The 55,892-nt window shown below is 45.6% G+C and carries 52 protein-coding genes, 1 other RNA gene, 2 pseudogenes and 1 riboswitch; of the genes and pseudogenes, 12 read left to right on the plus strand and 43 right to left on the minus strand.

What is annotated here, in order from left to right; genetic code table 11:
* The first annotated feature begins 236 nt into the window (after window positions 1-236).
* The gene (locus tag ADA01nite_RS01870; protein WP_170230078.1) at window positions 237-689 is read left to right on the plus strand and encodes a PilZ domain-containing protein; all 453 of its coding nucleotides are present in this window, start codon (window positions 237-239) and stop codon (window positions 687-689) included.
* Window positions 690-730: 41 nt separating this feature from the next.
* Here ADA01nite_RS01870 and ADA01nite_RS01875 read toward each other — a convergent pair whose 3' ends face one another.
* Together ADA01nite_RS01875 and ADA01nite_RS01880 are read right to left on the minus strand one after the other, a co-directional pair.
* Window positions 731-2,170 carry an NAD-dependent malic enzyme gene (locus ADA01nite_RS01875; protein ID WP_146808204.1) on the minus strand — a complete coding sequence of 480 codons (1,440 nt, stop codon included), beginning with the start codon at window positions 2,168-2,170 and terminating at the stop codon, window positions 731-733.
* A gap of 171 nt (window positions 2,171-2,341) precedes the next feature.
* The gene (locus tag ADA01nite_RS01880; protein ID WP_146808205.1) at window positions 2,342-2,554 is read right to left on the minus strand and encodes a hypothetical protein; all 213 of its coding nucleotides are present in this window, start codon (window positions 2,552-2,554) and stop codon (window positions 2,342-2,344) included.
* Window positions 2,555-2,736: 182 nt separating this feature from the next.
* Between ADA01nite_RS01880 and dapD the strand changes: the two genes are divergently transcribed.
* Window positions 2,737-3,447: a 2,3,4,5-tetrahydropyridine-2,6-dicarboxylate N-acetyltransferase gene (dapD, locus tag ADA01nite_RS01885; protein WP_146808206.1), complete on the plus strand. Its 711-nt coding sequence runs from the start codon at window positions 2,737-2,739 to the stop codon at window positions 3,445-3,447.
* A gap of 86 nt (window positions 3,448-3,533) precedes the next feature.
* On the plus strand, window positions 3,534-4,664 hold the full coding sequence (locus ADA01nite_RS01890) for an N-acetyldiaminopimelate deacetylase (protein ID WP_146808207.1): 1,131 nt from the start codon (window positions 3,534-3,536) through the stop codon (window positions 4,662-4,664).
* A gap of 166 nt (window positions 4,665-4,830) precedes the next feature.
* Here the strand turns inward: ADA01nite_RS01890 and ADA01nite_RS01895 are convergent, their stop codons facing one another.
* Window positions 4,831-6,006 (minus strand): acyl-CoA dehydrogenase family protein, encoded by a 1,176-nt coding sequence (locus tag ADA01nite_RS01895; RefSeq protein WP_281285958.1) that lies wholly within the window; start codon window positions 6,004-6,006, stop codon window positions 4,831-4,833.
* Between the two features lie 281 nt (window positions 6,007-6,287).
* On the opposite strand from ADA01nite_RS01895, the gene ADA01nite_RS01900 reads away from it, so the two are divergent.
* On the plus strand, window positions 6,288-6,959 hold the full coding sequence (locus ADA01nite_RS01900; protein ID WP_146808208.1) for a response regulator transcription factor: 672 nt from the start codon (window positions 6,288-6,290) through the stop codon (window positions 6,957-6,959).
* Between the two features lies 1 nt (window position 6,960).
* A complete protein-coding gene (locus ADA01nite_RS01905; RefSeq protein ID WP_146808209.1) occupies window positions 6,961-8,274 on the plus strand; it encodes a sensor histidine kinase in 1,314 nt (437 codons plus the stop codon).
* On the opposite strand, the gene ADA01nite_RS01910 is transcribed toward ADA01nite_RS01905, so the two are convergent.
* From ADA01nite_RS01910 to ADA01nite_RS01920, 3 genes are read right to left on the minus strand one after another with little or no spacing between them, the layout of a single operon-like run.
* Window positions 8,222-8,773: a DUF8596 domain-containing protein gene (locus ADA01nite_RS01910; protein WP_146808210.1), complete on the minus strand. Its 552-nt coding sequence runs from the start codon at window positions 8,771-8,773 to the stop codon at window positions 8,222-8,224. The two genes, ADA01nite_RS01905 and ADA01nite_RS01910, sit on opposite strands and share 53 nt — an antisense overlap.
* Window positions 8,757-9,740 carry an FAD:protein FMN transferase gene (locus ADA01nite_RS01915; RefSeq protein ID WP_146808211.1) on the minus strand — a complete coding sequence of 328 codons (984 nt, stop codon included), beginning with the start codon at window positions 9,738-9,740 and terminating at the stop codon, window positions 8,757-8,759. The genes ADA01nite_RS01910 and ADA01nite_RS01915 overlap by 17 nt, the downstream gene beginning before the upstream one ends.
* Window positions 9,730-10,236, minus strand: a complete 507-nt coding sequence (locus ADA01nite_RS01920) for a hypothetical protein (RefSeq protein WP_146808212.1) — start codon at window positions 10,234-10,236, stop codon at window positions 9,730-9,732. The genes ADA01nite_RS01915 and ADA01nite_RS01920 overlap by 11 nt, the downstream gene beginning before the upstream one ends.
* 166 nt (window positions 10,237-10,402) lie before the next feature.
* On the opposite strand from ADA01nite_RS01920, the gene ADA01nite_RS01925 reads away from it, so the two are divergent.
* The 3 genes from ADA01nite_RS01925 to ADA01nite_RS01935 all read left to right on the plus strand — a co-directional run bounded on the left by ADA01nite_RS01925 (window position 10,403) and on the right by ADA01nite_RS01935 (window position 11,810).
* On the plus strand, window positions 10,403-11,050 hold the full coding sequence (locus ADA01nite_RS01925; RefSeq protein ID WP_146808213.1) for a nitroreductase family protein: 648 nt from the start codon (window positions 10,403-10,405) through the stop codon (window positions 11,048-11,050).
* Window positions 11,051-11,057: 7 nt separating this feature from the next.
* Window positions 11,058-11,324: a hypothetical protein gene (locus ADA01nite_RS01930; protein WP_146808214.1), complete on the plus strand. Its 267-nt coding sequence runs from the start codon at window positions 11,058-11,060 to the stop codon at window positions 11,322-11,324.
* Window positions 11,325-11,387: 63 nt separating this feature from the next.
* Window positions 11,388-11,810, plus strand: coding sequence for a thiol-disulfide oxidoreductase DCC family protein (locus tag ADA01nite_RS01935; RefSeq protein ID WP_146808215.1), 423 nt, complete (start codon window positions 11,388-11,390; stop codon window positions 11,808-11,810).
* 24 nt (window positions 11,811-11,834) lie between these two features.
* On the opposite strand, the gene ADA01nite_RS01940 is transcribed toward ADA01nite_RS01935, so the two are convergent.
* The 11 genes from ADA01nite_RS01940 to ADA01nite_RS01990 all read right to left on the minus strand — a co-directional run bounded on the left by ADA01nite_RS01940 (window position 11,835) and on the right by ADA01nite_RS01990 (window position 25,357).
* Window positions 11,835-13,655: an IucA/IucC family protein gene (locus ADA01nite_RS01940; RefSeq protein ID WP_146808216.1), complete on the minus strand. Its 1,821-nt coding sequence runs from the start codon at window positions 13,653-13,655 to the stop codon at window positions 11,835-11,837.
* 50 nt (window positions 13,656-13,705) lie between these two features.
* Window positions 13,706-14,911, minus strand: coding sequence for an MFS transporter (locus tag ADA01nite_RS01945; protein ID WP_146808217.1), 1,206 nt, complete (start codon window positions 14,909-14,911; stop codon window positions 13,706-13,708).
* Window positions 14,890-16,236, minus strand: coding sequence for a lysine N(6)-hydroxylase/L-ornithine N(5)-oxygenase family protein (locus tag ADA01nite_RS01950; protein ID WP_146808218.1), 1,347 nt, complete (start codon window positions 16,234-16,236; stop codon window positions 14,890-14,892). The genes ADA01nite_RS01945 and ADA01nite_RS01950 overlap by 22 nt, the downstream gene beginning before the upstream one ends.
* A complete protein-coding gene (locus ADA01nite_RS01955) occupies window positions 16,211-16,762 on the minus strand; it encodes a GNAT family N-acetyltransferase (RefSeq protein ID WP_146808249.1) in 552 nt (183 codons plus the stop codon). The genes ADA01nite_RS01950 and ADA01nite_RS01955 overlap by 26 nt, the downstream gene beginning before the upstream one ends.
* Window positions 16,763-16,787: 25 nt before the next feature.
* Window positions 16,788-18,596: an IucA/IucC family protein gene (locus ADA01nite_RS01960; RefSeq protein WP_146808219.1), complete on the minus strand. Its 1,809-nt coding sequence runs from the start codon at window positions 18,594-18,596 to the stop codon at window positions 16,788-16,790.
* A complete protein-coding gene (locus ADA01nite_RS01965; RefSeq protein WP_246147188.1) occupies window positions 18,593-20,131 on the minus strand; it encodes a pyridoxal phosphate-dependent decarboxylase family protein in 1,539 nt (512 codons plus the stop codon). The genes ADA01nite_RS01960 and ADA01nite_RS01965 overlap by 4 nt, the downstream gene beginning before the upstream one ends.
* A 7-nt stretch (window positions 20,132-20,138) precedes the next feature.
* Complete coding sequence (locus ADA01nite_RS01970; RefSeq protein WP_146808220.1) at window positions 20,139-21,491, minus strand: aspartate aminotransferase family protein; 1,353 nt, start codon at window positions 21,489-21,491, stop codon at window positions 20,139-20,141.
* Window positions 21,492-21,794: 303 nt separating this feature from the next.
* A complete protein-coding gene (locus ADA01nite_RS01975; RefSeq protein ID WP_170230079.1) occupies window positions 21,795-22,655 on the minus strand; it encodes a hemolysin family protein in 861 nt (286 codons plus the stop codon).
* Between the two features lie 132 nt (window positions 22,656-22,787).
* Window positions 22,788-23,228, minus strand: coding sequence for a hypothetical protein (locus tag ADA01nite_RS01980; protein ID WP_146808222.1), 441 nt, complete (start codon window positions 23,226-23,228; stop codon window positions 22,788-22,790).
* Between the two features lie 11 nt (window positions 23,229-23,239).
* Complete coding sequence (locus ADA01nite_RS01985) at window positions 23,240-24,406, minus strand: Alp7A family actin-like protein (protein WP_146808251.1); 1,167 nt, start codon at window positions 24,404-24,406, stop codon at window positions 23,240-23,242.
* A 378-nt stretch (window positions 24,407-24,784) separates the two neighbouring features.
* Entirely contained in the window at window positions 24,785-25,357 is a 573-nt protein-coding gene (locus tag ADA01nite_RS01990; RefSeq protein ID WP_146808223.1) for a thermonuclease family protein, read from the minus strand.
* 204 nt (window positions 25,358-25,561) lie between these two features.
* Here ADA01nite_RS01990 and ADA01nite_RS01995 point away from each other — a divergent pair, with 204 nt between their 5' ends.
* The gene (locus ADA01nite_RS01995; RefSeq protein WP_174760581.1) at window positions 25,562-26,827 is read left to right on the plus strand and encodes an MFS transporter; all 1,266 of its coding nucleotides are present in this window, start codon (window positions 25,562-25,564) and stop codon (window positions 26,825-26,827) included.
* Between the two features lie 107 nt (window positions 26,828-26,934).
* Here ADA01nite_RS01995 and ADA01nite_RS02000 read toward each other — a convergent pair whose 3' ends face one another.
* The gene (locus ADA01nite_RS02000) at window positions 26,935-28,242 is read right to left on the minus strand and encodes a hemolysin family protein (RefSeq protein ID WP_146808225.1); all 1,308 of its coding nucleotides are present in this window, start codon (window positions 28,240-28,242) and stop codon (window positions 26,935-26,937) included.
* A gap of 367 nt (window positions 28,243-28,609) precedes the next feature.
* Here ADA01nite_RS02000 and ADA01nite_RS02005 point away from each other — a divergent pair, with 367 nt between their 5' ends.
* A complete protein-coding gene (locus ADA01nite_RS02005) occupies window positions 28,610-29,497 on the plus strand; it encodes a YitT family protein (protein ID WP_170230081.1) in 888 nt (295 codons plus the stop codon).
* Between the two features lie 132 nt (window positions 29,498-29,629).
* On the opposite strand, the pseudogene ADA01nite_RS02010 reads toward ADA01nite_RS02005, so the two are convergent.
* The 17 genes and pseudogenes from ADA01nite_RS02010 to ADA01nite_RS02090 form a co-directional block, all read right to left on the minus strand.
* A pseudogene (locus tag ADA01nite_RS02010) lies at window positions 29,630-30,857 on the minus strand (cation:proton antiporter).
* 3 nt (window positions 30,858-30,860) lie between these two features.
* A complete protein-coding gene (locus ADA01nite_RS02015; protein WP_146808227.1) occupies window positions 30,861-31,364 on the minus strand; it encodes a cation:proton antiporter regulatory subunit in 504 nt (167 codons plus the stop codon).
* Between the two features lie 71 nt (window positions 31,365-31,435).
* The gene (locus ADA01nite_RS02020; protein ID WP_146808228.1) at window positions 31,436-31,621 is read right to left on the minus strand and encodes an AbrB/MazE/SpoVT family DNA-binding domain-containing protein; all 186 of its coding nucleotides are present in this window, start codon (window positions 31,619-31,621) and stop codon (window positions 31,436-31,438) included.
* Window positions 31,622-31,814: 193 nt separating this feature from the next.
* Window positions 31,815-32,768: a siderophore ABC transporter substrate-binding protein gene (locus ADA01nite_RS02025; protein ID WP_146808229.1), complete on the minus strand. Its 954-nt coding sequence runs from the start codon at window positions 32,766-32,768 to the stop codon at window positions 31,815-31,817.
* Between the two features lie 56 nt (window positions 32,769-32,824).
* Window positions 32,825-33,583 carry an iron ABC transporter ATP-binding protein gene (locus tag ADA01nite_RS02030; RefSeq protein WP_146808230.1) on the minus strand — a complete coding sequence of 253 codons (759 nt, stop codon included), beginning with the start codon at window positions 33,581-33,583 and terminating at the stop codon, window positions 32,825-32,827.
* A complete protein-coding gene (locus ADA01nite_RS02035) occupies window positions 33,577-34,527 on the minus strand; it encodes an iron chelate uptake ABC transporter family permease subunit (RefSeq protein ID WP_146808231.1) in 951 nt (316 codons plus the stop codon). The genes ADA01nite_RS02030 and ADA01nite_RS02035 overlap by 7 nt, the downstream gene beginning before the upstream one ends.
* Window positions 34,517-35,470, minus strand: coding sequence for an ABC transporter permease (locus ADA01nite_RS02040; protein ID WP_146808232.1), 954 nt, complete (start codon window positions 35,468-35,470; stop codon window positions 34,517-34,519). Before ADA01nite_RS02040 ends, ADA01nite_RS02035 begins: the two co-directional genes overlap by 11 nt.
* Window positions 35,471-35,825: 355 nt before the next feature.
* Complete coding sequence (locus ADA01nite_RS02045; RefSeq protein ID WP_146808233.1) at window positions 35,826-36,266, minus strand: MarR family winged helix-turn-helix transcriptional regulator; 441 nt, start codon at window positions 36,264-36,266, stop codon at window positions 35,826-35,828.
* 172 nt (window positions 36,267-36,438) lie between these two features.
* Window positions 36,439-37,323 carry a protease HtpX gene (htpX, locus tag ADA01nite_RS02050; protein ID WP_146808234.1) on the minus strand — a complete coding sequence of 295 codons (885 nt, stop codon included), beginning with the start codon at window positions 37,321-37,323 and terminating at the stop codon, window positions 36,439-36,441.
* Window positions 37,324-37,350: 27 nt separating this feature from the next.
* Window positions 37,351-38,187 carry an EcsC family protein gene (locus ADA01nite_RS02055; protein ID WP_170230082.1) on the minus strand — a complete coding sequence of 279 codons (837 nt, stop codon included), beginning with the start codon at window positions 38,185-38,187 and terminating at the stop codon, window positions 37,351-37,353.
* Between the two features lie 89 nt (window positions 38,188-38,276).
* Complete coding sequence (locus ADA01nite_RS02060; RefSeq protein ID WP_146808235.1) at window positions 38,277-39,242, minus strand: sporulation protein; 966 nt, start codon at window positions 39,240-39,242, stop codon at window positions 38,277-38,279.
* 37 nt (window positions 39,243-39,279) lie between these two features.
* On the minus strand, window positions 39,280-39,729 hold the full coding sequence (locus tag ADA01nite_RS22795) for a MerR family transcriptional regulator (protein WP_146808236.1): 450 nt from the start codon (window positions 39,727-39,729) through the stop codon (window positions 39,280-39,282).
* Window positions 39,730-39,906: 177 nt separating this feature from the next.
* A pseudogene (locus tag ADA01nite_RS02070) lies at window positions 39,907-40,095 on the minus strand (AI-2E family transporter); the annotation flags it as partial.
* 120 nt (window positions 40,096-40,215) lie between these two features.
* Window positions 40,216-41,247: a ribonucleotide-diphosphate reductase subunit beta gene (locus ADA01nite_RS02075; RefSeq protein ID WP_371863525.1), complete on the minus strand. Its 1,032-nt coding sequence runs from the start codon at window positions 41,245-41,247 to the stop codon at window positions 40,216-40,218.
* A 35-nt stretch (window positions 41,248-41,282) separates the two neighbouring features.
* Window positions 41,283-43,544, minus strand: coding sequence for a ribonucleoside-diphosphate reductase subunit alpha (locus ADA01nite_RS02080; protein ID WP_146808238.1), 2,262 nt, complete (start codon window positions 43,542-43,544; stop codon window positions 41,283-41,285).
* 335 nt (window positions 43,545-43,879) lie between these two features.
* Window positions 43,880-44,082, minus strand: a riboswitch (cobalamin riboswitch).
* 243 nt (window positions 44,083-44,325) lie between these two features.
* Window positions 44,326-45,702, minus strand: a complete 1,377-nt coding sequence (locus ADA01nite_RS02085) for a DJ-1/PfpI family protein (protein WP_146808239.1) — start codon at window positions 45,700-45,702, stop codon at window positions 44,326-44,328.
* Window positions 45,703-45,783: 81 nt separating this feature from the next.
* Window positions 45,784-46,116 (minus strand): hypothetical protein, encoded by a 333-nt coding sequence (locus tag ADA01nite_RS02090; protein WP_146808240.1) that lies wholly within the window; start codon window positions 46,114-46,116, stop codon window positions 45,784-45,786.
* A gap of 512 nt (window positions 46,117-46,628) precedes the next feature.
* Here ADA01nite_RS02090 and ADA01nite_RS02095 point away from each other — a divergent pair.
* Window positions 46,629-47,981, plus strand: a complete 1,353-nt coding sequence (locus ADA01nite_RS02095) for a B12-binding domain-containing radical SAM protein (protein WP_218029523.1) — start codon at window positions 46,629-46,631, stop codon at window positions 47,979-47,981.
* A gap of 3 nt (window positions 47,982-47,984) precedes the next feature.
* Complete coding sequence (locus ADA01nite_RS02100) at window positions 47,985-48,176, plus strand: hypothetical protein (protein WP_146808241.1); 192 nt, start codon at window positions 47,985-47,987, stop codon at window positions 48,174-48,176.
* A gap of 84 nt (window positions 48,177-48,260) precedes the next feature.
* On the opposite strand, the gene ssrA is transcribed toward ADA01nite_RS02100, so the two are convergent.
* From ssrA to ADA01nite_RS02140, 8 genes are all read right to left on the minus strand, one after another.
* Window positions 48,261-48,618: a transfer-messenger RNA gene (ssrA, locus tag ADA01nite_RS02105) on the minus strand.
* 123 nt (window positions 48,619-48,741) lie between these two features.
* The gene (gene smpB / locus ADA01nite_RS02110; RefSeq protein ID WP_146808242.1) at window positions 48,742-49,206 is read right to left on the minus strand and encodes an SsrA-binding protein SmpB; all 465 of its coding nucleotides are present in this window, start codon (window positions 49,204-49,206) and stop codon (window positions 48,742-48,744) included.
* A 325-nt stretch (window positions 49,207-49,531) separates the two neighbouring features.
* Window positions 49,532-50,752 (minus strand): NO-inducible flavohemoprotein, encoded by a 1,221-nt coding sequence (hmpA, locus tag ADA01nite_RS02115; RefSeq protein ID WP_146808243.1) that lies wholly within the window; start codon window positions 50,750-50,752, stop codon window positions 49,532-49,534.
* Window positions 50,753-51,195: 443 nt separating this feature from the next.
* Window positions 51,196-53,487, minus strand: coding sequence for a ribonuclease R (gene rnr, locus ADA01nite_RS02120; RefSeq protein WP_146808255.1), 2,292 nt, complete (start codon window positions 53,485-53,487; stop codon window positions 51,196-51,198).
* 68 nt (window positions 53,488-53,555) lie between these two features.
* A complete protein-coding gene (locus ADA01nite_RS02125) occupies window positions 53,556-54,308 on the minus strand; it encodes an alpha/beta hydrolase (protein WP_170230084.1) in 753 nt (250 codons plus the stop codon).
* On the minus strand, window positions 54,298-55,065 hold the full coding sequence (locus ADA01nite_RS02130; protein WP_146808245.1) for an alpha/beta hydrolase: 768 nt from the start codon (window positions 55,063-55,065) through the stop codon (window positions 54,298-54,300). The genes ADA01nite_RS02125 and ADA01nite_RS02130 overlap by 11 nt, the downstream gene beginning before the upstream one ends.
* Window positions 55,066-55,114: 49 nt before the next feature.
* Entirely contained in the window at window positions 55,115-55,348 is a 234-nt protein-coding gene (gene secG, locus ADA01nite_RS02135; RefSeq protein ID WP_146808246.1) for a preprotein translocase subunit SecG, read from the minus strand.
* A 58-nt stretch (window positions 55,349-55,406) separates the two neighbouring features.
* Window positions 55,407-55,892: Fur family transcriptional regulator (locus ADA01nite_RS02140; protein ID WP_218029524.1), on the minus strand; the 486-nt coding region annotated here is incomplete at its 5' end.

Consider the following 55,892-nt stretch of genomic DNA (forward strand, 5'->3'; position numbering starts at 1 on the left):
CCCTTCCCTTCATTTTCATGGCAGGACTTGTGGCCGTTCAGCCATGATAGCTTCGTTAACGGAAAGGGAGATTGTATTTTTTTATATTTTACATATAATAATAAATCTAAAGACCTATATGTCATGAGTTAAGTCATATAATTTTTCAGATAATACCGTTTAATCCGAAAAATATATATACTATTATTGGTCTAAAGACCTTTAGATCATAAAATAAATAAATCATGGTGATAATTGTGTATCATACGAACAGAAGAAAAGAAGAACGCCAATTTTTAGAGATTCCTCTCTGCTCTGAAGTAACGATTGGTTCAATTAATAAGCAAGAGATTTCATGCGGTGTAATGAAAATTTGTATTAAAGATGTCTCGATTCACGGCTTACGCTTTATCTCCTCCCTTCGCTTCCCTGTAAACTCGAATCTTCTGCTTAAGTTCCAAACCCGAATTATGGATATGCTTATCACGCTAACCGGACAGATTATATGGCGAAGCTCCTCCCCGTTCAAACCGAGCACTTATGAATACGGGGTGCAACTGCTTCACGACGATTTTACCCGTTCACTATTCACAAAGTTATTTAATGATATGAGCGTCTGGCTCAAAAAAGTTCCATTTGTTCCAGGGTGTCGCTTCTGCAACACAGAAAGCTGTCCACTTTATTCCGTCAACAAACAAAAAGCGCAATGAAAAGACGCTCCGTTTAAGGGAACGAAGCGTCTTTTCCAATACTATTCTACGGTTTCTTTCTTGCGCTTATCACGCGGTATTTTACGTGCAACACCGGTTTTAATCGCTGCATCCACGACAGCATCCCGCACATTCTTCACAACCTTGTCATTGAAGACGCTTGGAATGATATACTGCTCGTTCAACTCTTCCTCTGTGATAATAGAGGCGATGGCTTGCGCCGCCGCGACTTTCATCTCTTCATTGATATCTGTAGCCCGGCAATCAAACGCCCCGCGGAAAATGCCCGGGAAGCAAAGCACATTATTAATCTGGTTCGGATAATCAGAACGCCCGGTTGCAAGCACCCGCACAATGCCAGCCGCTTCTTCCGGATCGATTTCCGGCTGCGGATTAGCCATAGCGAATACAATCGGATCCTTTGCCATTGTTTGCACCATTTCTTTAGACAGGATGTTACCGCGCGATACGCCGATGAAGACATCAGCGCCCACCAGCGCATCCGCTAATTGTCCCTGCACATCGTCCGGATTCGTGATGTTCGAAATTTCTTCCCACACCGGATTCTCGTACGTAACGGAGCGGGACAGAATACCGTCGCGATCCACCCCGATGACCTGCTTGGCGCCTGCGCTCAACAGAATCTTTGTGCAGGCGACACCCGCCGCGCCCATGCCGGTCACAACAATCTTACAATCTTCAATCTTTTTGTCGACGATTTTTAACGCATTCAGCAAGCCGGACAGGATGACGACCGCTGTTCCGTGCTGATCATCATGGAATACCGGAATATCCAGACGTTCACGTAGCGCCTTCTCAATTTCAAAGCAGCGCGGTGCAGAAATATCCTCCAGGTTGATGCCGCCGAATGCCGGCGCCATGCGTACAATTGTTTCAATAATTTCATCTGTATCTTTCGTATCCAGACAAATCGGGAATCCGTCCACCTGCGCCAGTTGCTTAAACAGCATTGCTTTCCCTTCCATTACCGGCATTGCGGCATATGGCCCGACGTCACCAAGCCCTAACACCGCCGTTCCGTCGCTCACGATAGCGACTGTATTCCGTTTAATGGTAAGCTTGTACGCTTTATACGGATCCTGAGCAATCGCTTCGCATACGTTTGCCACGCCCGGCGTGTAAACACGGGATAAGTCCTCCCGGTTCTGAATTGGGCGCTTCGCCCGTACCTCGATTTTCCCGCCGATATGGCTCAAGAATGTCCGGTCCGATACTGTAATAATCTCCACACCCGGCAGTGCTTCAATGTTCTTAATGACTTCCTCGATTTGCGGTCTGCTTTTTGTGTTAATTGTATAGTCACGCACCGTAGCTTCATTTGACGACTGTACAACGTCCATCGCCACGATATCTCCGTTCGCTTTGCCAACTGCAGTCGCGATATCCACAAAATTTACTTTGCGCACATCCAATTGCAAGCGCAAAATAATACTGGTTCCTAATAATGTAAACGGCTTCATGTTCTCCTCCTTTTTCCAAAAACCCAAAAATACATGATCCATGATCATAGTAATACAACTGTTTATTTTAACTGTAACAGCAGGAAAAAGGAAAGTCCCTATAGCACTTTTGAAAATATTAGCATGGAAAAAATGTTATAAACACACAGCCAGGTTTTTATAATGCCTCTTTCACCTTATATCTCCATTATCATTAAGCGGATTCATGCCCGCTTCTTTAGCTTTATCGGTTAGAGAATGAAGGCTATCGACGATGGAGGTTAGACGAACAAGGTGCTGCTGTACCTGGCCGGGCGATTGCGCTGTCTCCTTCAAGCTTGTTGCACATTCCACCAGCTGATCCGCAAGCCGATGTGCCAATGTAATATCAAACTGTCGATCCATATTTTCACCTCACGATACGTTTCTTCTCTTTAGTATGGAAGAAAAATGCGAAAGCATACTCAAAGCGTTTTTGTCTTTACTCGTTTAACTTCATAAATCAAAATGGTATAATGGGATGCAATGAGACAAGCATACTCATTTAGTTTCCGTGTATAGATAGGCAGGAAAGGAGTTAAGGATTCATGAAAGAAATGAATGCACAACAAATTATCGAATTTATCCAAAAAAGTGAGAAGAAAACACCGGTTAAAGTACATATTAAAGGAGATATCGAAGGCATTGATTTTGGTGCCAATACAAAATCCTTTATTACTGGCAATGTAGGTGTTCTGTTTGGCGACTGGAAAGAAATCCAGCCGGTGCTTGAAGCCAACCAGGCGAAAATCGAAGACTATGTGGTGGAAAATGACCGCCGCAACTCTGCGATTCCGCTGCTCGACATGAAAAATATCCAGGCTCGCATCGAGCCGGGCGCCATCATTCGCGACCAGGTAGAGATCGGAAACAACGCGGTTATCATGATGGGCGCTATGATTAACATTGGGGCAGTTATCGGCGAAGGCACAATGATTGACATGAACGTTGTAGTAGGTGGCCGCGGTACCATCGGTAAGAACTGCCATATCGGCGCCGGTGCCGTTATCGCAGGCGTTATCGAACCGCCGTCTGCCAAGCCAGTTGTTATTGAAGACGACGTTGTGGTTGGTGCAAATGCGGTCATTCTCGAAGGTGTACGCGTAGGACAGGGCTCCGTCGTTGCCGCAGGTGCGGTCGTTATCGATGATGTACCGCCAAACAGCGTAGTGGCAGGTACACCGGCGCGCGTAATTAAAACGATCGACGAAAAAACAAAATCTAAGACGGAAATTAAACAGGAACTCCGTCAACTGTAATCGACGCGGAAAGCTGGCGCTCGGCCTGGACAAGCAAGGGCCGGACGCCGGTTTTTCTTTTTCATGAATGAAGAGGTGATACATTTATGGGCGTGGATGCACTGCCATTTATTAAAATTCGCCGGGAACTGCACAAGATTCCGGAACCGGGCTTTAAAGAGTTTAAAACACAGCGTTTCCTGCTGGATTATCTGAACGGTTTACCGCAGGAGCGGATGGAAATCAAGACGTGGCGTACCGGCATCCTGGTAAAAGTCAGGGGTTCCAACCCGAGCAAGCGCCTGGGCTACCGGGCTGATATGGACGGTCTGCCCATCACAGAAGAAACTTCCTGTGAATTCCGTTCCACTCACCCCGGGTTTATGCACGCCTGCGGCCATGATATGCACATGGCAATCGCGCTTGGCGTTCTGACACACTTTGTGGAAAACCAGGTCAAAGACGACTTGATTTTCATTTTCCAACCTGCGGAGGAAGGTCCGGGGGGCGCGCAGCCGATGCTTGCAAGCAAGGAGTTTCAGGATTTTCAGCCGGATGCGATATTCGCTCTGCACATCGCACCGGAGTATCCGGTGGGTACGGTTGCGCTCAAACCGGGAATTCTGTTCGCCAATACGTCGGAGCTATTTATTGACCTAAAGGGCAAAGGCGGACATGCCGCATTCCCGCATACCGCGAACGACATGGTTATCGCAGCGGCCCATCTGGCGACACAACTGCAAAGCATTGTCTCCCGCAACATCGATCCGCTTGATTCCGCCGTCGTTACCATCGGCAAAATCGAAGGCGGCACCAAACAGAATATTATCGCCGAGAAAGCGCGGTTAGAAGGCACCATCCGTACGCTTTCGATGGAATCAATGCAGAAGGTCAAGTCACGCATCGAAGCGCTGGTGCGCGGTACAGAAGCCGGATTCGAATGCAGTGCCGCCATCGACTATGGGGCTAATTACTGCCAGGTATACAACGATGAAACGCTGACCCGCGAGTTTATGGACTGGGTACAGGAGAGCGGCGTAGCCAACCTGATTGAGTGCAAAACAGCGATGACCGGTGAAGATTTTGGCTACTTTCTCGCAGAAATCCCGGGCTTCCTCTTCTGGCTCGGTGTCAATACGCCGTACGGGCTGCACCATGCGAGAATCGAACCGGATGAAGGCGCCATCGAGGTGGCCATCCGGGTGCTCACACAATATTTTACATTTAAGGCCTCCTAAAAAAGGCCGGTTGCGATTCACTCGCGCCGGCCTCTTTTCATATTTTCATTCTGCTTCAACCGGTGATTTATACTGATTTCGCATACAGAATTTCAGTATTTTTCCCGATGCGTTACGGGGGATTGCCTCCAAAATATACATCCGGAAATAACCATACCTTCCCTTCTTACATCCCCAAATTTTTGGCAATGATCACTTTCATAATCTCGTTTGTGCCCGCATAAATGGCGGCCACCGGAATGTCACGGTAGCGGCGGGCGATCGGGTATTCTTCCATATAACCATAGCCGCCATGCAATTGCATGCACTGGTTGGCAACACGCCGCGCCATCTCCGTCGTCCACCATTTGGCCATCGACACCTGGGTTACGACATCTTTACCCTGCATGTGGTTAACAATGAGATCGTCTACGAACGTGCGGCCCACCTCGATTTCCGTCGCCATCTCCGCAATCGTGAATTGGATGTGCTGAAGCTTCGATAGCGGTTTGCCGAACGCTTCCCGTTCTTTCACATACTGTAGCGTCATCCGAAGCATCTCTTCGGCGGCGGTTTGTGCGCAGATTGCGACCACAAGCCGCTCCTGCTGCAGCTTTTCCATCAGATAGATAAACCCTTTCCCCTCCTCACCAAGCAGGTTAGCTACAGGTACACGCGCATCTTCGAAAATCAGTTCCGCCGTGTCCTGGCTGTGCAGCCCCACTTTATCAAGCTTGCGTCCGCGTGAGAAGCCCGGGGTGTTCCGCTCGACCAAGAGCAGGCTTACCCCTTTGTGCGGCGGATTGGCTTTCGGATCAGTCTTGCATGCAACCAGAATCAAATCTGACTGGATGCCGTTCGTAATAAATGTTTTTTGGCCGTTCAAAATGTAGTAATCCCCGTCTCTAATCGCTGTGGTGCGAATGCCTGCCAGGTCTGAACCTGCACCAGGCTCCGTCATTGCAATCGCGGTAATCACGTCCCCGGCCACGCAAGGCGGCAGATATTTTGCTTTCTGCTCTTCCGTTCCGTAGGAGGCAATGTACGGTGTCACAATGTCATTGTGCAGGCCGATGCCCACCAGCCCGGAACCGATGCGTTCCAGCTCTTCATTGATAATGACAGAGAAGCCGAAATCGACGCCCAGGCCGCCGTATGCTTCATCTACCCACGGACACAAAAATCCGTTGTCGCCCATCTTCTTCCAGAACTCACGTGGAATGATTCGATCCTGTTCCCATTGGTCGAAATACGGAGCCGCTTCTTTCTCCAGAAACTTGCGGAGCGAATCCCGAAACATCAAGTGCTCCTCGGAAAAATATGCCCGCGCCGGATTGCGTGATGTCAGCGTAGTAGTTCCCACGAAATCTCCTCCCTCATTAACTTTTCGTTCGCTGCCCTGCCAGAAACGGTCGCACAGTTCGCGCTTCAGAATTTTTCAGCATGAGCAGCGCCATCCAATCGCTTTTCTGTACGTGGAGCCCGCATCCCGCTCTCCTTACAACTACTTCATGTTTTTGAAAATTCCTTCTTGTTTATTCAAAAATTTTCCATTCATCCTCCTGTTCCTTATTTTTTCATACAGTTTTCAGAGAAAATGTTTATAGTAAAGTTAAGGATACTGGCAAAAAGGGGGGCTATGCAATGCGCATCCTGCTTGCGGAAGATGATCGAAAATTAGGAAACTTAATTGCGCATATGCTGAAAAAAGAAAGATACGCTGTGGACTGGACAATGAATGGAATGGAGGCATACGAACGTTTGGGAGCGGAACTGTACGATTTGCTAATTTTAGATTGGATGATGCCCGGGAAAGACGGAATTTCTGTTTGCCGCGATCTACGACAGGAAGGCTATCAAGGAGCAATTTTGCTTCTGACCGCACGGGATTCAGTAGATGATCGGGTATGCGGGCTTGACGCGGGAGCAGACGATTATCTGGTGAAACCGTTCGATTTCGCTGAACTGTTCGCACGCATTCGCTCGCTGCTGCGCCGCAGGCAACTTCCGCTTGCGGAAGAAGTCATTCCTATTCGCGATCTACTGCTGAATTGCAATCAGAGAAGTGTACAGCGAAATGGAGAAGACATTCAGCTTACCCCGCGTGAATTCCAACTACTTGAACTACTTGCACGCAATCGCGGGCACATCGTGCCGCGCGATACCATCCTCGACCGTGTCTGGGGGTACGATGCGGAAGTAAGCAGCAACACGCTGGACGCTTTCGTGCGCCTGCTGCGCAAAAAGATTGATCGCCCCGGGGAAAGTACGCTAATTCGCAACGTACGTGGCATCGGCTATAAGCTAGAGGTGTAGTATGTTTAAAAAAACTCATACCCGCCTAACGATATTATTTACTGGCTTAATGGTACTGTTTCTATCAGCGTTTGCGGTGATTAGTTATTTCTCATTTTCATTCATTTTGTACCGCGACAGTAAATATCAGACGCTCGAGCTGGCCGAACAGGAAGCGCAGGAGCACAGGCACAGTTTTGAGCACGATTTTAAAAAGAAAGAGCACATCGATTACAATCCACAAGATTCTTCCTTTTATTATATTGTTCGCCGTGATGGACAAGTCATCGGTGGGGATGAGAGCTTTCCGACCCTTCGTGTCCCCATCATGGAACGTCTGGTCGACTGGCATCCAGGGCCGGATGAGGTTCGAATCGAAGAATTCAAGCTTGAAGGCGACAAGAAAATTTATATGGTTATCGCCGGACGTGCTGTCTACAAGAATGGAGACATTATAGGGGCTATCTATGCAGGCAAAGACATTACCCAGCAGCGGATGACACTTAACCGGCTCACCACCGTATTGGGCATTATAGCCGCCCTCTTTGCCATTGTCTCTTCCGCTCTGGGCTATTATATGGCGGGCCACGCTATGCGCCCGATTGCCCGCTCGTTTGCAAGACAGCGTGAGTTCGTAGCGGATGCATCCCATGAACTTCGCACTCCACTCAGCATTCTCCACTCCTCCCTTGAGGTGTTGGACAGCGAGGAAAGGGAGCACCTCTCTCCCTTCTCGCAGCAAATTATGGACGATATGAAGGACGAAGTGGCACGGATGCGCTCGCTAGCCGAAAATTTGCTGACGCTGGCGCGCGCGGACTCCGGTGCACTGGAAGTGACGAAGGAGACGTTTGATCTGTGTCCCATAGCGGAAAAGCTGGTCCGCTCGTTCCAACCGCTACTCTCCGAACGGGGGCAAACATTGGAACTCAATACGCCCGAAAAATTTGTGATGTATGCCGATAAGGAACGGATTACACAACTTCTCTGTATCCTATTGGACAATGCCAGGAAATACACCCCGCAAGGCGGACAAATCACCCTTCGTCTTTATGAAACCAGAAAAGGAAAAGAGCGCATGCTATGCATCGACGTACAGGATACGGGAATCGGGATTCCACCTGAAGAACAGACTCGCATTTTTGATCGATTCTACCGCGTAGATAAGGTTCGTTCGAGGGAGTTGGGAAGCACCGGTCTCGGACTTTCGATCGCCAGTTGGATTGTCCGTGTCCACCAGGGTGTTATCCGGGTACAAAGCGAGCCTGGAAACGGAAGCACATTTACCGTGCAATTCCCAGCAAAATACGCAGGGCAAGCAGGCAAGCGGTTATAGCGGCAGTTCCGCTATATACAATCTGCATCCACAAGGCGTTCGTATCTGTTCCCAATATGACGCCGTGAGTTAACGCCAGCGCATAGGCCAGAAACGCATCATAATGAATGAGACGCCATGCCCTTCTCCCGATTTTCTTCTGCAAATCGGAAGAGAGGATGAGTAAAAAGAATAAGTAAAAAGAAAGAATGCCTGCCGCTTCCTTTACACTTTCATGGTCAGAAAGGAACGGAACCGCGATCTCCCAGGCTGTATATGTGACGTAGTCGTCAAATAACAAAACACATCCGTGTAAAAGAGCAAACATAAGGCCAAACCAGCTTGCCGCATTATGAATCGCGGCAAGCGCGGGACGGAGAGGAAGCGGCAGGATACGCATACTTTGCAAAATGCCTGTCATAACGGCTGTAAAAAGCAGTCCATACGCCACCAGACCTGCTGCCCGTGTAAGATGCCAGACAGAAAGGATAGGGGCAAGGTATTCAAATACACTCGACATGCTGCTTCACCTCGTACGCAACACAATAGTTTTCTATATTTCGGTTTGCTTCTATGGAACCATCGTTCTTTACTAGCACATAGGCCGCCTCTGGCTTTCGCTGCCGCAACCAGGGAGGTCCTTGCTCCGTCCCTAAAATCAACAGGCATTTCGCATAGACTTCTGCTGCCGTCAAATCGGGAAGCAATACCGTCGCCTGCCAGATGTCAGAAGAAGCGGACTTCTGTGTCCGCGGATCTATAATATGGTGCGAAACACTTCCGTTCGACTGCCGCCAGCGCCGTTTCTCCCAACTGCTTGTAGCAATGCCTACAGTCCCGGCATGAAGCGTAAGGCGGGCTACCTCTCTTTTCTCGTCTCTCGGTTCTAGAATCTGAATCTGCCATGGAAGACCTGTCGCTTCGTCACTCCAGGCCACAATATCCCCTCCCGCGTTTAATAGCCCTTCCCTTCTCCCTTCCTTCTGCAACCAGTCCGCCATCTTCTGTACACTCCATCCTTTTGCGATGCCTCCAAGATCAATCCAGTTCCCTGCGTCAATCGTGATTGGTGTATAGGCCTTCCCATTTTTAAAACAATAAATCTGTTTGGGTTGAGCAGCCTGATTGGATCGATATAATAACGAGTTTTCGTTACCTGCCGGAAATTTATCACGCATACGTTCAAAACTTTCGGCATATCCCAATGAAGAAAGCTGCTTACCGAGATAGTGACAGAAGAGGCCATCCGTCTCCCGGTAATATACTTCCGCTTCCCGCATAAGATGATAGATAAGCGCAGAGACGATATGAAGCGGGGCATCTGATTGGTTGATGCGCGTGATTTCGCTGTTTGGAAGGAATCGACTCGCTTTTTGTTCCACATACGCCATCCAGGCCTCTACTTCCCGATGTGAAGCATTTGAAAGCCCCAGCGTGGAACACATCGTATTCATCGCCCGAAATGTATGCATATTCTTATGAGGCATGGGATTTCGCCGTCCTTATCTCGCTACCCGGTCCTGCCATGCTTCCCTTAGAGATCGATTTTACACCCACTCCCTGATAAATATGTGCCTGTTCTCTATCTCCGTGTTCAAGTTCCTTATGATGCTCCCATTCTTCATCATCACTATCATCTTTGTCATGGTCATGCTCTTCGTCGTAGCCTTCATCTTTTACAAATCGCTGATACTCTCTTTGTTCATTGCTTTTTCTCGCTTCATAGTCCTTCCATTCCATACGTATCTCATCCATAAGATTTTTTTCTGCATCCGCATCCATTTGTATAGCTTGCGATTGCTGTGCAGCAGACTTTGCCTGTTGTGTCCTCCCCTCCTGTTGTATAGGAGCAGCTAGTTCGGCAGGTACTCCCTGTGCCTCCTGCTTCCTTGCATCCGCTTCCTTCGTAACCTCGACCAATCCGACAAAAGCGGCCACACTCGACAAACCGACCGCCCATTTTACCCATGCTTGCTTTTTCATCTATTTTCCTCCCTAGTGCGGTAATTGCTTTTACTATATCCTCCATATCTGAAAATAGCATGAAAAAACACTCTTCTTTTCTTTCTTCATTTTAGTATCAGGTACTAACACTTTATGTTATAATGAATGCTGATTGACAGTATCCGTAAAGCAGGTGACATTGAACATGCAATATCATGATTTCAAAGACATCATCCTGAACCGGCGGAGCGTACGAAAGTTTATCGAACAGCCGGTTAGTATTGAAGACGTGAAAGAACTCATCGACTGCGCGCGCTATGCGCCCAGCGATACAAACTCGCAGACATGGGAATTCATCGCGATTTTGAATACAGAAAAGATTAAAGAAATCTCCGACATGACATGGGAAGAGCTGCACAAAATCGCCGATGAGGCAAAAAAACGCGGGCTTGAGAAGGAAGCCCGCCTGCTGGCGCGTTCCTTCGGTCCGTATGCGACCGCATTTACCGGTGCACCGGCGCTCATCGTCTGCCTGGCCACGCCGTATACGTCGAAGTTCCGCGAAAAAATCTTCGATCCGATTATGATCAGCGAGCCGTCGTTCTGGGACGAAGAAGGCATTAAAAGCAGTTGCCTCGCAATCCAGAATCTAATGCTGGCCGCCCATGCAAAGGGACTCGCGACATGCGCCATGACCGGACCGGTCCTGCTCGCTCAGCATCGGATGCGGGAATATCTGCAAATCCCGGCGGAAAAGCAAATCAACATGGTTATTGCGCTCGGCCATCCTGCCGAAGTACCGGCACGGCTGCCGCGCAAACCGGTGGAAGACATCCTGCAAATTATCGAATAGAGGGAAAATGAGAAAAACTCGCGGGCGTTGCCGCTCGTCCTTTTTCCTCAAAGAAGCCAAACAGCCGCTTTGTGTCGCTCCGCATCACACGCTCCACAAGGAAAAAGGAACGTTTGGCACACGCCTCGCGAGTTTTTCTCGCTTACGAATGGAGGGAAAGGCCTTTGCCTTTTTCCACATTGAAATCACCCTCTCATTCTCTTCTCTCTTTTCCTTCTTACCACAAAAAGACAGCCTCCCTTCCCTCCATTTTCATGACAAAGCTTGTGGCTAATCAGCCATGGTGGATTTTTTTAAAAAGAGGTAGTATTGAAAGTGGAGAAGGGAGGCTTTACCCATGCATAACTCCAGGCAAACCGATATTCAGCATACTATTCTTCTCTTTGACGGCGTCTGTAACCTGTGCAATCAGGCCGTCCTTTTCATTATTCCGCGGGACCCGAAAGAAACGATCCGTTTCGCTTCCCTGCAGTCGGATACAGGACAGCGTTTGCTGGGCCAGCACGGTCTTTCCGCAGACAGATTGGATACGATGGTACTGATCGACAGAGGAAAAGCGTACACAAAGTCGTCGGCAGCGCTTCGAATCGCGCGAAAACTTCATTGGCCATGGCCGCTTTTTTACCTGTTTATTCTTATTCCTCGGCCGCTCCGGGATACGGTATACGACTGGATCGCCAGCAACCGCTACCGCTGGTTCGGCAAGAAAGAGCAATGCATGCTGCCGACGCCTCAAACTCGCCGGCGATTTCTCGAATGATCCGCACCTATGCAATCGTTAACGTTATTGAGTGCTCGCCGTCTTTTCTTTTAAAAGAAAATATAGCGCATTTTTCACTTTGCCGAATTCGGAAGCGTGCGGGCGGTCATCGTCATCTTTGTATCCGTAATCGACCATACGATTGCGGTTCAGGCACAATTTCGTCAACTCGGGCTTAAACAGGTCAAACATTTCAAAACGCTCCTGCAGATGAGGGAACCGCTGCTGGTAAGCTTGAATCGCATCGACCAGTCGGCTCCAGAATGTCCGTTCTTCCAGCAAACCGTTGTTGACCAGAAGATTGGACAAGTACCTCAGGTGACAAATGAACAGGCCCGTAAAAATAAATTGCGTCAAACCTTCCGGCGGCTCGCTGCGCAGCACAGCCTTTAGCTCTTTCGTTAGCGCTTTAAGCTCAGGCAAAGGCTGGTCGCTGATGTTCACATCATCTACAAAATCTTTGATAGCCAGGCGATGCGGCATATAATCCTTCAAGACAAGAATTGTATTCTGCCCGTGCGGCGAGAATACGGTGCCGTATTGATATAAATAATGCAGCAACGGCGGCATTATTACCTGGAATAATCGCTTCGTCCACTCCTCCGCCGACAAGCCGGAACGTTCGATGAGACTTTGCACGAACGGTTTGCCGTTTTTGTCCGTGTGCAACAGCGCGGCAAGCGTAATCGGATGCTCACCGTCCTCCAGATACGTATAAATGCTCTCCCGCCAGATCGTCCCCAGCATCTCAAGGTATTGATACGGCGCATGCTCCAGGTTTTCGTAATAAATATGGCTGCAGTTGATGCTTGCAACCTCCCCCGGAAGAATGACCCGGCATTCCTCTTTTAAGAACGGATCGTTTTCTTGAATGCCTTTGATATATTCCGTAATCTTCGGCGCAATCAGTGTACGCTCAGTCGGTAATCCTCTATATACGAGCGTGTTGAGAATACTCATCGGAAGCTTTACATGATGCTTTGATTTATCCGTCGTGTTTACGAATGTCCGGATGGACTGCTGCGGAAGATACATATCCGGTCCATCTCCCAGGGGAACGATGTGACCTAAAGCTAAGTCTTCTGCATAGTTTTGAATAATGACGTTTTTCCACTGCCATTCGTGAATCGGCATGAAATAATAATCTTCACGCTTGTATCCTTTCTCCTGCATGACATTTTCAAATCGGGCCTTCGTACTTCCATCCAGCTCATGTTCCATCAACGCTTCGAAATTCAACCCTTCAACGGATTGGAATGTTGCCCGGTCTTTATGGACGGCAATCCAGGACAGCCGGATTTCCTTCTGATTTTCAGGGGCGAAGTTCAGGTAATCGTCGTAGCCGAATCCGATCCTCCCTTTATTGTATGTAATCCACGGATGGCCGGTCATCTCCCCCTCCAGGATGGCGTAGTCGACATCGACCAACTCATCGGATGTTCTGGACTCCTTGGACAGGATATGGGCATCAGCAAGCAGTGTATGGTTCAATTCCTTAATCAAATGCCCCGCCGTCTCCGGTGACATGCCTATCATCTTCTGAATGTCCAGCAGGAACTCAATCGCGCTCGCAGCCTCCTTCCACTCTCCGTCCGCAAAAACTTCAATCGAATCATGCTTCACGTCAAAACTATCAAATAAGCGTTCCGCCGCGGAAAAGCGATACTTTTTCTGTTCTGAAATCGACAGTTCGTATCGATCGATTTCGCCCTCCTGATCGATCATCTCTGGATGAAGCATGTCCTCGTACATATATTCCGAAAACATTTTTGCGAGAAGTTTTCGATTCACTTCTATCCATGTTCTCTCATCCAACACTTTTTCTACTTCATTGATAAATAGCATCGTTGCCCTCCTTCAATTTCTGTACCTTTATAAAATTCGCCGCCTTCCCTCTATTCCGCCGTTTTGGTTCCGTTCATTGCTTTGTTTCTATACGTTGCTGCACCAACAATGATAAGATGAAGCGCAAAAATGAAGGCGGCAGCGATAAACGGCGAAGCTAACGAATAATCCTCCACCAGCGCCAGAGCGCTTAAAGGCGCTAATAGCAGCCCGAGGTTTTGGAAAGACGATAGAATGCTGTAATGATAATGAGCATTTTGGCTCCGCTGAAACAAATAAATATCCAGGATTGCCTGGCAGATGGCCAGACAGAAGCCGAACAGACACCGGGAAAAAATAAGCCATCCGAGACCCGGGCTAATGCCCTGCACGATCAAACTGAGGAATAATAGCCAGCCCGATATCTTATAAAAAGACGGGAGTTTTTCCAGACTGCACCGCTTTATGACAGGGAGCGCCAGTACGGCCATTAGGCTCGGAATCAAGAATAAGATGCTGCTGCTGACGAAAGAAGTATGAAAGGTCCCCTCCGTAAAAATAGTGAAAAACGGGCGGATAACATTGACCGAAAAGTGCAGGGTGAAAATAAGCAGGGCCATTTTCACGAAAAACATTATGTTGACCTCATTCTTCTCTGTCCCCTGTACATCGTTTTCTTCCGATTTATCCACTACAGATTCAAACGTAGTTTTATTCCTAAAGCTTTTCTTGAAAACTATGAAGCAAACAATCCCTTGCAGCAGGTCTAGCAGAGCAATCCACCAGAAGATTTGTAAAGGGGCTGCAAGGTTGATGACCCAGCCGCTGGTTATCGTCGAGGCGATAATCGCTGACTGAAGTACCGCATGATACGTTCCCGTCACCTGTTTCTTTTCGCTTCCGGCTGCCTGAATCATAATCGTATACAGCAGCAAGTAGCTGCTTTTGAATATCAATAGCATAATAGAAAACACAAGGAATTGCTGTTCGTTTTCCGATATAGCCATTAAAGCGCATGAAATGGCGGTCCCTGCCTGTCCGGCAATCAACAGTCGCTTACTGTCTATTTTTTTTGAAAGAAAGCCCCAGACGGGGGAAGCGAGAACCACGGTTAATCGGCAGGCGAATATATACCACCCGGTAAAACCGTAATCCTCCACGCCAAACACTTTTTGAAAGAACTGCGGATAAAACGGAGACAGCAGAACTTCCGTATAGACAAACAGGAACACGCAGGTGAACAATACAACCGAGACTACACGCTTATCGTCACGCATTTCTTCCCTAATCCAAACGTTTGGAAAACATTCTTTTCATGGACCGGATATACTTCTCTTCCTGCAAGATAATTGATAATGACAGAGTTGCGGTAGGCTCCCAATCCGAGATCCGGCGCGCCGACACCGTGCGTATGCAGCTCGCCGTTCTGAACGAAAATTTCATTCGGCGTGTTGATATGCGTCTTAAGCCGGTAATCGCGCGTCACCTGATACCTTCCCCTATCATCCCAGCAAATAAGATTCTTTATGCCTGAGAGAAAACCCGGTATGCCCGGTCTGTATCCGGTACCGAGAATCACGACATCTGAGCTGTGCTCAAACTCTTCCTCTTTTATCCATTGCAGGCAGCGCAAGGACCACGCACCCTTCCTTTCCTCTATATCCAGCACTTCCGTCATGGATTGAAGCTGGACATCGGGCATTTCTTCGGCGACAGAACGTTCATAGAGCAAATCGTAAATATCAGCAATCGTTTTCGCGCTAATGCCTTTATAGAGCAAATCCTGTTCGGGCAATATCTCATCTTTCTTATCCTGCGGCAGGTTATAGAAGAAATGAATATAATCAGGCGAGAAATACTCCAGCCCCAGCTTCGAGTATTCCATCGGGAAAAAGCCTTTTGATCGGGTGAACCAGCTGAGTTTGAAACCAAATTTGCTCTGCTCTTTCACCAAATCGTAGAACACCTCGGCCGCGCTCTGTCCCGAACCGATCACGGTAACGGACTTTGCCCCCAAACAATAATGTTTCTTCTCCAGATACTGCGAAGAATGGAAGACCGTATTGCCGAGTTTGCTTCGCAAATGTTCCGGCACGAACGGCTGCGTCCCGGTCCCGATAACAAGATGCTTGCTGAAATAGCGCTCTACGGCTTCTGTTCCTGTATCTCTCACATGAACTTCATATAAGAATTCCCCGTTCAATTCAAAAAGAGCTACGTCGATTACTTCCTTGCCAAAGCGGCACTCTTCCAATTGATCGGCTGTCCAACGGCAATAATGATTGTATTCTTTTCGCGGAATCTTGAAATTCTCCAGGAAATAAAAATGATAGAGCCGCTTATGCTCCTGCAGATAGTTAAGAAAGCTGAATCTGCTTTTCACATCCGCCATACTGACGAGATCGGCCAGAAAGGGAACCTGCAGGGTCGTTCCCTCAATCAGCATGCCCGGATGCCAGTCGAATTCCTGCTTTTTCTCAAAAAATACGGCATCAAGCTCAGGAACGCTATCAAGCAGGGCCGCCAGTCCCAAATTAAAAGGACCGATGCCAATGCCGATGATGTCAAACACACTTTCAGGCTCTTTGCGTATCAAAGACATGCTTCCACTTCCTCTCAAAATTCTCTCTATGGCAAAACATCAACAATCCGGTCTTATCGGGAAGCTCTATCGGCTTAACCGGCTCAAAACCACATGTTTCGAATATGTGTATCATCTTCTTGTTTCGGATGTCCGGTTCCGCTACAATCTTTTTCGTCCGGGCAGTTAAGAACTGAAAGCGAACCATCGCCCGCAGCAGCGGGAGGGCGTAGCCTTTTCCGAGAAATTCTTTCTCTCCGATGAGCAAATGGATGCCCTGATCGAACAAATCATACGGATAGTAATCTTCGATAATATCCCCCTTGACCCAGTAGGCTTCCCAATAACTCATCGGGATTTCTTCAATGCAACCTAAATAAAGCGTCTGATGCTGATCGTTTAAAAATTTCTCCAAATGCCGCTTGTATTTTTCCAGAGAAATATTTAGCTTCCAGAATGGAATCACATGCTCTTCCTGCATCCATCTGTGGAGCAAGTGCAGGTCTCGTTCGTACTCTACTTTGACGAAGGAGATCGTCTTGTTTATGTCTTGATCGAATTGCGTATAGCTGCTATTCACGGGCCACTCCCACCTTCTGAAGCAAAGGATTTTTGATCATCGTGTATACCGACTGTGCTTCCAGCGATCCGACCAGTTCATCCATATCGTGGAATCGGGTCAGCAGATTGGCTTTGCACGGCAACCCGGGCGCATAAAGCAGGCTATGCAGCAGGCTGCTTGTTTCGCCCGTTTGTCTATAATGGAAGTCCAATCTATCTCTTAAGATTTGAAGCAGCTTCTCCTCCCGAACAAGTCCTGCGGTTCCAAAACCGTTGATCAGGCCAAATAAATGATTAAAGAAGAAGTAATAACGCAGCCGCTCTTCCGCCACATGGTCCGCGCAAATCGTACTGCTTTTTTGACTCAATCCCGGTATTAGCTCTGCAAGCCGCTCCGCTTTCGATTCGCAATAGTAATAGCCTTGATTGTCACGATAGTAGAACCGTTCCGGGTATCCGTCTTTCAGCTTTACGATGGAATTCTGCTGGTGCGCTTCCAGAGCAATTCCGTACTCTTCGTACAGCCAGATGAGCGGATCGAGGGAAATAGAAAGATACCTCTCAAACCAATCGACACTCACTTCCTCCACTGTCCGCTCTTCTTTCGCGGCAATCTCTCTGACAATGGAGCCCAGCCGGGATGTTTCGCCGTACGCATGATCCTGGCATAAACCGGCAATCAGGCTTGCATTTCGGTCGTCCTGATAGAAAGGATTTTCCCTCATAACTACTTCGAACCCCGATTCTTCTCCTTGTAGCTTGATGCTTAGGTAGGCCGGATCTTTGATAATGTGAAAATGCCTGTGGTTTTGGCTAAGCCGCTCTCCGATTTCCGTCTGCAGAAGCCGGGATATTTCCACTCCCCTGTCCAATTCTTTCTGCTTGTTCACCCTTAAGGAATTCGTAATTTTAATAGGGACGGAGAATTTATACATATACCGGGCTTGCCTGCTGTACACCGTGCGGACGGAAGAAGTCGCGGTAAACAGCCTTCCCTTTGGTCCCAGATACTCCAGTAGCCCTCTGTCCATAAGCGCCTGTACTTCCGGTTTCTCCACCAGGGCGCTGGCCTGAAGAGGGTGGGCGGGCAGCAGAATAAACCCGTCACTCCGGCAATACGCTTCTATAAACCTCTCCTCCATGGCCGGATCGCTTCTCATTTCTTCTCGTATCATGTCAGCCGCCGAAGTTCCCGTACTCGAATCCTGCAGGACGATGGACGGGTGCGCCTTGAAATAGTGAAGCTGGAATTTCCCCTTCAACTCCGGAGAAAAAATCCGTTCTTCTTCCTCTGAAATCCCCTGCTTGCTTTTTGGGGTTGGATGCAGCAAATGGCCGAAGAGAAGCGATTGCTCCGCCTCAATGAACGAAAAATCAGGTTCGGCAAGCGCAAGCGCATCCTTCACTCTGCTTTCCGCATAGCGCCGTATATTCCTGCAACTTAATATGACGCGCAGCATAAACTCGTCTTCTGCATCCGTACGGCCCTGTTCAAGCAAAAGCTCCTTCGTGATAAGCGAGACCAGCGTAACGTAATCGGCTGGCTGCGGGTCCGACGATTCTTTCGTTCGATAATAAATCGGAAACGAAAATAAATGTCTGCCTGTCGCCGACCAATAGCGGACAGGAATGATGATCTCTATTTGCTGGGAAGACAGCGAGCTGACCAGAACCGTTTCCGGTACATGCACATGATTTGCAAACAACTTATTACCGAACAGTCCGGGCGAACGCTCCGTATAATTTTCTGTTTCACGCAAATAGCAATTCAAGAAGCTTTGGATCGTGGCTCTTTCCGCGATATCTTTCATGTGATTCAATGAATTCCCCCCCTTATGTACATGTCGCCAAGCTTTTGAACTTCCTCAAGGATGCTCTCGATGTCTTCGATGGTCGTTCTCGGGTTCAGCAACGTAAATTTAAGATAGGCCGTTCCGTCGATGCTCGTTCTGGCGATTACCGCACTTCCTCTTTGAAGAAGCATCCGGCAAATCAGCCTGTTTGCCTTATTTACCATCTCTTTGTCCTGGCAAAAAGCGGGCTGGTAGCGAAACACTACCGCATTAAGCTCCGGCTGTTTATTCAGGACGGTCAGCTTATCCATTTCGGAAATTCGGTCCGCGGCCGCTTGCGCAAGACGGAACGTATAATCAATCATTTCGCCAAATCGTTCTGTTCCGATGACTCTTAACGAAACAAAAAGCTTCAATGCATCAAACCGCCTTGTCGTTTGAACCGATTTATTGACAAGGTGCGGCACTCCTTCTTCTTCATCCTCAACGGGATTCAGGTAATTGGCATGATGATGGATAAAACGAAAACTTGTACCGTCTTTTACCAGGAAAGCTCCGCAACTGATAGGCTGGTAAAAAAGTTTATGGAAGTCTACCGTAATGGAATCCGCCAGCTCAATTCCCTGCAGCTTTCCGGAGAAATCCCGGCTTAACAGCAAAGCTCCGCCATAAGCCGCATCCACATGGAGCCATATGCCGTTTTCCTTTGCGAGCTTCGCCATCTCCCGCAGCGGATCGATGCTTCCGAAATCGGTAGTACCGCAGGTGGCCACAAGGGCGAACGGAAAAAGCTGTTCCTGCCGTAATTGTGCAAGCTTTTGATGCAGGTCTTTCACGCACAGCCGGCGCCGATGGTCCGTTTTGATGAGCACAACCGAATTCTCACCCAGGCCGAGCTGCGAAGCGGATGTTTTCACCGTAAAATGTGCATCTTCCGAGCAAAGGATACGCAGGCGGCGGGCTTCTGGAGGCAGTCCGTCCTTTTGGACGTTCCATCCCCAGTGTTTCCAGCAGAAAGCATCCCGGGCAAGAAGCAGTCCCATGTAATTGGACTGTGTCCCCCCGCTTGTAAACGTACCGTCCGCCCCTTCCTGATATCCGAATGCGCCGCAAAGCCACCGGATCATTTCTTCTTCCAGGTACGTAGCGGCCGCGCTTTGATCCCAGGAATCCATGGATTGGTTCAATGCGCTGATCATCATCTCCGCAGCCAAAGCGGGAATCAGTGGAGGACAATGCAGATGTGCAATGCTTTTCGTATGCGTTACATGGATGGCATTGGAGAGAAGGCTTGTATAAATCTCTTGCAGTACGTCCTGCAAGCTCTCTCCCGCCTCTGAAATAGGCCACAAACTTTTAACGTCAACTCCTACCTCTTTAGGCGCCTTTCCCCTATATGGTTTTGGATAGGCCGCATAGAATTTCGACAGCGTTTCTTTGACAAGATCAACCGCCTGCCTGTAAGCCTGCAATCCCTCTTTCCCCGAATGGAGGAAAAGTGAAGGAACATAAGACAGACTTTCTTGATAGATTTCGGACTTTACTGGCATGTCTTGTTTCATAAGCATCTCACCCCTTTTGGACGGCCGCCCGGACAGCTGCCTTGAAAATTGCGATGACTTCGTTCATCTGCTCTTCCGTGATAATCAACGGAGGAAGGAATCTTACGACACTGCTGTGCCGCCCGCCAACTTCCAGGATGAGTCCGCGGTTAAAGCACTCCCGCTGAATTTTGCTTGCCAGTTCGGGATTGGCGGGATAGCTGCCGTTTGGCGCCGGCTGATACAGCGGATTTACGATTTCGACTCCGACCATCAGCCCCCGGCCTCTTACGTCTCCGATTTCATGGATATCCTCTTGCAGCTCTTTCAGAGAATCCATCAACTTTTCACCCATCCGTCCGGCATGGGATGCCAAATCGTTTTCTTTAATGAATTTCAATGTGGCCGCTCCCGCCGCCATAGCCATTTGATTTCCCCGGAATGTACCGATATGGGCGCCCGGAGACCATTGATCCAGGTCTTTATCGTAGATAACGACAGACAGCGGAAGACTGCCGCCGATGGCTTTGGAGAGAACGATGACATCCGGGATAATGTCAGCATGTTCAAAAGCGAACAGTTTGCCGGTACGTCCGATACCCGTCTGCACTTCGTCGATAATAAGCGGGATGCCCCGCTCCTTGGTAATTCTCCGCATCTCGCGAATCCATTCGATCGGTGCGGGAATTGAGCCTCCTTCGCCCTGGACTACTTCAAAAATCATTCCCGCCGGAGGAAGCACGCCGCTTTCCGGATCATCAAGCAGATTTTCAATGTAGCGGCTGCTAATGCGGTGACTTTCTTCTCCGCCGACGCCAAACGGGCAACGATACGCATACGGATAGGGGAGAAAATGAACGTCCGGGACCAGCCCCTGCACTTTCTCCTTCGGGCCGAGCGTTCCGCTCAGCGACATGGTCCCTTGCGTTGAGCCGTGATAACCGCCCTGGAACGAAAGAATGCTGCGCTTTCCTGTCGCGGTTTTTACCAGCTTAATTGCAGCTTCGATCGCATCCCCGCCTGTCGGGCCGCAAAACTGGATCTTTGCCCGCTTCGCGAATTCCTCCGGAAGACTGGAAAACACCTCGTTTATAAACTCCTCTTTCACCGGTGTCGTTAAATCCAGCGTATGTAAAGGGCGCTTGTCCCGAATCACCTGCTCTATGGCCTGAATAGCAACTGGATGGTTATGGCCAAGCGCCAATGTACCCGCGCCTGCAAGGCAATCGTAATACCGCTTGCCGTCGACATCATGGACGAATACACCTTCTGCTCTATCGATTGCAATCGGAATTCTTCTCGGATACGACCGTGCGTTGGATTCCCGTCTTTCCTGCTGTTCAAGAAGCTCCTGGTTTTTCGAAACCTGTTTTATTGGCATACAAAACTTCCTTTCTAATTGGAAATTATTTTCAATAACACTTGTAACATCAGATTAATTGATAAAGATTATCATTGTCAACAATACTTGAGAGCTATTCTCATTTATGATTCTTTTTGCTCGATCCGTGGGTATTATGCACGAATTAATATAAATACTCTGATAATATAGTCGATGCCAAAAACAGGGAAAATTACCCATTTTTCCGATATGTCCCCTCTATCTTTTCCCAAACGCAAAAAGACCTGAAGGGACAGCCTTCGCCAGACACCTTCAGGTCTTACTCTTATTTATCTGCTTGAGTTATATCCCGTTCTTTTCTTCCACAACTCTTTCAATCCGCTTTGCTTCAAGCCACTTAATCTGCATTCCTTCCGTTTTCTTAATCGTAAATCGCCATTGCGCGCAATCAATATACATCCCTTCCCGGATACCGGCGATACGGGCTGCCACCCAGCCCCCTATCGTATCGAATCCGTCTTCCGGTTCAATTCCGGTCAGCTCTGCCACTTCAGACAACAGCACTTTGTTATCCAGCATATAATGGCTCGGGCCGAGCGTCTCGACCGGCGAACGTTCATGTGTATCGAACTCGTCACGAATTTCGCCTACGATTTCTTCCAGAATGTCTTCCATGGTAACCATGCCTGCGGTTCCTCCGTATTCGTCAATCAAGACAGCGATGGATGTCCGCTTCTCCCGCATAGTTTCCAGCAGCTTCTCAAGCGGTGTGGCTTCATTGACGAACAGCGCCGGACGTATGATATCCATAAGCGAGAGGTTCGCATTCCCAAGGTACTTGATAAACAGTTCCTTCGTATGAACCACGCCGAGAATATGGTCTTTGTCCTCGCCCGCAACCGGATACCGGGTAAATCCTTCAGCACGAATCGTTTTTAAATTCGCATCCATGCTCTCTCCCGCATACAGGCAGACCATCTCCGTCCGCGGCACCATAATCTCGCGCGCCACCCGCTCGCTGAATTTAAAAATATTATTTACGTATGCATATTTCGTGGGGTTAATTTCTCCGCTATCCAGGATTTGCGCCAGAAGCAGGCGAAGCTCTTCCTCCGGGTGGGCATGCCCGACCGCCGACTTCCGAGGAAGCAGGCGGACCGCCAACCAGACGGCGGCGGCAAGAAGCACAGTGACACACAACATACTTATGACCCCGTCCATCCGCTTCCCGAAGGTCCACCTCCGTCACGCAATCTCATACACGCAAGGCTTTTTTATCACTGTAAAGCAACATATCCTTTCCTACACTACTAAAAAGACCGCCACAGGGACGGTCTATAAATCGAAATCAATCTCTTCTTCAATCTTTCCGGTTACTTCTTCTTCATACACCAGTTGACCTTCAGTAAAATCTTCTTCCCTAACCGCCTTTTCTTCTACCGCCATTATTTCTTGATAACCAGCAGGCATCGTTGGACGAAGCATGATTTCTCTTCGCAACGCCTCAAGTTCTTTGCGCATTTCCCGAATCAGGGCCAAGAGTTCATCTTCCCGGCAGTTTCGACGTTCTCTATATAAATCTTCCTCTACTAAGCGATTTATATAAGCCGGAAGCTCATTTATGTTTTTTGATTTATTATTTAGGATTCGATATACTTCACTGCTCATGAACTTTGTACGAATACTGATTACAGATCGTCTTTCATTAATGACAGATTGTCTTTTACTAATTACGGATCGCCTTTTATTAATTACGGGTCGTCTTTTAGACTTCATAAAATATCATCCTATTGCGCTGTAGCTGTAGCAGTCTCATTTAGGCTAAGGATTTCCAATGCATACAGATTGAGTTTACGTGCATCGGGCAGAAAGATGTGATACTGCTGCTGAATTTCTTCTCCATATTTTTCTGCTATTACTTCTTCAATAAATTTTTGTAGCACCGCTCCATTACCGCCGAGATACACATTTTTATACATCTTCCCTTGTGGTAACGGGAATGTATTCTCTATTTTTGCATTGTATATTTCCGCGTAGTTACGCAGAGATTCATGAATCACCTTTGTAAGGTCAGTAGTTTTCCCGCTCTTTCCATCTAGTAACCTCATTTCAGATTTATCGATGTTCTCATAAATGAATTTCTCTAAAGAACGAACATCCGGGAAAAACTCCAGCAGCTTTTCGGTTCTTAACTTCTCGATATGCTTCAGATAAGAAATGTCTGTAAGAGACTGCAGCGCATCCCTGTTTTTCGGTGCCTTCAATCCAGCGGGAAGAAATGCCAAATCACAGGTTCCTGCCCCGATGTCGTGCATAAGGGTATCAAAATCATTAAACTGATTTGCCAGATCATTGTTTTCCAGCCTGAAGTTTTTCTTAATTGCCCACCTGGCATCGGCACCCTCGATCCGGCATTTCGATGTAGCTACTTTAATTGATAAAGTACGCTCAGCTCCTGGAGTAAAGATCGTCACGTTATGTTCACCACGGAAGCGTGCAGCCATCTGCTCCTGCATATCTGAAAATTTATCTGCTTTTTTCAACAGCCAAATCGGAAGCATGGTTGAGAAATAATCAATCTCAACGTTACTCTGATCCGGACTTTCTGCATGAAGAACATGATAGTAGGCAACACCGGCTAAGAAACAGATGTAAGGAATTTCTGACTCGACTTTATTATGTAGTTTAGCGATATGCTTGTTACCTAACTGATGGTTTTCTGCTGCCTCCCCGATTAAGAAGAAACGTTCCCGATCATCAATAACGGATGAGATAAGAACATTTTTCAGAAACTCCTTCGGATCATCAATTCTTGATGTAAAATGAGCATTCGCTTCCTTCACGCTAAGCTCTACCACGTTAGTTGTTAGCTCGAAATAATAACCGTTCACCATAAATTGTTCAATGGAATTTCCGGAATCCTTATTGAACCTTTTAATCTTAAAAACGCTCATATTGTCCTCCTTTGGATGGTTTCTTCCTCTGTTAACATCCGTACCAAAACCTTGCTTTTGGGATAACCCGCTTGTTAACCGTATAGCCCCGGAATAAGCAGGACTCATCATTGACTCTGTTCTTTTTTTGTCAGCATTTTTCGGCTTCCAAGGAATTAACGTACTTCTATTCGCTTTCCTCTTTCTTTTTCGCATTTTTTTACCCCCTTTACTGCTTACCCCCTTAAACAATTCTCTATAGTACTTAATAATATGACTGCCATACATGTATTGAGACTTTCAAATCAAAATTTGTATAAAGAATTTAAAATAAAAAAACCTTGAATTCTAAAAAGGGTTTAGAATTCAAGGTTTTTTAGATTTTAAAGCAAGCACGTGCTACTTTTCGATCTCCCGATCCGGAAATGCTTCTTTCATGTTTTTCCACACCCCGCGCCCGGCTTCACGCGCTTCCGTCTGCCATTCGCGAATCGCATCAACGTATTTTACATTGGGCGGGAATGTCGCCAGCCGGGCCAATCCGCTGCGTACCAGTGTTCCATTAAAGAACTCGCCTTTGCCGTCATTCACATCCACATATACATAACGCAGCCAGCGCCCGTAACGATCATTGGGCTGTACGTCCTTCTCCAACCAGATTTCTTTGCCTTCCAAGCGCTGTGTCGTATATTCTTTCGCTTCTTCACCGAGATATCCCTTCGGACGGTTCGGCGCCTTCGATTCCGGTGTGTCAACAAGAATAAGGCGAACTTTGTAGTCTTTGCCTCTTACTTTCGCTACAATCGTATCACCGTCCACCACCCTTGTGACGGTCGCCTTCTGCAACTTCTTTCCCTTTATCTCTACCACCGCTTTCACTTCCTGCCCGTTATCGGGCGGTGCCGCGGCACAGGCAGCCAGCAGCCATACGCCAAGCAAAACCACTATCATCCATCCGATTCTTTGTTTCATTCTCGCATACCACCATTTCTGTCCTTGTTTCCTTGTATTAATTATGAATCTATATCCTCATTTTATAATAATTGTTTCTTTTCGCTTACTCACATGGCAATTATCATAAAATCCGATGAGCATTTTCATAATTTTCAGTTTAAAAAGGTGGTTATCGATTGTATAGTATACATAGCACTTATTTAAAGGAGATAACAGAACATTATGCAAACAAAAAGCTTACATTACGGATGGATTATCGTAGCCATCGCCTTCTTCGCCCTGCTGGTCGGCGCCGGAATCCGCTCTACGCCCGGGGTTTTGATGGTTCCGCTTGAACAGGAATTCGGATGGGAGCGTACAGTCGTTTCGCTCGCATTAGCCATTAACTTGCTGTTATACGGATTGTTCGGTCCGTTCGCCGCCGCCTTTATGAACCGGTTTGGCATCCGTCAAGTCACCTCTTTCGCTTTATTACTGCTTGCTGCAGGCACTTTTCTGACTACGCAGATGAAGTCTGCCTGGCAGTTATATCTTCTCTGGGGTGTCATCGTAGGCATCGGCAGCGGATGTACGGTCGTGCTTAGCGCTATGGTGGCTACCCGCTGGTTTGTGAAGCGGCGCGGGTTGGTCGTAGGCATACTGACCGCGAGCGGGGCTACGGGTCAGCTTATCTTTTTGCCTATTCTGGCCCAACTGGTCACTTCCGAAGGCTGGCGGACAGCCACCTGGATGATTTCTATTGTATCGGTCATCATGTTTGTTATTATCGCTTTCTTTATGCGCAATTACCCATCGGATAAAGGACTGGCCCCATATGGGGGAACGGAGGACATCACAGAGATTCCGCAAAATCAAAGCAATCCTTTTGCCAGCGCTGTAGACGGCTTGCGGACAGCGATTCGCTCACGGGATTTCTGGCTTCTGGCGGGTAGCTTCTTCGTATGCGGCTTCTCCACCAACGGGCTCATCGGTACGCACTTTATTCCCGCCTGCATCGAGCACGGTATCCCGGAAGTGAAAGCCGCCAGTATGCTTGCCCTTATCGGTATATTCGATATTATCGGAACGACCGTCTCCGGCTGGCTTTCCGACCGCTTTAACAATCGCTGGCTGCTTTTCTGGTATTACGGATTACGAGGGCTGTCCCTGCTGTTTCTGCCCTCTGCTTTGGACTCCGCCCATTTGAGCTTATGGTTCTTCATCGTCTTTTACGGTTTGGACTGGGTAGCCACTGTGCCGCCGACCGTTCGTCTAACTACGGATATTTTCGGCAAGGAAAACGCCGGCATCATGTTCGGATGGATTATGGCTTCCCATCAGATTGGCGCCGCCTTTGCCGCTTATGGCGGAGGATTCCTCCATTATTTATTTAACAGCTACTTCTTTACGTTTATCCTGGCAGGGATTTTCTGCTTCCTGGCAGCCGGTATTGTCATGAGGATCGGTAAAACGGCAAAACCGTATGTAGAAAAAGTAATAGTGAAATGAGCATAATCATAAGAAAAACCTGCGGGGCGTGTGTCGGCCGCTGCTTTTTCCGTTTTGCCTCCTAGTGGAATAAGCACGAGCGGCAACGCCCGCGAGTTTTTCTCATCTTATCTTTCTGGCGAACTTGATTTTGCGATCTTTTTAATTTCAACCCGCTTGATTTGCAATCCATCCGTTTCACGGACGGTGAACTCCCAATTTTCCACTTCGACTTTCTGGCCTTCTTCGATGCTTGGAACCTGAGTGGCAACCCAACCGCCAACAGTGTCAAATTCCGGGTCGGCAGACACCCCCGTTAACTCTTCCACTTCTGTCAACAGCACTTTATTGTCTACAATATAGTGGTTTTCGCCAACCGTTTCTATTGGGGGGCGCTCATTCACATCGAATTCATCCCGGATTTCACCCACGATTTCCTCCAGAATGTCTTCCATAGTCACCAGTCCCGATGTACCGCCGTACTCGTCAATAAGAATCGCCAGAGAACTCCGCTGTTTCTGCATTTTCTTCAAAAGCGTTTCCAGTGGTGTGGCTTCATTCACAAACAGGACCGGACGCATCATTGTTGTAACTTCCAAGTTCGGGTTTTCGAGATACTTCATGAACAGCTCTTTTGTATGGATAATCCCAAGAACATGATCCTTATCTTCCTGGACGATTGGATAACGGGTAAACCCTTCCTGACGAATCGTCTGGAGATGCTCCTGCAGGCTATTCTCGGCATACAAACATGCCATCTCGGTACGCGGCACCATAATTTCCCGCGCCACCCGCTCATCAAACTTAAAGATGTTGTTCATGTACGTAAATTCCGCCGGGTTAATCTCCCCGCTTTCCAGACTCTGCGCCAGAATGAGGCGAAGCTCTTCCTCCGAGTGCGCATGCTCATGCTCACTGGCCGGCTTCATCCCAAACAGACGGATAAACAGACCCGCGGAGCCGTTCAGTGCCCAAATGAACGGATACATAATTTTATAGAAAGCGATAAGCGGACGGGCTAACCGGAGACTGAGTTCCTCCGCTTTTTGAATGGCCAGCGATTTTGGGGCAAGCTCGCCAAGCACAACGTGCAAAAACGTAATGAATGAGAACGCAAGAATAAATGAAAGCGTATTGGCGAGTTGTTCCGGCACATTGTAGTTGAGGAACAGCGGATGCAGCAGATGGTGAACGGTCGGCTCCCCCAGCCAGCCGAGTCCTAGCGCAGTAATGGTAATGCCAAGCTGGCAGGCCGATAAATAGCCGTCCAAATTGTCGATAATACGCTGTACGGCAATGGCTGACTTGTTTCCTTCCATCGCCAGTTGGTTAATCCGGGTCGGCCGCACCTTAATCACCGCAAACTCGGCGGCAACGAAAAACGCCGTGGCGATAATTAAAACTGCGACCAAACTTAGGTTAATAATACTTTCCATCTACTCCCCGAAGGGTCACCTCCAAAAAATTAAGTATTGATTTACACCTTACTATTTTTGTCTTATTTTATGGCAGACAAACAAAGCTAACATCGTTTTGTACAGCAGCACGTTACACTGATGTTTATTCTTACTATACGGACAAAAAAACAATAAGGTTTCATTGTAATACCCGACCCCTCCGTTTTCTCGCTGTTTGATTCATGTAAGCCTCGAAATAGATTTTGAGTAAATTCCCCTTATCCGGTATAGTATAACTAAACGTCAGGAAGAATTTTTTATATAAAGAAAACAGTAGGCAATCAAATTTAATGCTTTTGCGCTGTTGTTGGTTGAAGTCATTGGGATGTGTAGGGGAGGAAAAGAAATGGAAAACAACGACACTCCATTAAAGCACTTTTATTATAAGGAACCAAAAAACAAACGAACAATATGGAAACGGGTATTTTTTATTGGACTCGGAGCATTTCTAGCTGCTTTTGGATTAGAAATGTTTCTTACTCCAAACCGAATAATAACAGGTGGAGTAAACGGGATCTCAGGTATCTTATCTCATATAACAGAGATGCAGATGGGGGTGTTTTTATTTTTCATAAATCTTCCATTTGCTTTTAATCATGGCAAGAGAATAAATCGATCCAGAGCTTTATTAGCTGTGCTGGGTTTGTTTCTCTTATCTGCGGTAACTATCCTTCTCCATCCTTTTCCTCCATTGATTGAAGACCCGCCTCTTGCTGCGTTTTTTGGTAGCCTTATATTGGGTAGCGGAATCGGTCTCATATTCCGCCACTCAGGATTTACAGATGGTGTTCAGCAGGCAGCTATCTTGATAAAGAAACGGGTTTTTCTTTCGATTTCCGAAATTGTTACGCTGTTCAATTTGTTTATTTTGACTATCGCCGGTTTTATATTTGGTTGGGATCAGGCTGTCTATTCGATATTTGGCTACGTAATAACCATGAAGTCCGCTGAATACACGATAAGTAAATTTTATTTACAAAAAGTTGTTTGGATCAAAACCGAACACGTTAAAGGAATAAAGCATGCTATGAAATCGACATTTGGAACTGAGTGTCAGTATCTGTCCCCCGATTTTCCGGAATGTAAACCGGATGAAATTTATATGGTCATACCGGGAAGACTTGAGAAAAAAATTCAAAATTTAGTTTTTGAACTGGACCCTTCGGCTACTTTCATATGTACGCCTTTAGAGCCTTACCTCCATGAAGAAATAGGCAATAGTAGGTTTACATGAAAGCACGATCTTTACCAGCAGCAGTCCAAAATAGAAGAATACAATACAAAAAAATCAATCAGAAAAAACTGATTGATTTTTTTGTACACCGCATATATTAAAGAAAGGAACATAGAAATACTATTCGTCTACTCATTCCTTCATTTTTTTTCCACTGTTAGGCTTTTCTTTTTCCCATTTGAAAATTTTATTTAACATTTGATATATACGTTTTGATTCTTTTGTCATTAGTGGTCCAATTATGGCCAGGATAAGCACATAAAGCGCAGTGAAAGGCTTTAAGATAGGCATTAATCCTCCTGCGAGCCCCAAATTGGCCACAATGATTGAAAATTCGCCTCTAGAAACGATGGTTAAACCTATATTAGCAGAAGCTTTATAGGACAACCCGGCTTTTCTTCCTGAGATCATACCAGCGACAAAATTACCGATAATGGTGAGCAATACAGCACCTAATGCTAACCAAATCGCCCCGGCTAGTGAAAAAGGATCGATACTTAATCCAAAGCTGAAGAAAAATATTGCACCAAAGAAATCCCTAAAGGGAACAACCAGATGTTCAATACGGTCCCGTTGCTCCGTTTCAGAAAAGACTAACCCTAATAACAAAGCACCAATCGCTTCAGCTACATGGATGGTCTCGGAAAATCCAGCGACCAAAAATAAAGAAGCAAATATCACGAGAATGAAAGTTTCATTCGAGCGTATGTCTAACCATTTGTTCAAAAGAGGAGCACCTTTTCGTGCAATAACGAGAAATAGGAGCATATATCCGATAGAAATAAGAACAGAGCCTATCGTACCTATCACAGAAGTAGACCCACCCAGCAAAAGACCTGACATGACAGTTAAAAATAGCGCCAGAAATATATCATCGAACAGAATGATACCTAGAATCAACTCTGTTTCGGGATTTGCCGTTCTTTTTAAGTCAACAAGCACTTTAGCTACAATGGCACTGGAAGAAACACTGAGTAGTCCCGCAATAATTAATGTCTCCATCCATGGCATTCCAGAAATAAACCCAAATAGGAGACCTAAAATAAAATTCATGGTCACATAGATGCTTCCACCTACTACAATGGACCGTCCTGATCTGATTAATTTACCAACAGAGAACTCCAGTCCTAAATAGAACAACAAAAAGAGGACTCCAATTCGACCTAAAAACTCAATAATCTCGTAACTTTCAATAAATTGGAGATTGATGATTCCAATGGTTGGAGCATGTGGTCCAACCATCATCCCAAGCAGGATAAAAAAAAGGAATGACTGAGAATTTTAGCTTTCCGGCAAGTAAAGCTGCAATGGCCACCAATATAAGTGCAGTCCCGACCTCGAACACTAAATGATTGGTCATCGTTTATGATGTTTCTCCCTTCTGTAATAATTCTGCGATTAGTTTTTTCAATGGCTTTCTTTCACCAGAAATAACTAAGGTATCACCTTCTTCAATAACAGCCTCCGGACCTGGATTAAGCAATTTTTTATGGTTCTTTTTAATAATTGCAATTATGTTTACGCTGTATATTTTTCTTATATCTAGATCTCCGATAGACTTATTGACAGCTTTAGCATTTTCTTCAACTTTAAACCATTCAATAACCAAATCATCAAAGGCAATTTCAATGGTTTCAAGCGCTTTCGGCTTATAGATCATACCACCAAGAATAGCAGCGATCTGCCGGGATTCAGCGTCATTTAATGTAATATTCGATAGCGATTCCTCGTGATCGTCTTTGTCAAAGTGATATATCTCTCTTCTTCCGTCGTCATGGATAACGATAACAAGCTTTTCTTTGCCTTTTGTTTCAATATCAAATTTTCTCCCAATACCCGGTAATTCTGATTCCTTAATATTTAGCATGAAATAAACCTCCTTGGCTTATGATTTGTTATTCTCCTTACATTTTAAAAATCGATATTGTTCGTATACATTCATTGTTTATCTTCTGAAATAGATTCTTCGTTATCTTGCAAAGCAACTACACTTGCCTTTGTGATAAATACCTTCCCATTTTCCACTATGAAAGCAACGTGATCCCCGTCATCTAAATGTAATCGATTGCGTATAGCTTTAGGAATAGTCACTTGCCCTTTAGAACTAATTCTGGATACCTCCATATAAAATTCACCTTTCTTGAATTCTTTACATCCCTACATTTATTGTATCATAAGTAAACAAAATTATTCAAACGATCAGATTAATAACATTCGATATAAATTCTCGTTAAAGAAATTTTGAGAGCAGAAAAGCCGGTTTCCCACACTAAGGAATCCCCGGCTTTTTAAAACTTTTATTGATAAAAGTATAGTTCTATTTAACGCCCTGTTCTATTTCTTTAACCATTTCAGAAACAGAAACCAATCCACCGCCTGAGAGGTACCAGAAGTTAGGATCTAGATACACAATATTGCCATCTTTAAATGCTTTTGTATTCTTTACTAAGTCATTTTCCACCACCTGCTTTGCAGATGATTGGCCACCTACAACTGCTCCTCTGTCAATGACAAAGAGATAATCAGGATTCTTTTCAACGATATATTCGAAAGAAATACTTTGCCCATGAGTCGATACCTCAATATTCTTATCAACAGGAGTTACACCAAAAACATCATGAATAATACCAAATCGAGAACCCGGGCCATAGGCACTCACTTTACCATCATTAGCTAAAATGATTAATGCATTTTTTCCGCTTGCCGCCGCTTTGTCATGAAGCTTTTCAATCGTTTGGTCAACTTTTTCGAGCTCCTCCTCTACAAAGGACTCTTTTCCGAAGATGTTTCCTAATGTTTTCATATTTTCTTTAAATGAAGTCATGTAATTTTTGTAATCAATTGTCATATGGATAGTGGGAGCAATTTCTGCAAACTTTTTATATAATTCTGCCTGTCTGTCAGAAATAATAATCAAGTCAGGTTGAACTTCATTGATTTTTTCAAAGTCCGGCTCTTTTAAACTTCCTGTATTTACATACTTAGCATCCTTGTACTTTGAAAGGTAGGAAGGAATGGTAGCCTGTGGTACTCCTGCTACCTCTACCCCCATCTTATCTAATGAATCCAATACCCCAAAATCAAACACAACTACTTTTTGAGGATTTTTCTTTACCTTGGTTTCCCCCAGTTTGTGCTTAACGGTTATTTCTTCACTTTCTTTTACTTCCGCCGGTGCTCCCGAACTTTCCTTGGAACCTGTCGGGTTGCATGCTGCCGTAACAATGGCTAATATTACAACCAGGAACATCATTGCTAACTTCTTTTTCATTCTTATCACCTCTGGATTTTTTGTTTTATATAAAATTTTTAATTAAACTGGCGTATTTAAGAGAAATAAACACAAATTTTATTTTGATTTATGTCCTCTATCTTAATATCCATGTCATAAATTTCCTTTAATACTGATTCTTGAATAATCTCATCGGTGCTGCCTTCTTTCACAACTTTTCCATCTTTAAGGGCAACGATATAATCTGAATAACAAGATGCAAAATTAATGTCGTGTATAACAATGATTACCGTTTTCCCCAGCTCATTAACCAGCCTTCTTAAGACTTTCATTATCTGAACCGAATGCTTCATATCTAAATTATTTAGTGGCTCATCCAGGAGAATATATTCTGTACTTTGAGCCATAACCATTGCTATATAGGCTCTTTGTCTTTGGCCTCCACTTAATTGATCAAGGAATTTATGCTGTATATCTTCTAGTTCCATATATTTAATTGCTTCATCGACATGTTTCCAGTCCTCTTTAGAAAGGTTTCCTTGAGAATAAGGGAAGCGCCCAAAGCTAACCAATTCTCTAATTGTTAACCGGATGTTTATATGGTTTGATTGCTTTAATATCGATATCTTCTTGGCAAGATCAGTACTTTTATACTGACCAATTTCCTTATCATCAATAAAAATTTCTCCGTTGTCCTTTGTAATAAGACGGCTTACCATGGACAATAAAGTACTTTTCCCGGCCCCGTTCGGACCAATAAAGGATGTGATCTTTCCTTTGTCTATTTTTACAGAGACATTATCTACGACATTTTTGTTTCCATATAGTTTCGAAACCTTTTTTACTTCTACCATGATTTATTCTCCCTTAACAGAAGGTATATAAAATAAACACCGCCGATAAAATTTATAATAACGCTTAAAGTTGTGGAGAATGTGAAGACTCTTTCGACAATCAATTGTCCTCCAAGTAAAGCTATAATGCTTATGAAAATAGAACCTACGATTAAATATTTATGTTTATATGTTTTTAAAAACTCATAAGCAACATTAGCTACAAGCAGTCCTAAGAATGTGATAGGCCCAACTAAAGCTGTCGCTATCGAAATAAGTATCGCTATGATTATTAAGAGCCTTTTTACAACATGGTCATAATCTATTCCTAAATTTATGGCCTGTTCTCTTCCTAGTGATAACACATCCAAGTACTTAGCAAACCTTAAAAAATATAAGGTGATTGCTAACACCGATATACTTGCTATCATCAGGAGATCGGTGTTGATATTATTGAAACTCGCGAACATCTTATCCTGGACAACCTGAAACTCATTCGGATCAATGAGCACCTGCATAAAAGTTGATAAGCTTTGAAATAATGTCCCGAATATTAATCCCATCAACAGCAAGAAGTAAATGTTTTGTCCTTCCCTTTTAAAAAGAACTTTATATAACACTCCTGTAAATAACACCATTAAACCTACGGATAGAATAAAATTTATGTTCTTATTAATTATCGTTAGGTTGCCAGAGCCAAATACAAAAATAAGGAAGGTCTGTACCAGCATATAAAGTGAGTCTAAGCCTATAATGCCGGGAGTCAATATCCTGTTATTGGTAATTGTCTGAAATACTATTGTTGAAAAAGCAATGGCACCACCGGTTAATATAATGGCAAGGATCTTCATTCCCCTGCTCGGAAGAATATAATCCCAATTATTACCAACTTTTGTAAATATGAATATAGCAATCAGCAGTACTGTAAAAATAGCAAGGAAAATTATCTTCACTCTATGATTCATATGCCCTTCTCCCCATTAACAAGTAAGCAAAAATACCACTTCCTATCACCCCAACTGTAAGACCAATGGGAATCTCATACGGATAGATAATGATACGACCCAGTATGTCACAGCACAATACGAATACCGCTCCTAATAAAGCTGTATGAGATAGTGTTTTTTTTAGATGATCCCCCTGGTAAATAGCAACAATATTAGGGATGATAAGACCTAAGAACGGTATCATACCAACTGTAAGTATAACTACAGAAGAGACGAGGGCTACAATCGTTAAACCGAGATTTACAACACGTTTATAATTAAGTCCTAGATTAATGGAAAACTCTTCACCCATTCCTGCAATTGTAAACTTATTCGCAAACATATAAGCTATAATTACAAGTGGAATGCTTATATATATAAGCTCATATTGCCCTTTAATTATCATGGAAAAATCCCCCTGTAACCATGAGGACATATTCTGGATGAGATCATACTTGTAAGCAAAAAATGTCGTTATTGAATTTATAATATTCCCGAACATCAATCCTACAAGCGGTATAAAAATAGCATCTTTATACCTCACTTTTTCCAGGATTCTCATAAATATAAACGTTCCAAGCAATGCAAATATGAAAGCTATAACCATCTTCAGCAGAGGACTGGCCGCAGTAAATATCATTAAGGAAACTAAAATTCCTAACCGAGCGGAATCCATCGTTCCAGCAGTCGTCGGTGATACAAATTTATTTCTGGTTAGCTGCTGCATAATTAGACCACATATACTCATGCTAATTCCGGCAATAATAATGCTAACTAAACGGGGAATCCTGCTTGCAAACAAAATTTGGGCCTTCTCTTCACTCAAATTGAAAATATCTAAAACCGTTATATCCTTTACACCAATAAATAAGGAAATGAATGATAAAACAATTAGCGCGATAAATAGGTATCTTCTCTTCATAACTCTTCCTTACTCTTTCTTTGACAAAGGGTTTTTAATTGATAGAACCACAAGAACTTTATTTTAAGATAAAGATAATCATTATCAATAAAAAGCAAAAAAACTTTACCGTTCTACCACGATTTTCATGTCGGGGTTGCGGCTGAGACGCCATGGTGTTTTTCTGTATTCAGTTAAAATCAATCCACAAAATGAAAATGATTATTTTTATCATTAGGTAGGGAAAAAAATATATGGAACATTGACTCTCCATCTGAATTAGATCAGTTATTATCCTGTAAGACCTGAAAATACCTAACACCTCTTTTTTTAAAGAATACTTGTTTAAACAAGTATTCTTTAAAAAAAGAGGGAATCACTTCAGATTCTCCCTTATTTTATCAAGAACCCTTAAACAAATTGCCATGTCTTCCGGATCGATTTCGAAGGAAGCGTCCGCAATTGTTTTTTTGGCTAATTCTTCAAGTTGTGTTTGCATTTTCTTGCTTTCCTCTGTCAAGTATATGAGGTTAACACGCCTGTCTGTCGTGTGAAAGATCCGTTTTACCAGACCACGTTTTATCATATTGTCTATTAAGCGTGAAACACTGGGCTGGTCTTTTTCGGTTAGTAATGCTAAATTATTTTGGGTTTGACCGTCTTTCTCATAAAGCCGGCTCATAATCTGCCATTGCTCATAGGTTACAGGAAAGCAGTGATCTTTAAAATTTTGATTTAATCTGTTTGAAATTAATCGAGAAGCATGGAATAGTTTATATCCAAGAGAATCGTCTAAACGATATTTCTCGTGATTCATTAATGTTCTCCCTTACTATCTTTCGTATCCCATATTATAATAAAACACTTGTTTAGACAAGTATTTTTTCGATTTGAATTCTACGATAAACAAATTCCTTTTCTTCATAAAGAAAGACCCGAAATCACACCGTTCCCAGATGCATTTCGGGTCTTTTGTTTTCTCTCTGCGATTACTTTCCGGATTGCAGGCGCGCAATACGATCATCTAAATCCGGATGGCTGGCAAATAGTCCGAGGAATCCGCCTTTTTTGCCGTTAATTTTAAGTGCGGCAACCGATTGCTGTTCTGTATCTACCATCTGTACTGTCTGCTTTAATGACTGCAACGCATGAATCATTTTATCCTTTCCTGCTAAACGGGCGCCACCTTCATCCGCACGGTATTCGCGGTAACGTGAGAACGCCATAACGACAAGGCTCCCAAGGATCGAGAACAGAATATCGAACACAATCACCGCGACAAAGTGAACGACTGGTGCCACATCTTCCCGTACAAATCGAGAAGCAATGTACGCACATATACGGGACAGGAACACAACGAATGTGTTGATGACACCCTGCAGGAGCGTCATGGTGACCATATCTCCGTTGGCAATATGAGCCACTTCATGCGCCAGGACACCAGATACCGCATCATCATCCATCCGCTCCAGCAATCCGCTGGATACGGCTACCAGTGAACGTTTTTTCGATGGGCCGGTCGCAAACGCGTTAACCTCCGGTGAATGATAAATCCCTACCTCTGGCATTGTTTTCATCCCAGCTTTACGTGCCAGACTGTAGACCTCATCAAGTAAAGCTTTTTCTGTTGGGTGTAATGGCCCGTTCGGATCGATGACCTGAACCCCCATCATCCACTTTGCCATGACTCTGGACAGCGCCAGAGAAATCAAAGCACCTGAGAAGCCTACCACGCCACTAAAGACAAGCAATGCACCAAAGTTAATACCCTGGGATGTAATGTAGCTTTGAACACCTAACAGGCTGGTCACTATCCCAATCGTAACAATCACCAGCATATTTACCAGCAAAAACAACCCAATCCGTTTAAACATATCTTCTCCCTTTCTTATAGACTAATTTTAGGAAGCCTGCTCTTCCAGCTTTTCTAAAATACGGCGTTTCCGATACAACATTCGACCGACTTCCGCCATTTCTTCAATGGTGCTTTTATTGATATACGCACCGAATAAAATCCCTACAATCGGGATCAATTGAAAAAGCTTTTTCCAGCCAAAGTTATCCAAATGCGTCATTGCAACTTCTTTCCATCCTTGCAGCTGTGCCATCGTCTGGCGTTCCCGTTGCGGACCATGAAATGCGCTGAGTTCCTCAATAATGGCTTTCTTCCCGACAATATCCGAAGAGACGAATTGCATGCACTTGATAATGAAAATGCGCTCTTCTTTGTCATTCGGATCATACCCGTAGGAGATGGCGATTTCCTGCAATATCTTGAGGGACAATCCCAACAAAGCCGGGATGTCGAGGGCTAAGGTAAAGATGCCGCCGATGCCTGTCGTCGCTCCTTGAACCATTGCAAACTGAGTGCGTGACTTAGACAGGTCCTCCGCTACCGTATCCATGATATGCAGCGGCAGACATCCGACATCGGACACTGATGACGGAGGCAAAGTGGTAGAAACATCCGGAAAACTTGCAAATTTATCCAGAACATGTTTCTCATGAATTAAATACTGGCCACCGGATTGAATATAGCTTCCCACCTCATCAATCGCCTGCCCGATTTTATCATGCAGAAATTTTGGCGTCACTTTATCCAAAAGAACAAAAGGAAGTCGGCCTATTTTCTCCCAAAACCATAAATCTTTTTGCTCCTGTTCCCACTCTGCGACTTTTTGTAGTTCTTGCAGCAGATACTCCCTTGATTTCCTGCTTTCCAGGTGTATCCCTCCCATTTGCATTGAATTATAAAACGGCTGACTTCCTACCAAACAAAAAGCAGTGTTTATTATTCTTCTCTTACCCCTGATCAAACAAACACAGCTTACTCATCATCACCGCCAAAGAAATCATCAAAGAATCCACCGTCTTCTTCGCCTTCCTCTTCACCAATCATCTCCTCGGCTCCCCCGAGTGCTTCTTCCACGCCCTCGTCTTCCATGATTTCATTCATAATTTCAGAAATTACCATCCCGCCTAACAGGCCTGCAGCAAGGCCCCCGATTGCTCCGGCAAAACCGCCATGTCGATGGTTCCCATGTCCATACGGCATCGAATGACGGTGATATAAATAGGCTTCCGGATTTCCTGCCATCTCTGCCATCACATCACGGAGATAATCCGCAAGACGGGAAACATCAGAGAGCAGCTCGTTAGACAGAACGATTTCCTGCTTAATTTCAACCTCCCGGCCGAAAGAATACAAATCAAGCTCTAACAAAAGACGAATTTGATGCTCCTCAATGGCCGCAACAAACTCGACTTCTTTTACCCGGTCGCGCAGGAAGGACGTTGGGAAGAATTCAAACTCCTGTGTATATCCGTCAAATGCACGGGAATCATGTTTCTCTCGCAAGCCCAGCTCTTCAAAAGCCCGTAAAATGTTCATGAAACGAGCCGGTGGATTCACACGGATGTAGTCATTGTCTTTACTGTCTACGCCTGCGGCAATGTCCAGGTTCGTGGCAAAATAATAAGCTACCATATGACTGGATACGAGTAAATCTTTTGGCAAATCGTATGTGAACGGAATGGTTTGTCTTTCGCCAGCACGAAGCGTCTTCATGATTGGAATCGAAATGGTCGAAACCACTTGCCTGTATTCTTTTTGTTTTGTACGAAGATGAAGAACAAAATCCACATCAATTTTGTTTAGCTCTTGTGCCACACTTCCACCCTGGAGAATCACTTCTCCTTCCACCTTATCTCCAAGCGTATACTCGTTTTGTTTTAAGATAAGGTCTACCTTTGCGGAACCAATTCCGATTTTGGCCATCATTTTCTTAAACATGCTCTCAATCTCCTTCTCTCTTACATAAAATATATCGTTAACTCAGCAGCAGGGTAATCAGGTGGGACAATGATACGCCCTGAACCGATAACTTTCGAAGCAATACGTTACATTGCTGCTCATTTAGCGTAGTCAAAACTGGCTGTAATTCCAACAGAATTTCTTTTGCTTCCTGTATTTTTTCTTCTGCCGCATCAATCCTCCTGGATACATCCTGCAGGGGAACCTGCAGCTCATCGAACACCGAAAGCCTTTGTTTGATTTCATACAAGGACAATCTCTCTTTTTTGTATAGTTCAATCAACCGCAGACGTTCAAGCGACTCCTCCGTGTAATACCGATACCCGGAATCCGTTCGCGTCGGTTTTAGCAGTTCCAGCTGCGTATAATAATCCACCGTCCGCTTTGACACACCTGCTCGCTCCGCGATTTCACTTATGCGGTACAACTTCCCATTGGTCTGCCCCTCCTTGTATGTATGAATCACCGTATGAAACTATACAGTAAAACGTTATACTTAACACCTACTTCTTTTATACGGAAAGACTTTACTTCGGTTTCATTTTTTTATTGCGCAGTACAACGCTATACTTTGGCTCCACCATTTTCTACGCAGCAGTCTCTTTCAGGTTTCATTTTTATTCAGCAGGAATTATTTCAGAGTTTAAAAATCAATTTTAAGCTTCAGGAACCCGGCCTTGCGCAGCGCTTCAAAAATAATGATAAGAGCAGGTCCAAGAATCATCCCCAATACTCCTAACAACTGGAAGCCGATGTACATACTAATCAATGCGGACAGAGCACTGATGCCAAGGCTTGCTCCCATTATTTTAGGCTCAATGATTCTACGGATAAATTACCTGATACCTAAACGAGAAGGAAGTCCCTTTTCTGTGAAAATCGTGAGAAAAGAAGGAGAGAAAGAGGAAATGAGATCTACGGAAGAAAAAGGCCTTCGCCTTTTTCCTCATTTTTACAATTCATCAAAGCCATTGGCTGTCGTAACTTTAGCGTACGTCCGGGACTTGCCTTCAAAGAAATCGGTTTTCGTCTGATTCAGGGCCTCATCCGAAAACGGACGAATCCACGGCATGCAGTTATCGACGCCCTCATACATTTTGGCAAAACCCATTGTTTGCAGGCGTTTGTTGGCAATGAATTTAATATAATCGGCAAACTCCTCTACATCGATGCCTTCTATTCCTTGCAGCACGTAATGTGCCCACTCGATTTCCAGCTCTACCGCTTTGCCAATCGTATCATACACATACCGTCTGTTCGCTTCCGTGTTCAGTTCCGGAAAATCAGTAAGCAACAGCTTGCACACTTCCCCGAAGAAATATGCATGCTGCGCCTCATCCCGTTGGATATAACTAATCATCTGGCTGGTACCCAGCATTTTCTGGTTACGGGCCAGGTTGTAGAAGAAAGCGAAACCACTGTAGAAGAACACCCCTTCAAGAATCATATCTGCTACAATTGCTTCAAAAAATGTTTGTGGATTCTTCTCATCACGGAAACGCTGGTAAACGCCCGCGATAAACAAATTGCGCCGCCGCAGCACTTCATCATGCTTCCAATACTCAAATACCTCTTTTTGTGTATGATAATCCACAATACTGGAAAGCACATATGAATATGATTGATTATGAATAACTTCTTGCTGATTAATGATAGCGGCAATCGCGACCAGTGAGGAGTCGGTGAAATACTGTCCTACATCGGTTACGAAATTTGTCTGCATGCTGTCGAGTACGGCAAGCAGGCCAATGATTTTCTTATACGCCTCCTGCTCGACAGACGTTAATTCTTTAAATTGCTGCTTATCTTTGTTCATCGGAATTTCCGACGGAATCCAGTGATTGGCGATAAGCACTTTATACAGCTTGTACATCTCCGGATGCCGGATATCATCCCAGTTTAGGACGGAAGAACACTCTCCTCCGATAATTTTTGTCGCCCGGTTGGGGGCTTCCGTATTGAATACCTCTTGTACTTTCAGCATGAATTCAATCCCCTTCTCTTAGGATGTTGTTCAATTTACATGCAGGCTTCGCATTCGTCCATCTCAACCGCACGGCTGCGCACATAATACGTAGTTTTCAGTCCGTTCTTCCATGCCTCCATATGCAAATTCAGAAATTCCTTTGCATGAATATCAGGACGTACATAGAAGTTGAAGCTTTGCCCCTGGTCGATGTGACGCTGACGTGCTGCCGCCTGCCGGATAGACCAGTGCGAATCGATATGGAAGGCGGTTTTGTAGTACCAAATCGTCTGCGGCGATAAATCCGGTGCTGGATTGGCAACTTTGTATGTTGTCTTTTCTTCGTATGAAATAAGTTCGTATACAGGATCGATGGAAGGGGTCGAGCCTGCGATAATCGAAGTAGAGCCGGTGGGCGCCACCGCAAACAAATAACCGTTACGCAAACCATTCTCTGCAACATCGGCAGCAAGCTGCTTCCACTCTGATGAATCGTAACTTCTTTGCGTAAAGAAGTTACCGTTTTCCCATTCGCTGCCCTCAAACAGCGGATACGCTCCTTTTTCTCTGGCTAATTCCATTGAAGCCCGGATTGCCAGGTAGTTTATTTTTTCGTATAGCCGGTCGTTATACTGTATCGCTTCTTCGCTCTCCCACTTGATTTCCTTACGTGCAAGCAGGTGATGAAGTCCAAAGGTGCCGAGTCCAATCGCACGGTAGCGTTTGTTTGTCCGCTGTGCTTGCAGCACTTCGATTTGATTGATATCAATGACATTGTCCAGCATGCGGATTTGAATCGGGATAAGCCGCTCAAGCACGTCGTCTGGCACCGCTCGGCCCAGATTGATACTTGATAGATTGCATACGACGAAATCACCCGGCGTCTTTCGAATGATAATCTCCCCGTCTTCCATTGTTTCTTCTTTTACGATCGTGGCCGACATATTCTGTAAGATTTCAGTACATAAATTACTGGAATAAATCATACCCTGATGCTTATTCGGATTGGCGCGGTTCACCGTATCCCGGTAGAACATAAACGGCGTTCCTGTCTCCAACTGCGAAATGAGAATCCTCTTCATAATATCAATTGCTGGTACGGTAATCCGGCTTAATGTCGGATGGGCAACACACTCCTCATATTTTGTTCGGAAGCTGCCACGCCCTACTTCTTCGTCATAAAAATCTTCCAGCGAATAGCCCATGACTTGCCGCACTTCATGCGGGTCAAACAAATGAAATTCTTCCCGCTTTTCTACGGCCTCCATGAAAATGTCAGGGATGCAGACACCCGGGAAAACATCGTGTGCACGCAACCGCTCGTCCCCGTTATTCAGCTTTAAGTCCAGAAAAGCGAGAATATCTTTATGCCATATATCCAGGTAGACGGCGACACTGCCCTTCCTTGTGCCAAGCTGATCCACACTCACAGCCGTATTATTCAACTGCCGAATCCATGGAATAACACCGCTTGATTTGTTTTCATAACCACGAATAGAAGAGCCCCGAGCCCGGATTTTTCCAAGATACGCGCCAATTCCACCCCCCATTTTGGATAAACGGGCAATGTCTGTATTGGAATCATAAATTCCCTGAAGCGAATCGTCCACCGTATCAATAAAGCAGCTTGACAATTGGCCCCCCCTCGCTTTTCCCGCATTCGAAAGCGTCGGAGTCGCCACGGTCATATACTGGTTGCCGAGTGCCCAGTATGCTTCCTTCACCAGATCCAACCGCTTCTCCGCCGGCTCCAAAACCATGAGCTGCATGGCGATGACCATGAACCGCTCCTGCGGCAGCTCATAAATTCTGCCCGAAAAATCAGTCGCCAGATACCGTTCTGCCAGTGTCAGCAGTCCAATGTACGTAAATTTTTTATCCAGATTGCAGTCGATAATACTGCCTAACTCTTCGATGTCTTCTTTGCTGTATGTATCCAGGAGGTCCCGCTTATAGATGTCCTGAGCGGTTAGTTGTTGAATCAAGCGGTAAAAAGAGCCATATGGACGATCCGCATACGCTTTATACCCCCGATTACGTGCCGCTTCCTTATACAATTTGGTTAAGTAGGAACGAGCTGCAACATATGTCCAATCCGGTTCTTCTTTGGAAATCATTTCGACCGCCGACATATACATTGCCTTCGTAATCTCTTCTGCCCTGATTTCTTCCTTTTTTATTTTTGCTTTTACACTGGCCAGCCAGCGGTCCCGACTGAGATGAGGAAACTCATTCATAATCCGGTCCGCATAGCGTGTAAGCCGCTCCTCGTCAAAGCGCATACTGCGATTTTCTGATTTTATAACAACAGTCATTTATCTGCCCTCCTACATTTCTTTACAAAAGTGAGAAAAACTCGCGGGCGTTGCCGGTCTTTGTCTCCCTCCGCGTCACACGCTCCACAAGGAAGAAGGAACGTTTGGCACACGCCTCGCGAGTTTTTTCTCGCTTACGAATGGAGGGAAAGTATATTTTGCTTTATCACTGTAAAGTGAAATATACTTTCCTATACCATAAAAAAGCACCCTTTCCACACAGGAAAAGATGCTTCATCTTTCATCGTATTCAGTCGAAATCAGCGGACGCACTACACTTCTTCTCCGTCCCGTTCCAGATTCACTGTCTACACTTCCCCATTCCTCGTGGTTCTATTCGTGTACTTTTTATGGCAGGTCTCCTGGCTTCGGATCGTTGCACACATTCTGCCTTCCCATGCCGCTTTTTGCAGCACAGTGGCGTTCATGAAGCGTACTCCCCATTACAGTGGCGGGACCGCGTCGGACTTACACCGAACTTCCCTTTTAAGCGATTGACAGTACATCTGTCAACCGCACCATAAAAATCAATATTTAGTTGTTGTTTTAAACAATAACACAATATATCGTTTATAACAAGAGGAACGCTTCTATTTTAAGTGAATTGTAGTAGACCTCGATTGCATATTCATCATAAAAGTTAGTCTTCTCACGTAATAACCTTAACGAAACCCCGCTGAACCTCTACCCATAATTGCACAATCAAGCATATGATACAACTCCTTAAGCCACCATTATTAAGTGGTGGCTTTTTAGTGTGTTATTATTTGTTCAACGAAGCTTAAGAAATTTTCAGTGAGGTATCTTCTAATTTGGAAGTTCTCTTCTTCATAATGAATCGTCTGTCAATATAGAAAGCTACCAGTAATGCCAGTAAACCGGTCAAAAGCATATTTCCGTATGTTTCAAGCGGAAACGGTTTGCCTTCAAGATGAATATCATTCGCACGGTATTCGAGTCGTTTCACTGCATGTTTAGCCGTGAGAAGGTCCTCCTGCTTGGCTAAATCTTCAAGCTGAACTTCAAATATAAATCGATTTGGGGAATCACTATGAACGAACTGAACTTCCTTGGTATTCCCGTTTTCGTTCCATTTTTTTATCTCCTCCGCAGCCAACGATTTTGCTTCTCTTCCCGGAACAATCATCTTATCCAGTTTTGGGGCATTCGATATCAAGTGTCTTGAAATCAAGTTCAGACCGTGTTTCGTCACAACAGGATGTTCCGAACTTGAAATGGAAAGAACCTTTGTCGTTCCGGTGTCTGAATAGATATCAAAGACGGAAGCCAGCGCCATTTCCTCCACACCGTTATACAGCAGCACACCTGCCTTTGTCTTGCTCCAGTGAAAGGCGTTATTCAAATAATAGGTGCGCATATCGAAATCAAATGGGTCCATCTTCGGATTTTTAACGAAGTGGTAAGAAGGATAGTTCATTTCTTTTGCTATTTTTACTGCCATGGGTTCGCCTAGCTTTTGCGAAATCACATAGAGAACGGCATCGATTCCCGATGAAACACCCGCCGAGGACACCACGTTTCCTTCACGAAAATACCGCTGATCCCTTAGCCAGTTCGTTTCAGGAAATAGTCTTTTCAAATCTGGCATCGATTGCCAATGTGATGCCGCTGACTTTCCTTTCAATAAACCGGTAGCTGCAAGGTTTCCCGATCCCCCACAAATGCTTAATAAAGTAGTGTTGGAGTGTTGTTGTATCCACTTCCGGATAGGTTCATACTTCTTTTCGTCACGCATGGTCATAAAAGGAATGGCGATAATATCAGGACTTTTTCCTAATAATTGATCCATTTCTTTAAAAGAGTAGTGTGGTACCAAATCAAGACCACCTGTTAATGACCTCACCTGATTGTCTGAAGCAACGGCATATACATTGAATGCCCCCGTCCTGGACAACAATTCGTATGGAATCATAAAATCTGATGCCTCGGTGGTTTCGTTCCCCAACAGGACAGCAACCGTAGGTTTATTCGGATTATAGGTAGGTTTCTGTACTTCTTGTAAAGAAGGGATTGGCTCCTGGCGAATTGCGCCGTAAAAATTTTTCTGTGAACGAATAAGTCCGAGGAACCCAACCCCTCCCACAAACACTACGAAAATCAATACATAAACAACTAAGCGCAGGAATAATCTCTTCATTTTATTTTCCTCCTCAATACTATGCATTCTTTCAGTTACTATACCGCTGTAAGATATAAATATGTTTGGAAATAATCAAACTCACCATCCGGTTTTAACCAATGTCATAATGACATAACCTACCCCAACCAAAGATGAAATGGATGTCATCACAATCATGCCTTTATTTTTAAATCCATCTTTAAATAACTGGTACACCGACCATAGTACGGTGACAAGAGTAAGTACAATCATAACTCGCTGGAATGGTAACATATCATCCATACTCATGCTCATTAACTCGCTAGCGGTTCCTCCCAGCATGATAAAAAGGAGTCCATGCAACCAGTGTTGGGTAGCTAAAACAGTAAGAATCATCGGCAGAAACGCTGATACCTTTTTCCCTGTTTTCATCTTTGTGCAGCAGATTTTCATTCTTCTTTCCTCCTGTAAAAATTTTCGAATTAACTTACTCTAGAGATACTATAAATCAGCTTTATGAACTCAATATGAATTAAGCCATAAAAAAAACCGCCTAGAGGCGGCAATAATCAACTGCTTGTTTAGTCGGGTAAGTCGGGCCCTTTTCTCCCCTCAGAACTACACGAGTCTCTTTCAAGACATACGGCTCAAGCATACATTATATCCGATTATCTTGGATTTTCTCTGCTCAAGTTCCTGGAGAATCTTTTGTTTAAACTCTTTTAAACAATTATTTTGAGCTACTTTTCATATCAAATTTTCAATTTATATAAAATTTTAACTATTCCTCCATTCTTATATTTTTAGTTGTTAAGTGACAAAATGCCTTTTACTGCACAAAAAAGAGCTTTACTTACCGAACGGGCAGAAATGTTGAACTAATTGATATAATTTAAAGCTTACATAGTTTTACAGAATTTCGTTATAATTGGAATAAAACAGATTGATTACAGAGGAGACGCAAAGTGAAGAAGAAATACAAGGTAGAACTTATCACCGCTGAATCGGAAGCTTCGAGATTTATTAGATATCGGCGGCTCATTCGCTTTCCTCAGCTTACAATGCCACTATTGGCAGCCTATACACCTCCTCATTGGGAGGTTACACATACTGATGAAATTGTACAGAAAGTTGATTTCAATAAAAAGGTAGATTTGGTTGGAATAACTGCAAATACAGCGGCCGCTCCACATGCGTATTGGATCGCGGCCGAGTACCGTAAAAGAGGGATTAAAGTAGTGATCGGCGGTCCCCATGCGACACTAATGCCCGATGAAGTCCAGGATCATGCGGATTCGGTAGTGGTGGGAGAAGGCGAGTTGGTCTGGCCTAAGCTATTGGCTGACTTTGAAAACGGCTGTTTGCAATCCATTTATAAATCCTGTGAAATACCTGACCTACAAAACATGCCTCATCCTCGATGGGATTTAATCAAGGGGCGAACCTATGGAAAAGGAGTGACAATAGCCACACGTGGCTGCCCGTTCGCCTGTGAATATTGTACAATCCCACAAATGTATCAGAGGAAGATGCGATATCGACCGATCGCTGATATTGTAGAGGAGCTAAAGTATATGCCAGGAAGAGCTCTTATCTTCTGGGATGATAATATTGGTGCCAATAAGATCTATGCTAAGGAACTGTTCAAGGCCATTATTCCTTACAAAAGATGGTGGACAAGTCAGGCAACATCGGAAGTCGCATTTGACGACGAATTCATGGAACTTGCTGCCAAGAGTGGATGTAAGGCGCTTTTCCTGGGATGGGAAACGATCTCCCAGAACAGCTTGAACTCCGCCAATAAAGCCCACAATCAAGTGGAAAAGTATAAGGAAATTATCGAGCGATTCCACTACTATGGAATTGCAATTCAGGCAGGGACCGTCTTCGGGTTTGATCATGATGACAGATCCATTTTCCGTTCGACGGTGGAGTTTTACCGTGAGATTGGCCTTGATTCGGCTACTATCAGCGTATTGATTCCTTTTCCGAACACACCGCTTTTCCGCAGGCTGGAGGCAGAAGGGAGAATTCTGACGAAGGACTGGTCTAAATACAATGGAAAAAAAGATGTGGTCTTTCAGCCGGCTCTAATGTCTCCAGAAGAGTTACTAATGGGCACTGAATGGGCGGCCCGTCAATTTTATTCGATTCCATCAATTATAGAGCGAATGTGGAAATCAAAGACCGGACTATGGTGGAATATCATTCGTAATGTGGGATATCATCTGGCACTCCGAAACTTTGGTAACATCGGCTTTAACCCAGAGGAACAAGGGGCCATCTCTACACCTTCTTTCACAAAGGAGGCCAGGTAGTAATTGAATCAAAAAGCCGGATTCTGGTTAAGGGTGTTGGCTCTCACCATTGATGAAATCATTCTTGTATTACAAATTTCTAAAACGATAAAAAAACAGCTAGGTTATAATTTACCTAGCTGTTCTTTATATCACTTTTTATTAAGAATAAAAAATCGAGATATAATGATTGGATTTTTTGGTAACTTAATTTAAGACAATATATAAAGCATATCCTTGCCACAACGGTAAAGTTATGCTTTAAATCACAAATATTCCACCATTACCGTTTTATGTATTTGGTGGAGGCGGTGGGAATCGAACCCACGTCCGAAGACTCCGATCACATAAGCTTCTCCGAGCGCAGTTACCTGTGGTTGATTCGCCTGCCAAGCTGCCAGGTAACCCACTACCTGACAGGCTAGTCTGATTCATCTCTTCCTTCGGCTACAGACGGAAGCCTTAGGCGTAGCCCACTAAAGTTGGCCCTTAGTCCCTCCACATGGGCGATGGAGAGGTAAGGGTTAGCTGCGATTAGGCAGCTAAAGCGTAGTTTTCTTCTTTAGCGTTTATATTTACGCTTGCGTTGTTACGGAATCGCAACCCACCGGCTCGCTACTCATGCTCGAACCATCCCCGTCGAATCCAGAACGCCCCCGTGATTAAAGGGTCGCTCCTGGGAAACAGAGCACGCATAACTTGTTTCGTATCAAGTTGTACCCCTAGTATAGCATATCCTGATATACTATGCAACATGTATGCCAGGATTCATTCCCTTTTTTTACCTGTTCCGATCCCGCAATGCGCGCTGCATTTCACGTTGTGCGTCACGCTGCTTGATCGATTCACGTTTGTCGTAATTCTTCTTACCCTTAGCCAGGCCAATCTCTACTTTGCAGAATCCGCCCTTCAGATACAGACGCAGCGGCACAAGGGAATAGCCCTGTACTTTCGTCTGGCCAAGGAGCTTGTTGATTTCGCCGCGATGCAGCAGCAGTTTGCGAGCCCGCACCGGATCATGATTGTACCGGTTGCCCTGTTCATATTCGCTGATATGGACATTATACAGCCACGCCTCCCCGTTGCGGATGCCTGCGTAGCCGTCTTTCAGGTTGACGCGTCCTCTGCGGATCGATTTAATCTCCGTTCCGGTAAGGACGATGCCTGCTTCATATGTTTCCTCGATAAAGTAATCGTGACGCGCTTTTTTATTTTGCGCCAGCACCTTGATTCCTTCTCTGCTCATCGTCTAGCCTTCCTCCGCCAACTTTTTCTCGTATCTATACATAGTACCACAAAACGAGCGTTTTTAAAAAGCTATCCCTTCAGAAAACCACCATGGCCTTTCAACTGCAACTCCGACATAAAAATTACGGGAAGGGCAGCTGACCTTTATGGTACGAAGGAAAAGAGAGCAGAGAACGAGAGGAGGATTTCAATGGGGAAAAAGGCGAAGGCCTTTTTCTTCCCTGGATCTTTTTTCCTCTTGCCTTTCCTTCTTTCCTCACAATTTTCACAGAAAAATGCGAAAATCCGGAGCTATTCCTCCGGATTTTTTACTATTTCTCTCTTTATTCCTCAAGATTCCCTGCCGGTCCGAAGAATTCGAAGTGAATGTTTTCCTGCTCGACTCCCCATTCTTTAAGCATTCGGTATACAGCTTTCATGAAAGGCACCGGACCACAGAAGTAGAAGTCTGCATCCTTCGATGAAACAATGGACTGAATCCACTCCAGATCAATAAAACCTTCTTTGTCATATCGCCGTGCCGCCTTATCTGCCTCGTCCGGACGCTCGTAACATACAAATGCCCGGATATTTTCATGTTGTTCAGCCAGGCTGGCCACCTGCTCACCCATAGCGTGATAACGTCCGTTAATGGCCGCGTGAATAAATGTTATGTCTCTTTCCGGTTGCGTCTCAGCAAGCGTATTCAGCATGCTTACCATCGGAGTTAATCCGACTCCGCCGCTAATGAGGACGACAGGTATCTCCTTATCTGTATCGAGTACGAAATCACCCGCCGGCACACTCAGAAGCAGGGTATCCCCTTCTCCTACCCGTGCATGAAGGTAGTTCGATACAATGCCTTCCGCTTTGCTTTCGTCTCCGGGTTCGCGTTTTACACTGATGCGGTAATAGTCTTTGCCCGGTGAATCGGACAGGCTGTACTGACGGATATGCGTATACTTCTCTCCCGGAATACTCACTTTTACACTCACATATTGACCCGGCTTAAATGATGCAATTAAGCCTTTGTCTGCGGGTTTTAGATAAAACGAAGTAATGACTTCGCTCTCTTTTACTTTCCTATCTACGATAAACTCACGGAATCCCTTCCAGCCGCCTGGCCGTCTTTCCGCTTCTTCATACATTTCCGCTTCTATGCTGATAAATACATCGGCGATAATGCCATATGCTTCGCCCCAGGCCGTCATAATTTCGTCCGTGGCCGCATCCCCCAATACCTCTTTAATCGCCTGCAACAGATTCTCGCCGACAATCGGATAATGTTCTGGCTTTATCCCCAGGCTCCGGTGTTTATGAGCGATTTGTTTGACGGCAGGCAAAATTTCCTCCAGGTTATCGATATGCAGGGCGGCAGCATATACGGCGTTCGCCAGCGCTTTCTGCTGTCGGCCCTTTTTTTGATTTACATGGTTAAAGATATTGAGCAGTTCCGGATGGCGTGAGAGCATCCGTTGATAAAAGTGCGTGGTAATTGCTTCACCGTATGTTTCTAATACAGGCACCGTTGATTTGATAATCTCTTTCGTTTGTGTGCTTAACATCGTCATCTATCTCCCACTGTTTCATTTTCTGTTAAAGCTTTAACATTATTTATACATTTATTATAGTTATAATAATCAAAACAGAATGTGATCATGATCACACACTTTGTGGCAAGAAATTGAAAAAAACTCGCGGGCGATGCCGCTCGTCCTTTTTCCTCAAAGAAGCCAAACAGCCGCTTTGTGTCGCTCCGGTCGGACCGACAAAACATCCGGGTCGTTCAGGGAGGGAGACAGTTGCCGGTCTTTGTCTCCCTCCGCGTCACACGCTCCACAAGGAAAAAGGAACGTTTGGCACACGCCTCGCGAGTTTTTTCTCGCTTACAATAGAGGGAAAGTATATTTTGCTTTATCACTGTAAAGCGAAATATACTTTCCTATACCATGAAAAAAGCGCATGGCAGCCTGCCCGTTGCAGGTGTTCGCCATACGCTTTCTCTTCGTTATTTCTTCTTTTTCTTCTTTACCGACTTCGGTACGCTGTTTTTCTTCTTTTTCTTCTTTTCGACAACTTCCATCCAGAACGGGTTGTCCTTGCCTTTGGCCGGCTTTCCTTTGCCGCGCGGCTTGCGCTCACTCCTCTGCACCGGAATGACCTTGGCTTTGCGCCCTTCACCGCGCCCCGGAGCTTTGCTGCGCTTCAATCCCACTACTTCAAAGTCAATCGTGTGCTCATCCACATCCACCTTGACGACTTTGACGCGCACCTCGTCTCCAATGCGGAACATGCGGCCTGTCCGCTGGCCAATGAGCGCATACTGGTTCTCGTGGAAATCGTAGTAATCGTCCGTCAGGTAACTGATATGCACCATGCCTTCAATCGTGTTCGGCAGCTCGACAAACATACCGAACGAAGCAACGCTGCTGACGATCCCATCGAACTCTTCATCCATATGCTGCAGCATATATTCCGCTTTCTTCAAATCGTCCGTTTCCCGCTCTGCATCTACCGCATTACGCTCACGTTCCGATGAATGCTCGGCCACATGCGGCATTTTGGCATACCACTCTTCAATCCGGGCCGGCGTGAATCCACCGGGCTTCAATGATTCGCGAATCATCCGATGTACAATCAGGTCCGGATAGCGGCGAATCGGAGATGTGAAATGTGTATAATACTCGGCTGCCAGACCGAAGTGGCCGTGGTTTTCCGCATCGTATTTCGCCTGCTTCATCGAACGCAGCATCACTTTGGAGATGACCGTCTCTTCCGGTGTATCTTTCGCTTGCTCAAGCAGCGCTTGCAGTGTACGCGGATGAATGTTATTTGCTTTGCCTCGTACAAAGTAACCGAAATTGGTTACGAATTCGAGAAATGTCTGCAGTCGATCACCATCCGGATCTTCGTGAATCCGGTAGATGAACGGCACATTCATCCAGTAGAAGTGCTCCGCTACCGTTTCGTTGGCTTTCAGCATGAATTCTTCGATAATCCGTTCCGCAATGGTCCGATCGCGCATCCGCACTTCCGTGGGATTGCCCTCCGCGTCGACCAGGATCTTGGCTTCGCCGAAGTCGAAATCAATCGCGCCGCGCTCCATACGGAAGCGACGCAGGCGAAGCGCCAGCTCCTTCATCGCTTCAAAATGCGGTACCAGGTCTCTGTAGCGCTCTTTCAATTCTTTGTCGTCTTCTTCAAGAATTCTGTACACATCAGAATACGTCATCCGCTCGTTGGTGCGAATTACGCTTTCATAGATTTCATGGTTAACGACATTGCCTTCATCGTCAATTTCCATATCGCACGTAAGCGTCAGACGGTCCACCTTCGGATTCAAGCTGCAAATGCCGTTCGACAGGCGGTGCGGCAGCATGGGAATCACCCGATCCACCAGATACACGCTCGTACCGCGGCGGAAGGCTTCCATATCCAGTTCAGAGTTTTCCTTGACGTAATAGCTTACGTCGGCGATATGAACACCCAGCCGGTAATTTCCGTTCTCCAGCGTCTCAATCGATACCGCATCATCAAGGTCTTTGGCATCGGCGCCGTCAATGGTCACCATAACCCGATCGCGCAAATCTCGCCGTCCTTGAATTTCTTCTTCGCTAATCGTATCCGGTACAGCTTCCGCCTCACGCATGACTTCTTCCGGGAAAGTCTCCGGGAGACCGTATTTGCGGATAATGGACAAAATATCGACACCCGGGTCATTCTTGTGTCCGAGAATTTCAACAACTTTTCCTTCAGGATTGCCCCGGCTTGTCTCCGGATAGCGCACAATTTCAACGACCACTTTGTGCCCGTCGACGGCTCCCATAGATTCACCTTTCGGAATGAAGATGTCCTTCGTAATCCGCTTATCGTCGGTAATGACGAACCCGTAATGCTTCTCATCCTGATATGTTCCGACAATTGTCTGGTTCGCACGTTCTACAATCCGTACGATTTCGCCTTCCAGGCGCGGACCGCGCGCATTCCGGTTCAGGCGCGCCAGCACGATATCCTGGTTCATTGCCCCGTTCATATCATTGGCATGAATATAAATATCCGGTGTTCCTTCTTCATCGGGCAGCACAAATCCAAAACCTTTGGCATGCGCCTGCAGGCGTCCGCGGATCAAATTCATTTTCTCCGGCACGCCGTAGCGGTTGGTGCGTGTACGGATAATCTGTCCCGTATTTTCCAAATGATTGAGAATCTTAACAAATTCTTTAAATTCAGCGGCCGACTCAATCTCGAACGCTTCTTCGAGTTCTTTTACCGTCATGGGACGACTCGCTTGCTCTCGCATAAAACGTAAAATATCTGCTTCTGTTGCCACATCCGCCCTCTCCTTTGCTTGAAATCTATACGACTTTTCTATACTTTATCAAGAATCTTTTCCAGAAAATCAGCCGCATCGCGAAAAACATGCTCCCGTTCTTTATCCAGCGTAATGATATGTCCGGATTTATGGTATTGTTTCATTTCTTTATAGTGTGAACCAATATGCGAATAAATATAATCTCCACTGGAAGGTGCCACCGTTTCGTCAATGGTGGACTGAACGATCAGCGCCGGAGTCGTGACCTGCGCCAGCTCTTTTTTCGTTAAATTGATAAACTGCCAAAGACTGGCGATGCAGGCGACCGGTGTACGTTCATACGGGAACATCTCAGATTCAATGTGCGCTTCTTTTTTGCCGGAACGGGGTATGTACGGACGGGCATAATGCACATATTTGGCCCAGCGGATTCGTTTATCCCGCACGTCTACAGGTGTATTCAGCAGAATGAGCGCGGCGGGAGAACGATGACAGGCAAGACGCAGCGCAAGCAGCCCCCCCATGGAAAGCCCGGACGCCACAATCTGTTCACAGCCTTCCCCGATCAGGCGATCATATCCATTCAGGGCACTCTGCCACCAATCCGGCCAGCGCGTTCGAGCCATCGCCTCCGGCGTCGTACCGTGCCCGGCAAGCAGCGGCGCATGAACGGTAAACCCGAGCTTATGAAAAAACCGGCCCATCGGCTGCATCTCAGCCGTGCTGCCGGTAAATCCATGAAGCAAAAGCAAGCCTATTTTTCCACCCGGATAAAAAAACGTCTCAGGGGAGCGGGGTTTAGCTTTCATGAGGCATCTCTCCTTTGCGTTCGCCATGCGCAGGATCGAGAAATTCGTCAATCAGCGCAAGCAATTGCCCCTGCTCACAATCATGACAGATAATATGTTTCGATTCAGGAAGAATATGCAGGTATTTTTCTGCCGAACGAATCGTCCGATAGATATGCTCTGCGCTGCGCGGCTCCACCAGATCATCCCTGCCCCCCTGAATGATAAGTGTGGGAGCCGTCACCTTCGGCAATTCCTGCTTTAATATTTTGACCAGGTGTCGAAAATGAATCACTGCGCGCGGCGGTGTAGTCTTCGCCTTGTTTACATAGCGCCGGTACGCTTCCCTGGCGTCGCTGGCCGATGTGAAATGCTTCTTGATAATGGTAGCCGCGTCTTTAAACAGTTGGCGGGGATTGATGTAATATAGACTGGCACTCAACAGTACCAGCTTATCAATCGGATAGCGGGCAGACAGATGGGCCGCAATCAACCCTCCCATAGAGAATCCAATCACATGGACGCGTTCACACGTAAGCAGCATATCCTGGAGCACTTCTTCCGCTGAACGCACCCAGTCCTGCCACGTAACCTGGTTCAGGGAGAGAGCATGTCCTTCGTGTCCGGCAAGCACAGGGGATTCGATTCGCCATCCCCTATCCGCGAAATGCCTGGCAACTGGCTCCACTTCGTACGGACTTCCGGTAAACCCGTGAATCAACAAGCAACCGATCATACACATCGTCCCTTCATCAAGATACAGAAAAACAGCAAGCATTCCACTTGCTGTTCAGACCTATGCTCAGGTTATCAATATATGAGGCCGACTAGCGCAGAAAATACGCAACGGCAATAGATAATACCATAAATAATGTTGCCAGGATAACGGTTAGCTTATTCAACAGGGCGTCAATGCCCCGCGCTTTCGCTTTCCCTATGATTTGCTCGGCACCGCCTGCAATCGATCCGGAAAGACCCGCGCTTTTGCCGGATTGAAGCAGCACCACCCCGATAAGCAAAATCGAAACAATTACAAGTAAAATTTTTAAAAATACCGCCATTCTTCTGCCTCCCCAAAACGGAGCGTTCCATTTTTATTATTTGCCATTTTCTAATGTATCATAAAGGACGGCCATCTTCAAGACTCGCCCGATCATGCTCCCGGCAGCTTTGACAGATGCCTTCTAGAATGACCTTTGACTCCAATGGAGAAAACGCGGCTTTTATGTCAGGGTCCAGATCGACAGAGATCTTGTCCGGCTCTATATCCACAAGCTTGTCACATTTCATGCAGTGAAAGTGATGGTGCGGCTTTTCCGTGATTTCAAAACGCGAACGCTCGTCCTGATAGTGCTCATGTACCACACCCAGCTCTTTCAAAGACTTTAACGTGTTATACACCGTTGTGAATGACAGGGTCGGAAAGTCATCCTGCATGAAATGATAAATTTCTTCGGCTGTCGGATGGTCCAGGCGCATGAGCACGTTGATGATGGCCAGTCGCTGTACGGTTACACGTCCACCCCGTTCTTTAATTCGGGCCATGACTGTATCAATGATATTTCCGTCCATTGTCCGCCCCTCCTTTATTTTTCTGTGAAAATC

This window comes from Aneurinibacillus danicus (genome assembly GCF_007991215.1).
In the GTDB taxonomy this organism is placed as follows: Bacteria; Bacillota; Bacilli; order Aneurinibacillales; family Aneurinibacillaceae; genus Aneurinibacillus; species Aneurinibacillus danicus.

Coding starts and splice junctions, on each gene's coding strand:
- ADA01nite_RS01875 (WP_146808204.1), bottom strand. CDS start 2,170: ATGAAGCCGTTTACATTATTAGGAACCAGTATTATTTTGCGCTTGCAA.
- ADA01nite_RS01880 (WP_146808205.1), bottom strand. CDS start 2,554: ATGGATCGACAGTTTGATATTACATTGGCACATCGGCTTGCGGATCAG.
- dapD (WP_146808206.1), top strand. CDS start 2,737: ATGAAAGAAATGAATGCACAACAAATTATCGAATTTATCCAAAAAAGT.
- ADA01nite_RS01890 (WP_146808207.1), top strand. CDS start 3,534: ATGGGCGTGGATGCACTGCCATTTATTAAAATTCGCCGGGAACTGCAC.
- ADA01nite_RS01900 (WP_146808208.1), top strand. CDS start 6,288: ATGCGCATCCTGCTTGCGGAAGATGATCGAAAATTAGGAAACTTAATT.
- ADA01nite_RS01905 (WP_146808209.1), top strand. CDS start 6,961: ATGTTTAAAAAAACTCATACCCGCCTAACGATATTATTTACTGGCTTA.
- ADA01nite_RS01910 (WP_146808210.1), bottom strand. CDS start 8,773: ATGTCGAGTGTATTTGAATACCTTGCCCCTATCCTTTCTGTCTGGCAT.
- ADA01nite_RS01915 (WP_146808211.1), bottom strand. CDS start 9,740: ATGCCTCATAAGAATATGCATACATTTCGGGCGATGAATACGATGTGT.
- ADA01nite_RS01920 (WP_146808212.1), bottom strand. CDS start 10,236: ATGAAAAAGCAAGCATGGGTAAAATGGGCGGTCGGTTTGTCGAGTGTG.
- ADA01nite_RS01925 (WP_146808213.1), top strand. CDS start 10,403: ATGCAATATCATGATTTCAAAGACATCATCCTGAACCGGCGGAGCGTA.
- ADA01nite_RS01930 (WP_146808214.1), top strand. CDS start 11,058: ATGAGAAAAACTCGCGGGCGTTGCCGCTCGTCCTTTTTCCTCAAAGAA.
- ADA01nite_RS01935 (WP_146808215.1), top strand. CDS start 11,388: ATGCATAACTCCAGGCAAACCGATATTCAGCATACTATTCTTCTCTTT.
- ADA01nite_RS01940 (WP_146808216.1), bottom strand. CDS start 13,655: ATGCTATTTATCAATGAAGTAGAAAAAGTGTTGGATGAGAGAACATGG.
- ADA01nite_RS01945 (WP_146808217.1), bottom strand. CDS start 14,911: ATGCGTGACGATAAGCGTGTAGTCTCGGTTGTATTGTTCACCTGCGTG.
- ADA01nite_RS01950 (WP_146808218.1), bottom strand. CDS start 16,236: ATGTCTTTGATACGCAAAGAGCCTGAAAGTGTGTTTGACATCATCGGC.
- ADA01nite_RS01965 (WP_246147188.1), bottom strand. CDS start 20,131: ATGAAACAAGACATGCCAGTAAAGTCCGAAATCTATCAAGAAAGTCTG.
- ADA01nite_RS01970 (WP_146808220.1), bottom strand. CDS start 21,491: ATGCCAATAAAACAGGTTTCGAAAAACCAGGAGCTTCTTGAACAGCAG.
- ADA01nite_RS01975 (WP_170230079.1), bottom strand. CDS start 22,655: ATGTTGTGTGTCACTGTGCTTCTTGCCGCCGCCGTCTGGTTGGCGGTC.
- ADA01nite_RS01980 (WP_146808222.1), bottom strand. CDS start 23,228: ATGAAGTCTAAAAGACGACCCGTAATTAATAAAAGGCGATCCGTAATT.
- ADA01nite_RS01985 (WP_146808251.1), bottom strand. CDS start 24,406: ATGAGCGTTTTTAAGATTAAAAGGTTCAATAAGGATTCCGGAAATTCC.
- ADA01nite_RS01990 (WP_146808223.1), bottom strand. CDS start 25,357: ATGAAACAAAGAATCGGATGGATGATAGTGGTTTTGCTTGGCGTATGG.
- ADA01nite_RS01995 (WP_174760581.1), top strand. CDS start 25,562: ATGCAAACAAAAAGCTTACATTACGGATGGATTATCGTAGCCATCGCC.
- ADA01nite_RS02000 (WP_146808225.1), bottom strand. CDS start 28,242: ATGGAAAGTATTATTAACCTAAGTTTGGTCGCAGTTTTAATTATCGCC.
- ADA01nite_RS02005 (WP_170230081.1), top strand. CDS start 28,610: ATGGAAAACAACGACACTCCATTAAAGCACTTTTATTATAAGGAACCA.
- ADA01nite_RS02015 (WP_146808227.1), bottom strand. CDS start 31,364: ATGCTAAATATTAAGGAATCAGAATTACCGGGTATTGGGAGAAAATTT.
- ADA01nite_RS02020 (WP_146808228.1), bottom strand. CDS start 31,621: ATGGAGGTATCCAGAATTAGTTCTAAAGGGCAAGTGACTATTCCTAAA.
- ADA01nite_RS02025 (WP_146808229.1), bottom strand. CDS start 32,768: ATGAAAAAGAAGTTAGCAATGATGTTCCTGGTTGTAATATTAGCCATT.
- ADA01nite_RS02030 (WP_146808230.1), bottom strand. CDS start 33,583: ATGGTAGAAGTAAAAAAGGTTTCGAAACTATATGGAAACAAAAATGTC.
- ADA01nite_RS02035 (WP_146808231.1), bottom strand. CDS start 34,527: ATGAATCATAGAGTGAAGATAATTTTCCTTGCTATTTTTACAGTACTG.
- ADA01nite_RS02040 (WP_146808232.1), bottom strand. CDS start 35,470: ATGAAGAGAAGATACCTATTTATCGCGCTAATTGTTTTATCATTCATT.
- ADA01nite_RS02045 (WP_146808233.1), bottom strand. CDS start 36,266: ATGAATCACGAGAAATATCGTTTAGACGATTCTCTTGGATATAAACTA.
- htpX (WP_146808234.1), bottom strand. CDS start 37,323: ATGTTTAAACGGATTGGGTTGTTTTTGCTGGTAAATATGCTGGTGATT.
- ADA01nite_RS02055 (WP_170230082.1), bottom strand. CDS start 38,187: ATGGGAGGGATACACCTGGAAAGCAGGAAATCAAGGGAGTATCTGCTG.
- ADA01nite_RS02060 (WP_146808235.1), bottom strand. CDS start 39,242: ATGTTTAAGAAAATGATGGCCAAAATCGGAATTGGTTCCGCAAAGGTA.
- ADA01nite_RS02075 (WP_371863525.1), bottom strand. CDS start 41,247: ATGCTGAAAGTACAAGAGGTATTCAATACGGAAGCCCCCAACCGGGCG.
- ADA01nite_RS02080 (WP_146808238.1), bottom strand. CDS start 43,544: ATGACTGTTGTTATAAAATCAGAAAATCGCAGTATGCGCTTTGACGAG.
- ADA01nite_RS02085 (WP_146808239.1), bottom strand. CDS start 45,702: ATGAAGAGATTATTCCTGCGCTTAGTTGTTTATGTATTGATTTTCGTA.
- ADA01nite_RS02090 (WP_146808240.1), bottom strand. CDS start 46,116: ATGAAAATCTGCTGCACAAAGATGAAAACAGGGAAAAAGGTATCAGCG.
- smpB (WP_146808242.1), bottom strand. CDS start 49,206: ATGAGCAGAGAAGGAATCAAGGTGCTGGCGCAAAATAAAAAAGCGCGT.
- hmpA (WP_146808243.1), bottom strand. CDS start 50,752: ATGTTAAGCACACAAACGAAAGAGATTATCAAATCAACGGTGCCTGTA.
- rnr (WP_146808255.1), bottom strand. CDS start 53,487: ATGCGAGAGCAAGCGAGTCGTCCCATGACGGTAAAAGAACTCGAAGAA.
- ADA01nite_RS02125 (WP_170230084.1), bottom strand. CDS start 54,308: ATGAAAGCTAAACCCCGCTCCCCTGAGACGTTTTTTTATCCGGGTGGA.
- ADA01nite_RS02130 (WP_146808245.1), bottom strand. CDS start 55,065: ATGCTTGCTGTTTTTCTGTATCTTGATGAAGGGACGATGTGTATGATC.
- secG (WP_146808246.1), bottom strand. CDS start 55,348: ATGGCGGTATTTTTAAAAATTTTACTTGTAATTGTTTCGATTTTGCTT.